Here is a 50475-nt window from a genome sequence, read left to right as displayed (position 1 = left end):
CTTGATAAATTTCTTGATTTTTCGTCACCATTTTCTCTCAGCGGCGACTTTTATAATATACCACGCTTCGTTTGTTTCAGTCAAGCTTTTTTTTGAAATTCTTTTTCCAAGTTCTTATCGAACCCATTCATTTCGCTCAAAGCATTTAACCAAGCAAGCAAAGCAACGAGATATAATGTACCATATAAACAACCAGGGAGTCAACTACCCAAATAAAGAAATTTTCAAACCCAACAATAATCCAACACCCGGCAATCCCAAAATGCTTACAGTACCTATTGTTGCAGGGTTCAGCGGAATGTAGGTACCCGTAATCCAGCCCGAATAATTAACAACATATATCCCTACCGCAGCCAGCACCAGATGAATTCCGAATGATGTAAAGAAGGACAACCCTATCCGCTTTCTGAAAAGGATAATAATCAATCCTAGTAATGATGCAACAAGCACACTACCTAATATAAGACTCTTCATATCCAGCCCCCCCAATTATTGAATACACACCTTCACCTACATGCCCATCCCACGATCACTCATAACTGCCCTTTTAACCCCCAAACGCTTAGCACGTTTCAAATGAATCTGATATTTGCGCTCCGCGGCTTCTAGCACATAGATTGCATAATCGATCTCATCCTCTCCCTGTGCCTCCTCAAACTGTCTGACAGCCCTTTCCCACTCCGCCTTGGCCTTTTGAATATCTGAATAGATCTGTTCCTCTTCCAGCTCCTTCAGTATACGGTCACGCTTCTCCACTGAACCTCTTACATTCCGCCATATAAACATAAACTCACTCCCTCCTGATCAGCACAGCATATTCTCATACATATCAGGGAAGGGACAAACTTAGAACTGCGCCCTATTAATTTTTCGGGATTAGATAAAATAAAAAAAGAGAGCCCTAGGGCTCTCCGGATATAATAAACCTGACTCATTTATTTTTTAGAAACTGGGTTCATTCATGCGCTCATTCTCACTAAAGAGCACAGACTAACCCACTACCTCATTTCCCGGCGCCCTTCCAGCGCCTTGGAAAGAGTCACTTCATCCGCATACTCCAGGTCGCCCCCCACGGGCAATCCATGGGCAATCCGAGTGACCGATATCTCAAATGGACGTACCAGACGAGAAATATACATCGCCGTGGCCTCCCCCTCAATATTCGGATTCGTTGCCAGAATCAGTTCCTTAACCCGTTCATCGCTTAATCGAGTCAAAAGTTCCTTCAGACGGATGTCATCCGGCCCTATCCCCTCCATAGGAGAGATTGCACCCTGCAGCACATGATAGTATCCGTCAAATTCCTTGGTACGCTCCATAGCCACCAAGTCTTTGGAGTCCTGGACTACACAGATTACCGAAACATCCCGGGACTTATCCTGACAGATCCGACACGGGTCAGTGTCCGTAATATTACAACACACCGAACAGTAATGAAGGTTCCGCTTCACACTGACGAGCGCTTTGGCAAAATCAATAACGTCATCTTCCTTCATGTTAAGCACATGAAAAGCTAGTCGCGCGGCGGTCTTGGGGCCAACTCCCGGCAAACGGGTAAAGGCATCAATCAGCTTTGCTATCGGTTCGGGATAATACAATCGATTGCGTCTCCTTTGATAGGATCAATTTTATTTAAAATAATCCCGGAATTTTCATACCGCCTGTGAATTTACCCATGTCCTGGTTCGCAATTTCGTCAGCTTTAGTCATTGCGTCATTAACAGCTGTCATAACAAGATCCTGCAGCATTTCAACGTCTTCAGGATCAACTGCTTCCGGTTTGATCGTAATGGCCAGCAATTTCTTATGTCCGTTAACTTCAGCAGTTACAACACCGCCACCAGAAGTACCTTGGACCGTTTTGTCTGCCAGTTCCTCTTGTGCCTTCAGCATTTGCTCCTGCATTTTCTTCACTTGTTTCATCATTTGGTTCATGTTGTTCATGATTATTCATCTCCTTTGTTATAGTTATCGCGCCAGACGCCTGTACATCTATTCTTTGATCACCACAAGATCCTCACCAAAGAGCTGGATTGCTTCATCAATCCAAGGCTGCTTATTGCCTGAACCGCCGTCTTCATGCTCAGGTTCAAGCTTAAAGTCCTCCTTTGGCGTTTCAGTAGCTCCTTCCATCGCTCCAGTCCAATCTTTGAGCATCATCGTTACCAACCGAGCTGGACGCCCAAGCTGTTCGGACAACACCCGTTCGATCACTTCACGGTTAGCCTGCTTTTCTGTAGTCTCGCGGTGAATATTGTTCTTAAACGCTACTAGGACATTGTCTTCCAGCAGCGACACCGGCTCACCATCCATAAACCAAGCGTGCACGGTCACTTTCTCTTCCTTTACACGTTGCAGGATCTGGCTCCATTTTTTGCTGACCTCCACGAACTCAGGAGACCCCTTATGCGCAACATATTGATCAAGCTGCGCGGGAAGCTTCGCTGGCGAATTCCCCCTGGACACGGGAGCTCGTGTTGCCGGACGTGAAGGTGCACTTGGCGCAGCCTCTCCTCCAGACAAACCACTCTTAAGCGCACGATCCAGCTTCTTCTCCAATTCGGCAAGTTGCTGTTTCAAGCGATTGATCTCCCCACCATCAACTTGCGTCGAGCCAGCTGAAGATGCACCCGCTGAAGCCACCACCTGACCCGTTGCCGCTCCTTGTGCCGGAATGCTGCACAGTTTAAGAAGAGCTACTTCAAACAATGTCTGCGGCTGTACGGCATACTTCATTTCACTCTGGTACCGATTAAGCGTATCAATCATCTGGAACAGCTGTTCTTTGGTGAATGATTCCGCCATATTACGGAACGATTCGGGATTAAGTACCCGATCCGTCAGTTTATCTGCATTCGGCACCATCTTAATCATAAGCAAATCACGGAAATAATAAAGCAAATTCTCCATACACTTGTCCGCGCTTTTCCCTTCATGCATGAACCCTTCAATCATTTGCAAGATATGGCCTACATCACCCTTGAGAAGAGATGCAGCCAACTTTGCAAACTGTTCGGAAGGAATGCCTCCGGTCATATCCATAACCTGTTGATAGGTTACTCTTCCATCCGTAAAAGAAGAGATCTGATCCAGGACACTAAGCGCGTCCCTCATTCCCCCATCAGACAGACGAGCAATATACTGGAGCGCGTCCTGATCAGCTTCCATGCCTTCCTGTTCGCAAATCAGCGTAAGCCGTGCTGTCTGTTCTTCCAGAGATACCCGGCGAAAATCAAACCGCTGACAGCGGGAAATAATCGTAGCCGGAAGGCGATGGGGCTCTGTTGTTGCCAAAATAAACATCACATGTGGTGGAGGCTCTTCCAATGTTTTAAGCAAAGCATTAAACGCCTCTGTCGTCAGCATGTGCACTTCATCAATAATATAGACTTTCTGCCGGACTTCAGTTGGGGCGTATTTCACCTTTTCCCGAAGATCGCGGATTTCTTCAACGCCCCGGTTGGATGCCGCATCAATCTCCTGCACATCCATTACAGCGCCCGTCGTAATCCTGCGGCAAGCTTCACACTCGTTACAAGGCTCAGGCGCAGGCCCGCGTTCGCAGTTCACAGCTTTGGCCAAAATCTTGGCGGCACTCGTCTTCCCTGTTCCTCTGGGCCCGCTAAACAAATAGGCATGGGAAGTTCGCTGTTCACGAATCGCGTTCTGCAAGGTCTGAATAATATGCTGTTGTCCCACCATATCTTGAAACGACTGGGGACGCCAAGCCCGGTATAACGCGATATGCTCCATGATGCGTTACCTTCCTTCCACTTCGCATTCGAGTCCTTTGTCGTTCCCCCATTATACTATATTCCGGGATGAATCCAAACTTTATCTGACTCATTCATGCATGGTTTTTTAAGACATATCAAAAAGACCTCTGCATACGTACAACTGCAAAGGTCTCTACATTTAAATGGTAAGCCGTGCACCTGCTATCGATAATTGCGATCCAAGCGGCACCCCTTAACAACAGCTCGGGCTAGGCAACCCTCCGGCACAAGAGTGATCTCACTTATGGCTGCTTCCTTCCGGACCTGACCAGGTTCATGAGTACTCATTGCGGAGGACCCAACCGTCAACACCACGTTAAGGGACCAAACCTCACATCGACAAAACCTCTAGCAGGAATTCAACCTCGCTGTAGCGGATTGCGAGTTACAGGGCACCGCTACCTCCCCATCTAGCACGGTAAGAAATAGTATAACGTAAGCCAGTCCAAATTGCAACCAGAGGGAAATTGGAAGTATATTGATTCGCCTGAAATATATAAAAACCTCTGCCTGAACGGCAGAGGTGGTTTGGATGCAATTAGCAGACAATCCCTCGAGGGTTGCTGAATTAGATTCCGTATTTTTTCTTGAAACGATCAACACGGCCGCCAGCATCGATAAACTTCTGTTTACCAGTGAAGAACGGGTGGCACGCGGAGCAAATCTCTACACGAAGTCCGTCTTTAACCGAACCAGTCTCAAAAGTATTCCCGCAAGCGCAAGATACTTGACCAATCGTGTAATTAGGATGAATTGCTGCTTTCATTACCTTTCACCTCTTTCCGCCCTGAGCCTCAAGCGGACCCAGAGTAAATGGCACAACATCGAAGATTATAACACGGCCTAAAGCCGGTTGCAATCCATTATTGTTAAGAGGTGATCAGGCGTTTGGGGCGCGCCATTCCGGTTGGAGGAACATGCGTATACGAGCCGATAACGACATCAGGCAGCTCTTCCTCGAAGATCTCAATCATTTGCTTCATGCCCAAAATATCACCTTGAGCCGGAGGAATCAATTCCAGATAGCTCTCTGGGTCAATGTTGAGATTACGCATCTGAATAAGACGCAAATCGGTTCTGCGAGCAAACTCAATCATCGCTTCGATCTCTTCCTCCCGATCTGTGACTCCCGGGAAGATCAAATAGTTGATCGACGTATATACCCCCTGGGAAGCAGCGTATTTCATCGATTTTTCTACATTGGCCAGTGTATATCCTCGAGGTTTGTAGTATGCATTATAGTGGTCATCCAATGCACTGATCGTACTTACACGCATTAGATCGAGCCCCGCATCCACAATGCCTCTCATATGGTCACTCAAACCGGCATTGGTATTAATGTTGATATACCCCATGTCCGTTATGGACCGAACTTCACGAATGGCTTCAATAATCAGTTTGGCCTGTGTGGAAGGCTCTCCTTCACATCCCTGACCAAAGCTGATAATCGATTCCGGTGTCTTCAGATGCTCCAACATCACTTCAACGATCTCGTCTACACGCGGACGGAAATTCATCCGGGTCTGCGGGGAGACGAAGCCGCTATCGTCCGGTTGCTCGGAAATACATCCGAAACAGCCTGCGTTACAGGAATAGGATACCGGTACTCCGCCTTCCCAACGATTCAGGAAAGTATTGGACGAAGTCAGACATTCATACCCGAGCGCGCAATTCGACAAATGGGTATAGAGGCGGTTTTCGGGATATTTCTTTGTCAAACGTTTAACCCCCGCGCGCACGTCATCCCGATCACAGTTCAACGGGTTCCATTGATCTGGATGATCAGACATCTGGGCAGTGACATAGAACTGACCATCTTTCCACACGACAGCCGAATAACCAAACAAAGGCAGTTTGTACTCCTTATCGTTCTTCACATAGCCCGGCAGGCACAACCGAGTGAAGCCTTGCGGAAGCAAAGCTCCAACCGCTTGTGTGTCGCTAGGCATTGGCAGCATTTCACCTGTATCGGGGTCCATTCCAATGGGACGGGTACTTGGCAAGCCAACCAGCGTTGCACCTTCCGGCAGAGGAATCAGCTCATCCTCCATAATCTCAACGATCATATCCCCACTGCGCGCAAGTCCGTACAGGGAGGGGTGATCAAATACATTACCTTTTTCATCTGCGTATACTAAATACATGATGTTCTCCTCACATCTAATGGGTTAAACCTAACGACGAGTTTATTGTAAATTCAGCAGAAACGCTGCGTAAATAATTGAAACGTTCCATTGACTTCTAAGTCGTTGTTGCCGAAGTAGCCGTCTGTCTTGGAGAGCGCCGGGTTGTTGTTGTCCCCGAATTGCTTGTCGGGCTATTGCCAGCTGTATCAAAAGCAGCCAAAAATTCGGCATTCGTTTTGCTATTACGCAATTTCTTCAGGAATCCTTCGACAAAGTCATGTGAATCATTCATATTTTTACGGATTGCCCAGATCGTATCGAGCTCCTCCTTGCTCAGCAGCACTTCTTCACGACGTGTACCGGAGCGACGAATATCGATAGCCGGGAAAATACGGCGCTCTGCCAGCTTGCGATCCAGATGCAGTTCCATATTGCCCGTACCTTTAAATTCTTCATAAATGATATCATCCATACGTGATCCCGTATCAATTAAGGCTGTAGCCAGGATGGTCAGGCTTCCGCCTTCTTCCACGTTCCGGGCAGAACCGAAGAAACGTTTCGGACGATGGAACGCTGCCGGATCGATACCACCACTAAGCGTACGTCCAGATGGCGGGATGACCAGGTTGTATGCACGAGCAAGACGCGTAATGCTATCCAGCAGAATTACGACATCCTTTTTGGCTTCAACCAGACGAAGGGCACGTTCAAGCACCAATTCCGCAACCTTGATATGGTTCTCTGGCAGCTCATCAAACGTAGAAGCCACAACTTCCCCTTTAACCGAACGCGACATATCCGTTACTTCTTCCGGACGTTCATCAATCAACAGGACAAATAGTTCAATTTCTGGATTGTTGGTTGAGATGCTGTTGGCAATTTCTTTGAGGAGAAGTGTTTTACCCGCTTTGGGAGGTGCTACGATCAATCCGCGCTGTCCCAGTCCTACCGGGGCGAGCACATCCATAATGCGTGTGGACAAATGGTTGGGGGATGTTTCGAGAACCAGTTTCTTCTGCGGGTACAATGGGGTTAATGCCGGGAAGTGAAGTCGTTCCGCAGCCGCTGATGGATTCTCACCATTGACAGCGTTGACTTGCAGCAAACCGAAGTATCGCTCGTTTTCTTTGGGTGTTCTACACTTGCCTGATACGAGGTCCCCTGTTCGAAGATCAAACTTGCGAATCTGCGAGGCTGAGATGTAGATATCTTCCGTACTTGGCAGGTAGTTGATTGGGCGAAGAAATCCGTAACCTTCAGGTAAAATTTCGAGCACGCCCTGCATGAACATCAGTCCGCTCTGTTCAGCCTGTGCACGTAATATGGCGAAGATTAGTTCTTTCTTTTTTAATGTACCGTAGTAGGGAATTTGATATTTTTTAGCCAGTTTGTAGAGGTCCGTTAGTTTCATTTCTTCCAAATCGGAAATTTGTAGATCCATATAATAACCACCTATTCAATTAATAAGTCCGTGAAATGGATAGTTTCGCTTGATGTTCCGGCTATAAGAGCAGCATCGTTCTGTACTCTCTTCTGTCCATTGTACGGAATGTAACCGTTATAATGCAAATACTTGTCTTTGAGTGTAAGTTTCCGGGCGGGATGGCCAACTTTCAGCAAGATCCGCTAGTGAGTGAACACAAATTCATGAGGCGTTCGATCCGGGCAGACCGGCTATGGAGCGCAGTTCAAACAAAACCGGGGTTTGGGGAAAAGGAAATGATGTTCTTACAGCCATATGATGTCTGACTCAAAAAAAGACCCTCCGGTAAAGGAAACAGAAACATTTCGTCTTATCCCGGAGAGACTGAGAACTCTATTAAAACAGGTTTACCCAATTACTGAAAGGATATGCAGTTCTGTCAAAATAATCACTTAAATGCTGTAGAATTCGTCATACATTACAACATTAATCTGTTTCTCGCCACACATCTGCACCTAGCAAACGCAGATTGGTTACTAGATGATCGTATCCACGATCGATAAACTCCACGCCAGTTACTTCGGTCACACCTTCACTAACGGTGAGACCTGCGATCACCAGCGCCGCACCAGCGCGAAGATCGGATGCTTTTACTTTAGCTGCATTCAACGCACTGCCTTCAATAATAGCTGAACGTCCTTCCACACGGATTTTTGCACCCATGCGTACCAGCTCAGGAACGTGCTTGAATCGGTTGCTATATACAAAGTCGCTCAAGACACTCACACCCGTCGCCTGTGTCAACACACTGGTCATCGGGGACTGTAAATCGGTTGGAAAGCCGGGATATACGAGTGCCTTCACATCTACATGATTATAGCTTGGTTTGCCAATGACACGAATACTTTCGTCCAGCTCTTCAATGCCCACACCCATCTCCAGCAGTTTTGCAGTCAAAGCCTCCAGATGTTTGGGAATCACATTGTCAATCAGAACGTCGCCGCGCGTTGCTGCCGCAGCAATCATATAGGTGCCTGCTTGTATACGGTCCGGAATGATGGAATGACGGCAACCTTTGAGCTCCGACACACCTTCAATACGGATTGTTTCGGTACCGGCACCCTTGATGCTGGCACCCATGGAATTCAATAGTGTTGCTACATCTATAATCTCAGGCTCTTTAGCCGCGTTTTCGATAATTGTAGAGCCTTTGGCACGAGTAGCCGCCAGCATAATATTAATGGTTGCACCCACACTGCTTACATCCAGATAAATCTTTGCTCCGCGCAGCTCTTTGGCATGCAAATGAATGGAGCCATGTTCGTTGGTAACCGTTGCGCCAAGCGCTTCAAACCCTTTGATATGCTGGTCAATCGGACGAGGCTCAAAGTTACAGCCCCCAGGTAAACCAATAGTCGCTTCTTTAAAACGCCCAAGCAATGCTCCCATCATATAATACGAAGCACGGAGCTTCTTTACGGGACCATTCGGCATGGGAATGGATTTAATGTCGGAAGGATCGATCTTCATCTGACTGCCTTCCCAGTGTACATGAGCTCCGAGTTCCTCCAAAATTTCTGCATAAACCGCTACGTCACTCAAAAGCGGCAGGTTGTCCAGCACGACTTCTGATTCGGCAAGCAATGCTGCAGGAATAAGCGCAATGGCGCTGTTCTTGGCGCCGCTTATGGTTACAGTCCCCTGTAACGGACGTCCGCCACTAATCATCAATTTTTCCATAAAGCTTAATGTCCCCCTACGTGTTTTGCAGCCGATAAACGGCAATACGTGCTGTTGGCTTTCAATGTAGAAATAAGGTGTGAAAATGGAAAGACACCGGCTAGGCGGTGTTCTTTCCACTTACACAGTATGGAACTGGTAAAGACAAAATTACGCTTTGTTGTTGGAACCAAACTCGCGAATTTTACCTTTAACGGTTTCTTTGATTGCATCACGGCCTGGTACGATGAATGTACGCGGATCGTAAGCATCCGGTTTAGCTGCAAGCACTTCGCGAACCACTTTAGAGAACGAAATTTGGTTCTCTGTGTTCACGTTGATTTTGGAAGTTCCCAGGGAAATGGCTTTGTCGATATCATGTTTAGGGATACCTGTACCACCATGCAGTACCAGTGGAACGTTAACCGCATCGCGAACTTCTTCCATTTCTTTGAAGCCCAGGTTAGGCTCGCCATGGTAAGGACCGTGAACGGAACCAAGAGCTGGTGCCAATGTGTCGATACCTGTTTCTTTAACGATACGTACACACTCGTTCAGGTCAGCGTACATGATACCACCAATCACGTCGTCTTCTTGTCCACCAACAGTACCAACTTCGGCTTCTACAGAAACGCCTTTAGCGTGTGCATATTCAACAACTTTTTTAGTCATTTCGATATTTTCATCGATGGAGTGGTGGGAACCGTCGATCATTACGGATGTAAATCCAGCATCGATCGCTTCTTTACACTTATCAAAGCTGGAACCGTGATCCAGGTGAATTGCAACTGGAACGGAGATTTTCATGTCGTGAATGAGTCCTTCTACCATTTTAACTACTGTGTAGAAACCGCTCATGTGACGTGCTGCGCCTTCGGATACGCCCAGGATTACTGGGGATTTCTCTTCTTCAGCAGCAGCAAGAATCGCTTGAGTCCACTCAAGGTTATTGATGTTGTATTGACCAACTGCATATTTTCCTTCGAGCGCTTTGTTCAACATGTCTGTCATAGATACTAATGGCATGGTTTCAATCCTCCTAGGGGTGTTGGGTTGTGTCTATGGTTTTTAGCCGAAATCACATACGGGCTTATTATACCACATCCCATGTCAAATACTAAACAAGCATTTGCAAAAATGCTGTGCTTTGCAGCACAGTTTTCATAGACACCGCATGATGACGTCCGCATTTCCAATATTCCCCGGTAGCCTGGCTGCAATACCCTTTGCGCACACGAGTAAGCTCCCGGAATCCCAAACGCAAAAAAATCCTGTATCTACAGGATTCAGCTGCACTTATTCTGCGCATCGTTTCGAAGCTGCATATTGACTGCCACTCGCATCTCATCAATATCAAACGGTTTCGTGAAATGCATGAGCGCCCCAAGATCCGTAGCTTCCTTGATCATGTCCAGTTCTCCATAAGCCGTCATCATGATGACTTTGATATCCGGATCAATTTCCTTAATATGCTTGAGAATTTCCAGGCCATCCATTCCTGGAATCTTCATGTCGAGCAGCACGAGATCGGGTTTGTCACTATTTACAATTTCCAAGGCGATTTTCCCATTAGCTGCTTGGAATGTGTTATATCCTTCACTACTGAACACTTCCATTAACAGGATTCGAATACCATTCTGGTCATCAACAATCAATACTTTTTTGTTTTCCACTGATTAACCTCCTAGAATTAGGAAAGCATGTACGTCACCGAATCTGGATAACTATCCCATAGTCGTCATGATAAGTATTCTACCTCTCCCATTAAAATCCTGCTTTGATTCCAAAATGCCGGAAACCATTTTCGGCAATTGTTATGTAATAAAAAAAGGATGCCCCAGCAACTTTTCAGTTGCCAGGAACATCCAATGGTCCATTTTCATAATTACTAATTATTTTTTCGCGTTCTCCAGAGAAGCTTTCACAAACTCACGGAACAACGGCTGTGGGCGGTTCGGACGGGAAGTAAATTCCGGATGGAATTGAACGGCCAGGAACCATGGGTGTCCCGGAAGTTCCACGATCTCAACCAGACGACCATCCGGGGATGTACCCGAGATAACCAGACCCGCTTTCTCAATCGCTTCACGGTATTCATTATTGAACTCGTACCGGTGACGATGTCTCTCATATACCAATTCATCATCATAACAAGCCATCGCCAGAGAACCCTCTTGCAGCTTGCAAGGATACAGACCCAGACGCATTGTACCGCCGAGGTTTTCGATATCTTTTTGTTCAGGCAGCAGATCGATGACCGGGAACTCCGTAGCGGGATTGATCTCGGAGCTGTTCGCCCCAGTCAAGCCAACGATGGAACGTGCATACTCGATAACAGAAACCTGCATCCCCAGGCAAATACCGAAGAACGGAATTTGTTTCTCACGAGCATAACGAATCGCGGATACTTTACCTTCAATACCCCGATCCCCAAATCCGCCTGGCACGAGGATTCCGCCTACGCCATGCAGCAGATCGCCCACATTCTCGTCGGTGATATCTTCGGAGTGAATCCAGCGGATCTTCACATCGGCATTGGATGCAAATCCTGCATGAGACAGGGACTCAACAACACTCAAATAAGCATCATGCAGAGCTACATATTTACCAACAATGGCAATTTCCACTGTATGCTCCAGTTTGTTAATACGGTCAACCAGCCCTTCCCACTCGCTCATATCCGGTGCAGGAGTAGTCAGCTTCAGGTGGTTTACCACAATCTCATCCAAGCCTTCCTCACGCAAGTTCAGAGGCACTTGGTACAATGTATCCGCATCACGGCATTCAACCACGGCATTCTCATCAATATCGCAGAAAAGTGCGATTTTGGCCTTCATGTCTTTGGACAGCTCATACTCAGTACGGCATACAATGACGTTTGGCTGAATTCCGATACTGCGCAATTCCTTCACGCTGTGCTGAGTCGGTTTGGTTTTCACTTCACCGGCAGCCTTGATGTAAGGAATCAGTGTTACATGGATGTACATGACATTGTCACGACCTACATCACTCTTGATTTGACGAATCGCTTCCAGGAAAGGCAAGCTCTCGATGTCACCTACTGTACCACCAATCTCCGTAATCACAACATCTGAACCCGCTTCACGTCCTGCGCGGAATACGCGCTCTTTGATCTCGTTCGTGATATGTGGAATCACTTGTACTGTTCCGCCCAGATATTCCCCGCGCCGCTCTTTGCTGATGACGGAGGAGTATACTTTACCAGTCGTGACGTTGCTGTTTTTGGAGAGGTTGATGTCAATAAAACGTTCGTAGTGGCCAAGGTCAAGATCCGTTTCCGCGCCATCATCCGTTACAAATACCTCACCATGCTGATAAGGACTCATTGTTCCCGGGTCGATATTGATGTATGGATCAAATTTCTGAATGGTTACCTTCAACCCTCTGTTTTTCAGCAGCCTGCCCAGCGAAGCAGCCGTAATCCCTTTGCCCAGTGAGGACACAACTCCGCCTGTCACGAAAATATACTTTGTCACTGTTATTACCCTCCTAATATAAGTACAGAAATTCAGGCGATATATGGTATTATCGTAACCCGTTTCCCAGGTAATCATCGTTAAAAAGAGCAATGGCAGAAATTCCCTGCTCTGCAAACTGCTCTTTCATGCGAAGACCGTTTGTAAACAACGTTGTTCTACAGCATAGAATGGTGCAAACCTTCCGAAAGCCAACTTCCGAGCCTGTCCCGAAATAGTACATTGGATCGGCCCATTGGTGTTTTGAATATACAAAAATAGACCACGGATTGTTGGCCGGGAGCATACGGAATTCAAATCTTTTTGCAAAATTCTGCCTCTAAAAATACAAAAAAAGTACTCCCGCAGGACGGGGCACTTTTTATAAAAAACATAAATATTTTGTCGCTCATTCATAAGCCCATGCAATAGTTTACCCGTTACCCCGTCTGCTGTCAAGGCTGACTATCCGGGGAAAACGGGTAAAATATCGACATCAAAAATGACGGTTACTTATCGGAATCGTCGTCAAATTCATCCTCGGTTTCGGACTCTTCTTCGTCTTCCTCGAGGTCTTCATCTTCCAGATCGTCATCTTCAACCAGCACTTCTTCTTCGCTGTCTTCTTCATCAAAGATGTCGTCTTCGTCATCATCATCGTCATCATCATCTTCGTCCTGATCATCATCCGAATTATCGAAGTCTTCGTCGCTGTTATAGCTATCTTCCTCTTCGCCGAAGTCCTCATCTTCCAGATCATCGTCTTCGTCGTTAATGATGCGCGGACGCTTCGCACCCGTCATGGTGTCTTCCGAACCAGCCACTGGATACCAGCGTTTCAGACCCCACAGACTTGTACCGACGCAAGCAAAGCGGCCATCGATATTAATCTCGGTATATAGCTGGGCGATAAACTCGTTGATTTCTTCATCAGTCATTCCGCGCTGCTTCGCTACCTCATTCATCAAATCACGGTAGTAATACGGCGTATTGGCCGCTTTCAGCACCATAAAGGCGAGGTCCACCAAAGGAATCTCTCTAACCTTTTCTTTATCAATTTTCAAATTGAGCGAGGTACTCACTGACAGACACTTCCTCTCACACATAATTCACTTTATATCCCTACGAACTGGAACGTTACGTATAACATATCCATTAACAAACCTAAGTAAAACCTATTTAGCGTTAAAAAGCAAGTTTTTATGTACGGATATCTCATAATTCCAAGAAGAGGCTTTTGCCGAGCAATATATCGACCGGTAAGGGACGTCTAACTCCGGGTATCGTGTTTGCGCAAAAAACATCATCAAATAAAAAAGACGGAGTCCCCTCCGCCTTCTGACTGTATACCCTTGAAGGATTGCTCCTCACCAGGGTCCCCGCAAGAGCCCTCTAGCCCTCTATCCATCATATGTCCCTGCGCCCGTTTTGACACGAATGGAACGTGTTTTTGTAAAAAAAGGGCAAGTTCCCCATGCGGCGGGATGAACGCATTCATAGAATACCTCAGCATGTTCATCCCGAAGGGGGCTGCCCATTATGGACTATACTGGTTTTCTACATCAATTGGTTGAAGGAATGCAACGTCCCGAACCAGAACAGGGGCGGCGGCACCTGATCCGGTTCGCCAAACCGAAGCAATATGAAGCCTGCCTCTTGGAACTGTCGCGGATGAGGAATGAATTTACGGATCTCGGTACGGTACGCTCCTCCCGACTGACCCGTTCCATTATTGCCCCGGTGCATAATCCAGAGGAACTTTATCGCTACAGCGATGATATCACGGTAGAAGAAGATACCGCCATCTCCCTCCATGGCACAGCACTTCACAGTAAACCGAGCAGCGTTCAGGGCGTGCCCTGGGGCGTGAAGCAGATTCGTGCTCCCAAAGTGTGGTCCGTCTCTACAGGACACCGGATAAAGATCGGCGTCATTGACACAGGTGCGGATTATCAACATCCGGATCTTCGCTACTCGCTGGCACGCGGGATCAATCTGTTAAACCGCAGTATGCTTCCCCATGATGATAACGGTCACGGCACACATATTGCCGGCACTATTGCTGCAGCGAATAGTACCGCAGGCATGATTGGTGTAGCTCCTCGCTCCCTAATCTATCCGGTAAAGGCATTTGACCATAACGGTTCGGCCTATGTGTCAGACATCGTACTTGGTATCGACTGGTGTGTTCGCAACCGGGTCGATATTATCAATATGAGCTTTGGCATGAAAACACGAAGCAAAGCATTGCTTGATGTTGTTAATCGCGCCTATCAGGCCGGGATTGTCATTGTCGCTTCGTCAGGAAATGACGGAAAACGCCGCAGCATCGATTACCCTGCAAGGTATCCCCAGACGATATCTGTCGGTGCAACCGACAAAAATCGCCGAATTGCATCCTTCAGTAATCGTGGTTCATATGTGGATGTCTATGCACCCGGTGACAAGATCGTCTCCTCTTGGGTGCAGGGCAAGCACCATGAGATGAGCGGTACTTCCATGGCAACATCGCACGTCAGTGGCGCCATAGCACTCCTGCTTGCGAAGCATCCCGGCCTGACACCTGCCGAGATCAAAACGCTCGTGAAGCGCTCGACCGTTCCGCTGCGCGCACGCAAGACAACCACCGCGAAGAGCAAAATACGCGGTGGCGAGATTGACGCCCTCAAGCTGATGCAGGAGGGCGGAGGGTGATTGCGCTGCCTGCAAGAAGGGAGCCGTACCGCGAAGCCTCACAGGCACAGCACTGCTGTGTGATGTGAGGCTTACGGCGGTTGCCTCTGCGGCAGGCAGCGCTGGCTTTGAGTGCCTCGGGGCCATGTGGTTCTGGGCCGCGGGCACAGCAAAAAGTCTCCATGCCCACGTTGCATTGTGCCAACGTGATGCGTGGAGACTTTTTGCCCTAAGCCAGGGCGGTGAAGCACCGCCGGGGCTTGAGTTACATTTTGTCCGGTGCAGATACGCCCACCAAACGAAGCGCTGTTGCGATGACGGTGCGTACAGCACCGATCAGCGCTAGACGTGCCTGGGTTTGTCCCGCGTCTTCCGTAATAACGCGCTCTGCACGATAGTAACTGTGGAACAGGGATGCCAGCTCATATACATAACGAACAATACGATGAGGGGCATATCCCGTAGCAGCAGTCGCGATTTCTTCAGGCAGTTCACCCATTTTGCGAAGAAGATCATATTCATGCTCCGTTGTCAGCTTCGATAGGTCGATCTGTGACAGCGGCAACAGCTCAACACCTTGTTCTTCTGCCTGACGATATACACTGCATACCCGAGCATGGGCGTATTGTACATAGAATACCGGGTTTTCATTGGACGTTGAAATGGCAAGGTCCATGTCGAAGTCCAGATGAGAGTCCATGCTGCGCATGGTGAAGAAGTAACGAATGGCATCGATGCCCACTTCGTCCATCAGATCTTCCATCGTTACCGCTTTGCCGGTACGCTTGGACATCTTCACTTTCTCACCGTTCTGGAACAGGCTTACCATTTGCGCAATTAGCACGACCAATTTTTCCGGATCATTGCCCAATGCTTGCATGGCTGCTTTCATCCGTGGAATATAGCCGTGGTGGTCCGCTCCCCAGATGTTAATCATCGTGTCGTATCCACGCGCATATTTGTCCCGGTGATAAGCGATATCCGGTGTGAGGTACGTATACGTACCGTCATTTTTGATCAAAACACGTTCTTTGTCGTCACCATATTGCATGGTCTTCAACCAGGTTGCGCCATCTTGCTCATAGATCTCGTTACGATCACGCAATTCGTCAAGTACACGCAATACTTCTCCGTTATCATACAGCGAAGTTTCGCTGAACCAAATGTCGAAATTGACACGGAAGCGATTCAAGTCACGTTTGATCTTGTCGAGTTCTTTCTCCAAACCGAAGTCGCGGAAATAAGCCGCGCGGTCACCCGGATGCATGGACAGCAAGGAATCACCCTTCTCGGCCACGAGTTCCTTGGCAAATCCTTTGATATCTTCACCATGGTAGCCATCTTCCGGCATCTCTGCATCTTGACCCAGCTCTTGCAAATAACGTGCCTCAATGGAACGAGCCAGGTTAAACACCTGGTTACCGGCATCATTAATGTAGTATTCACGGGTTACATCATATCCCGCGTAGTCGAGGATATTGCAAAGGGCATCACCCACAGCCGCTCCACGCGCATGGCCCAGATGCAAACTGCCCGTCGGGTTGGCACTGACAAACTCCATCTCGACTTTGCGTCCTTCACCCACATTGATTCTTCCATAATTCTCACCCTGCTCATGTACAAGCCCCAGCACAGGGTAGAGATAACTCTTGTCCAGCTTAAAGTTAATGAATCCCGGTCCGGCAATCTCCGCTTTCTCGATCCCGGCTTCAGACAGGTTGAGATTGGCAATAATCTCTTCCGCGATCTGCCGTGGATTACGTTTCGCCATCTTGGTCAGTTGCATAGCCGCATTGGTCGCCAAATCGCCGTGTGTTTTCTCGCGTGGCACTTCAAGGGTAATGGTCGGCAGATCCTCCTGCGCAACAATGCCAGCAGCTACAATGGCATTGCTGATGGCTGTACTTACCCGTTCGTTAATGGTATCTAGTGGATTACGTGTCATGAAATTGGTTCCTCCTGTATATGCAAACTAATCTCGAAATGTCCGGATTCCTCGTCAAAGCGGTAAAAGTCGTAACTCCACGCTGCGCGTGCGCTTAATCCCTGAATGGAAAGTTCCAGCTCCTGTGTATGCGTGGACAAGGCAAACGACATATACGGCGAACGGTAAAAACCAGGGAGCTTGCGATGTAATTCAAACGTTTGCTCCGATTCTACCTCGCCGTGACGTATAATCTTGATGGATTGTCCGCCCAGCTTCAATGTTGTTCGGGTAATGCCGCCCTCTGGTCCAGCCTGTGGCTCCTCATAGCGAACATAGAGCACAGATCCTTTCAATACGGCTTCACCCAGCATTTCCTGCAGTACATCTTCACCTTCATAACGGCTGTGCAGCCGGATCTGAACCGGTCGCATGTTCGACATGAATGTTAACCTCCATTATATTCGAGGCGACGCAAAATCAGGCACGGCCGGTGAGAACAGCCCTTCCTGTGTTGTTGTGTCGCTATACGCGCTCATATTCCGGATAGCTCGCTATCCTACACTCTACTGTATAACTATATCCAGTTCACCCGCTCAATTCAAATCCAAATTCAGAGTTTTTACCAGGCAACGCCAAAAAAAGCAGAGCCACACCTGTAAAGTGCAGCTCCACCTTCCTTCATTAATAAAGAAATACGTCCTGAATTAGGTCCAACGTGACTCATAAGGATACGGACAAGCCGAGTCTGCCAGTTTGGCCCGCACCTGTACGAGACAGCCGCAATAGCGGCAGGTCGTACCGTATTGTAATCCTGGACAATCGGAACAGATGGATAAACGCCGTTCATATTCGGCATCCTGGACAGCCGGACGCGAGTGTGAAGCCAGCTCCACCAGCCGGGCCATTTTGGCTTCACTGATCTTCACATCGTACTGATCCTCACACCCTTTGCAAGGTGCCTGCCGTTCGACATGACCTCCAATTAAGGATGATTTCATCGTCTTACCCCTCTATAGCGAGGGCCCCAACCGATGCGGGTGGAAGGACAAACCGCAGTGTATGATTCTCCAGCTTGAGATCTTCCCAGGTAGCGGGTTTTACCTGCTCCGGCTGTTCGAACGTATTGTACGCCCCGAAATCAGCGTGATGCAAAATGGTTCCCGATACACCGGTGGCTTTCGCTGACTCAAGCTGAATTACAACTTCCAGTTCATCGGTAGCGCTCAGATTGCTTGCTGTCACATGAATAACTCCGTCCTTGTTGCGGGAAGCGGACAAACTGAGTTGAGGAATCTTCTCTTCCCCAAAAGTATATTCAGGACTTTCGTAGTTCAGTTCTAAGCGCTGCGCATCCATATGGACTTGATACATATCAAAGACATGGTACGTAGGCGTCAGGAGCATCTTCTCACCCTCCGTCAGTACAAGGGACTGGAGTACATTCACGATCTGTGCCAGGTTAGCCATCTGTACTCTTTTATTGTATTTGTTGAAAATGTCCAAGTTAACTGCTGCAAGCACAGCGTCCCTCATCGTATTTTGCTGGTACAGGAAACCAGGGTTTGTTCCCGGTTCAACGTTATACCATGTTCCCCACTCATCCACGATGATACCGACTCGACCTTCGGGATCATATTGATCCATAATCTCGGAGTGTTTTACAATTAGTTCTTCCATAAAGAGCGTCTTCTTCAAGGTTGTAAACCACTCGGCTTCCCCAAACCCTGTGGCTTGTCCTTTATCCGCCCAATCTCCTGTTGGAATGGTGTAGTAATGAAGACTGATTCCGTCCATAAAACGGCCCGCCTCACGCATTAAAACTTCCGTCCAGCGATAATCATCGCTGTTTGGACCACACGCAATTTTGTAAATTTGATTACCGGAGTAATTGCGCACATAGGTGGCGTAACGACGATATTCATCCGCATAGTATTCTGGACGCATATTCCCGCCGCAACCCCAGTTCTCATTCCCGACGCCAAAATATTTCAGCTTCCACGGCTCTTCCTGTCCGTTGCTTTTGCGCCAGTTCGCCATTGGAGATTCGCCGTCAAAGGTCATGTACTCTACCCATTCCTGCATCTCCTGCACGGTGCCGCTGCCCAGATTGCCACTAATATAGGGTTGTGTATCGAGCAACTGACATAATCTAAGAAATTCATGGGTACCAAAATGATTATTTTCTTCCACGCCGCCCCAGTGTGTATTAATCATCCGGGCACGTTCACTTTTTGGCCCTACGCCATCTTTCCAGTGATATTCATCGGCAAAACAACCGCCAGGCCAGCGAAGCACCGGTACATGAAGCTTTTGCAGCGCAGTCAGCACATCGTTACGGATGCCCTCCGTATTCGGAATAGGTGAATCCTCTCCTACCCACAACCCTTCATAGATACAGCGCCCCAAGTGCTCAGAAAAGTGACCATATATATTGCGATTTATTAATCCTTGATCCGAATCAGCCTTTAAAATAACCTCAACCATAATTTCAACCTCCAATTAATGTATTGTTATCGCTTACAATAACGTGTTTCCGAACAGGATTCAACCGTTTTTATTCCAGCACAAACAAGCCCTTTCCGACTTCATTCGCCCGGAAAAGACTTGTTTATTTGTGGTAACCTCATCAAGCCTAACAAGTTAAGTTTTATACAATTCCAGCTTGAAATTACCTTGAAATTATTCCATGATATGGCGCCACTTACTCGTTTTCAGTGGGTAACAATATTTTCTGCTTCCATGTGGACCCACCATCTGTCGTCTCATAAATGGCTGGCGAGTTATCACTCGTTACCACGAGCCAACCCGTTTTGGCAGAAGGGAAGGAGATGCGGGAGCTGTAACCCGAATCTTTCAAATCGATATTTTTCCACGTGGAACCTGCATCATAGGAACGCCCAATCCCCACTTTGCCTGCTGCAGGTGATCCAGCAGAGAGATAGGCCGTCTGATTGCCGATTAGCTCCATGTTCCCCGGGTGCCCTCCCGGGTCTGCCGGACCTTTACCGTTTCCTGTGCTGATTGCACCCGGAGCCGGGCCGCCCCCTGCTGTGGATTGAGCGAATACCTGTCTCCAACTCTTGCCTTCATTCCCGCTCGCGTAGAGTGAATACGACTGCTGAGACATCCCTGCATCACCATACAAAAGAGCCCATACCTGGTTACCGCTCGCGTATAAGTCTCCACCGCTCCAGGTGGTTGAGGCTACCTTCAGCGATTGCGTCCAGTTTTTACCGCCGTTACCTGTCTGCATGATTCGGTACCCCGAGCCAGGGGCCACTACAATGGCATAACCTTGTTTCTCTGTCGTGAATACAGCTCCGCGTGTATTGGCTGGTGTGGGAATTCGGCTCCAAGTTGAACCGCCATCCTTCGTCAAATAAGCTCCATTATAGGTGTATCCAAAGCCTTCGCTTCTATTACGAAAATCAATTCGTTTAAATTGTATGCCCTTCGTATCCATCCGTGTCCAATGCGCTCCACCATCCGTTGAGCGAATGAGATACGTCGTTGGGGACTCCTTCATCCGTGCCAATGCATATCCATTCACATTATTCGGAAAATCAAGTTGAGTGAACTGCCATTGACCTGTATAAATGGACTGCCAAGTGCAGCCTGAGTTCGATGTGCCAATGAGGAATCCCTCACCCGCAGCCCGTCCAGTTGTATTGTTTAGAAAGTCGATATCCGTAAATTGAAGTCGCTGTTCTTCCACGCCGCTGCCCTTTTTCAACGCAGCCGTTAATCCATGATCTCCACTTCCACACGTTGAGGAGGATGCAGCGTTAGCTCCAGGTAATGTATGTACCGGGCCCAGTCCCCAAACCAGCGTTACCGATATTGCGAGTGCGCCAATCCGTTTCCATGTCATTCTGCTCTTTGTTGTCATTGTGACACCTCCTTCTATGTTTTTACCCTATTTTGCAGGATTTAACGTAACAATTTGTTTATCGCGTATGACATTATTGCAATAAAAAAACCACTCACACCCACTTTTTTATCTCATGGGCATGAATGGTTCATGATTAATCTTACTACGAGCTGATTTAAATGGGATATGTCTTGAAAGCAATGATCACAAAAGTGATACTTAAAACAAGGCACAGGGCAAAATACAACTTATTGTATTTAAGTGCTCTGACGCTAAAAGCAACATATAGCATGGCGAGATTAACCAGTATCAGCGTTAAATTGAGGAACACAGTCATTGTTAATATAAGATTGATGGTAAATATCATAAGTACCGCTATAAACCCTTTGGGATACATACTCAGTTGAGCCCGGATTGCATGCATAACATAACTCCCTTCCTCTATTTCCATATTATATATAAATATTAAGATAGAGTCATCCCAAATATGTGTTTTTGCTTAATGCGTGGGCGGAATCATACATACAACAAATGGTAGAGAGACGGGAACATACGTGCTATAATTGATTTCATGGACCTTGAATAAAGGTGGATGTTTTCTTGATCACGGCGCAGCTTCCCGAAAGGGGGTGACGTCGATGGTCAAACTTGTGGCGTTGCTTGATGTAATCCGATGGATTGCTGCGATCCTCAGTCTAGTGCTGAGTATCCGAAAGCTTTACCGTTGGTTGCGCAAGAAGTTTCGCAGCAAGCGAAAACCCACCTCATAAGGTCGGAAGCCTGACGGTGGGTTTCGCTTGAATAGCAATATTTAATTCATGCACGCCGTGGCAGTCCACAGCCTTTCGGGTCCTAAGAGTCTTTACCGTTGGCGCGGTAAAGGCTCTTTTTTAGTATATGGTCGAACCCGATCACCATATACTTCACGAATGTAATATATCAATTAATATACTACTGAATACTTATGTAGTCAGTATAACACAGCTCCGTCAGAAGTTAAATTAAGTTAAATTAACTTAATTTAATTTAACTATTCGTTATCCCGCTAGGGAGAATAGTTTCGGCTCAACCATTCGGACCATTCCCCAAACAGGAGTAGTTGAGGACACACAGAGAAATGCTGACAATGAAAAACGCCCTCTCCTACGCAGGCTTCAACCTGGCGCAGACAGAGGACGCTGTTATTTTGCTATTACTTCACGAATCCAAGCAGCATTTCACGGATCATCTTCGCAGCCACGATTTGTGTCTGTTCCGTAGGATCGTAAATAGGGGCCACTTCGACCAGGTCACAACCGACCACATTTACATCGGATCCTGCGATCATATGAATGGCTTCAAGCAGTTCCTTGGACGTAATACCGCCCGCTTCTGCTGTTCCTGTACCCGGAGCCGCAGACGGATCAAGCACATCAATATCAATGGTCACGTATACTGGACGGTTACCCATTTTCGGAAGAGCTTCCTTCATTGGAGCCGCCACTTCAAACGGATAGAAGTTGATGTTCTCCCGTCCAAATTGGAACTCTTCCCGGGAACCGGAACGAATGCCAAACTGATAAATATTTTTGCCGCCCATCAATTCAGCTGCTTTACGTACTGGCGTTGAGTGGGACAAAGGCTCCCCTTCATAGTTTTCACGAAGGTCCGCATGTGCATCGATATGAATCAGAATAAGATCCGGATATTTTTTGTACATTTGCTGAATGACAGGCCAAGTGACAAGGTGTTCCCCACCGAGACCAATCGGGAATTTGCCGTCCGCCAACAGGCCACCGATATATTCTCCGATGACTTCAAGACTGCGCCCTGCATTACCGAAAGGCAAAAGCAGATCTCCAGCGTCAAAGTACGTCATATCCACAATGCTTTTGTCCAGATAAGGGCTGTACTCCTCAAGTCCAACCGATGCCTGACGGATATGGGAAGGACCAAAACGGGAACCCGGGCGGAAGCTGACAGTGTAATCCATTGGCATACCGTAAATGACCGCTTTGGAATTCTCATAATCCTCTGAACTGCAAATAAACACGTTACCTGAATAAGCTTGATCTAGTTTCATTAAGTTAGTCCTCCTTATTTCGTCAGATCTTCCACGAATTTAGGAAGAACGAATGCTGCTTTGTGTAAACGTGGAGAGTAGTATTTCGTATCCATCTCTGGAATCTGCGTCTCGTCCACTTCAAGCGGATTATATTTTTTGCTGCCTAATGTAAATGTCCACAAACCACTAGGGTACGTAGGAATATTACAACCGTACACATGTACAATCGGGAAGATTTCTTTTACATCTTTGTTTACTTGTTGAATCAGATCCGCTTTGAACCAAGGGTTGTCCGTTTGAGCAACAAAGATTCCGTCTTCTTTCAGCGCCTCATAGATACCTTGGTAGAAACCGCGCTCGAACAGCGGAGCAGCAGGGCCTACAGGTTCTGTAGAGTCAACGATGATTACATCGTATTCATTTTTATGTTCTATAATATGCATGTAGCCGTCATTAACAAGCACTTCAACGTTAGGCTCGTCCAATTTACCGGCGATTTCAGGCAAATATTTTTTGGAGTATTCAATCACTTTTCCGTCGATTTCGACGAGGACCGCTTTTTCTACAGCAGCGTGCTTGATGACTTCACGGATCACTCCGCCGTCACCACCACCCACAACCAGAACCTTTTTTGGATTCGGGTGTGTATTCAATGCAGGGTGAGCCGCCATTTCGTGATAAACAAATTCATCCTTCACCGTAGTCATCACCATGCCGTCAAGCAGTAGCATGTTGCCGAACTCTTCGGTTTCTACCATAGCCAAATCTTGGAATTCAGTCTTCTCGCTTACATACGTCTGTTTAATTTTCGCGGTGATCCCGAATACCGGGGTCTGTTTCTCCGTAAACCACAATTCCATAATCTCTACCTTCTTTCCGTAAAGTTAATGATCAGCCGTATCCGGACAAAGCGCTCTGCGCTGCCGATTCGCCCAAGCACGTCCAGCGTTCGGCGCCATATAGCGTTATGGTTGCTGGCTGCGGGAAAGGTCCGCGTTCCACTTCAGTTTATAGATTAAATTGACCACAGCGAGCATTATGACTGACGGATCAACAAATCATTGACAATGGGTACCGTTCATCTTTGCTTGCCTTTTGATATATTGTACCGAACTGTACCTTTTCATTACCCTTTTGCATTATACGCGATTGACGTTTATACTGCAAAACGGTTTTTTCTGCAAAAAAGCTATATTTTAAACCGTTAAACGGGCGGATTGAATATCCGTGTCATTGAATTCCCATACTGGAAAGATAAGAAAGGAGCCCGTCCCATGACCCAACCACGCCAAATGACCCGCAGACGCGGGTTCCGTATACGAAAAATCATTAAAAGCCTCACTCTGCTCGCTATTCTTGGCCTGATCGCCATGGCAGCAGGATTGGTCTATCTATACGCCACCAGCCTGCCGCTGGCCGACTCTGATCGCAATTCCAGGCTGCTGGACAGCCAGGGCGAAGTCATTGCCACTTTCTCGGCAGGCGGCAAAGACTCGGTACCCGTGCAGCTGGGAGATATCTCACCTGATTTGGTCAACGCCACACTAGCTGTAGAGGACCGCAAATTCTATGATCATGTCGGCTTCGACATCCGAGGAATGGGACGGGCTGTGCTCGTTAACCTGGAACATATGCAGATGTCTCAGGGCGCAAGTACACTGACCCAACAGCTTGCACGTAACTTGTATTTGTCCCATGAAAAGACATGGACTCGCAAAGCCAAGGAAGCCATGTATACGGCACAATTGGAGATGAAATACAACAAGGATGAAATTCTGCAGATGTATCTGAATGAAATTTATTACGGTCATGGCGCCTACGGGATTGAAGCAGCCTCGCGGATGTATTTTGGCAAATCAGCCAAACAGTTGACGCTTGCCGAAAGTGCCATGCTTGCAGGCATTCCAAAGGGCCCAACCTACTATTCTCCATATAACCATATGAAGAACGCCAAGGATCGGCAAAAGGTCGTATTAAATGCGATGGTTGAAATCGGCAAGATTACGCAAACCGAAGCAGACAAGGCTTATGGTGAAATGCTCTCGTTCAAACCGGAAAGCGAGCGTAAAACCGTGGAAAGTGCCCCCTATTTCAGAGACTATATCCGGAGTCTGGCCATCAAGGAATTGGGTATCAGTGAAGCAATGCTGGATCATGGCGGATTGAATATATACACCACTTTGGATCTGCGTGTGCAAAAAGCAGCCGAAGACGCCGTAGCCAAAGGTATGGATGCCAAAAGTGAGCTGGAAACCGCCCTCGTGTCCATCGATCCTCGAACAGGATATATCAAGGCGATGGTGGGCGGCAAAAATTATCGCACCAATCAGATTAACCATGTACTCGCGACTACACGCCAGCCCGGGTCTGCCTTCAAGCCGATCATGTATCTGGCTGCTCTGGAATCCAAACAGCTTACCAGTGCATCCATGTTTAAAAGCGAACCAACCCTGTTTCATTATGACAATGATCGAAAGACCTATAAACCCGGCAACTTCGGGGACAAATATCTGGGTGAGATTGACCTGAGGCAAGCAATTGCTGCTTCGGACAACATCTATGCGGTCAATACAATTATGCAAATTGGACCTGAACAGGTGGTAGATATGGCCCAAAGTCTGGGGATTACGAGCAACCTGAGTGCGGTTCCCTCTCTTGCACTCGGCACCTCGCCAGTCAGTCCATTGGAAATGGCTTCAGCCTTTTCTGTCATTGCTGCTGGCGGGAAGCGCACACCGCCTCTGGCTATCCTGCAGGTGACGGATGCCGCAGGGCGTATCCTCTATGAAGCACCACAGACCAAGGCCGAGACGGTTGTAGAACCCGCTGCCGCCTATGTATTAACACGTTTAATGGAGAGTGTGTTCGAAAATGGTGGTACGGGTAATCGCGTCTCTGCCGCCATTAAACGACCTGTTGCCGGCAAAACCGGAACAACGAATACAGACGCTTGGCTGGTCGGCTTCACCCCAGAGCTCTCAACGGCGGTCTGGGTCGGCTATGACCAGGGTAAAGCCATTTCCACTTCGGATGGACGTCGAGCAGCACCGATGTTTGCTCAGTTCACAGAAAAGGCGCTCGCAAGTGTTCCACCGAAAATTTTCAATGTACCTGATAACGTGGTCAGTGTGTATATCGATCCCGAGTCCGGTAAACTGGCCGGTAATGGCTGCGCCGAGAAACGGTTGGAGGTTTTTATCGACGGGACTGAACCGACCGAGGTCTGTCGCAGCGCTTCGGATGATTCGGGTTCAGAGAATAATAAAGACAGTCTCGAAGTGCAAAACCAGCAAGGAATACAGGAAGAGAAGCATTCATGGTGGAAGGATTTCAAACGTTGGTGGGTGGAATAACCCAAATGACGCAAATGCGTAATGATGTAGTTGCGTCTGCACCTTTGGTTTCAGCCTTTCCCTTCATATATCATGATCCACTCCTGTATTCACTTTACTGCCTGAATCGCCACATAACAAAAGCCCCGAACCGATTCGCTCGGTTACGGGGCTTTGTTCGTAATGATCAAAAAATTAGGCGAGTGCTTCCTTCAACTCATCAGGGGAAGCGTTCCACCATTCTTCATTATGGGTAATCAGCAATTTCTTGAGTGCCGCGCGATCTTCAGGGCCAAGTTCATCCAACATGAAACGGCGCTTCATCGCATAATCCATTCGATTCACATGATCCGCCAGCAGTTTCCATCCACGACGCGCTTCTGTATCGATCCACATCTCACATGCAGTTGCCCCGCCATACAGCTGTCCCTGCTCTGTACGATCCACAGCGACCCACACCAGCCATACCTGACGTCCGTTAGGTACATCTTCACGATTGGTTGAAAACTTGATGCCACGCTCCACCTTGCTCTTCGCGTGCATCGCGCCGACATCAATCTTCGCTTCGCCGTTATCAATAATAACTGGGGACAGGTTGTTCAAATCAATGGAGCCTGCACCGAATCCTTTGTGCTTGCTCTTTGCACTAACGATATTCAAGGCAATCTGTTTTTTGCCGTTTTGCTCGTTTTGGTCCATTTTATAGCCTCCAAGAGTTGATACAAATATTTTAACTAATAATCGTCCCATTGCAAACATATACATGCTGTAGATGCTTGTCAACGGGAGGTATTTATCGATGATTCCACGACGCGCCAAGAGCTGGCTCACCGCAATTATAGCCCTATGTGTACTTACCGGAGGAATATGGCTCACTCTGGGTTCCACACGCTCCAATCCATCCGAATTGCCTACGCTCGCACCGGAATCGGGCAAGCCCCCGGTGCCCGTCAAGAACCAGACACCTCCAGAAAGCGTACAGACCCCGACCGCCGAGGTATTCAGCAATCGTGTAGTGGAGTATCACATGGACGTGAAGCTGGTGGACGGGAATGTGCTACAAGGCACCCAGACATTAACCTGGACACATCCTGGAAAGAAAACCGTCAGCGAGCTTTATTTTCACATGTATCCCAATGCGTTCTCTTCTGCCGACACTACTTTTATGAAGGAATCTGGCGGGAAACTTCGCGGCGATATTATGCCTACGAACGGTTATGGCTCCATGAACATTACAGATATGAAAACAGAGGACGGGCTCTCTCTCTTGCACCGAATGCAGTATGTGCAACCGGATGACGGAAATATAAAGGATACTACGCTCATTAAGGTACGGCTGCCCAAACCTGTCAAAGGCGGCGAAGGCATCACGCTCCACACCCGATTTGAGGTCAAGCTGCCGAAAATCTTTGCCCGTATGGGGACGGCGGACAATTTTGTGATGGCAGGTCAATGGTTCCCCAAACTTAGTGTATATGAGCCAGCAGGCACCCGAGGACGGACGGCCGAAGGCTGGAACTTGCACCAGTATCACGGCAATTCGGAGTTCTACTCTGATTTTGGCATCTATAGTGTACGTATCCGGGTACCGGAAACATACAAAGTGGCTGCTACAGGATTTCCAACCCAGCAAGCAGTTGTGAAGAATGGGGAGAAAATCTATCAGTTCTATGCCGATGATGTACACGACTTTGCATGGTCAGCTTCTCCTGATTTTGTGTATGCAGAAGAGCCTTTCTCTGCTCCCAATGTGCCAGGTGTACGGATCAAGCTGTACCTCGACCCCGCTCACCAGGATTTGAAGAAACGGTACTTCTACGCAGCCAAAGCAGCGCTATCCAATTACAGCAAGTGGTTTGGCCCTTATCCGTACTCCACCCTTTCCATCGTGGTGCCGCCAAAATCGGGGAATGGTGCAGGCGGCATGGAATACCCCACGCTGGTTACCGCCTTCGGCGCAGATGATTCTGCTCCTGGTTACGATCTGGAACGCACGGTCGTGCACGAGATTGCGCATCAGTATTTTTACGGCATGGTTGCCAGCAATGAATTTGAAGAGGCTTGGCTGGACGAAGGATTCACCTCTTACGCAGAAGACAAACTGATGGAACAGGAATACGGACTTATCCCTAATCTGCCTGTGCAATCAGGTCTCATCACCTCTCCAGCTTCACTAACACAGGAGGCTTGGAAGTTTGATTCCCAGAATCATTACGCAGCCAATGTGTACACACGGGGCAAGCTTGTATTGCTCGGGATTGAACAGCAGGTTGGTGCAAAAACAATGGAACGCATTCTCTCGGCCTATGTGAAGAAGTATCGCTTCACACACCCTACCTCTTCTGATTTCCAAAAGATCGTGGAACAAGTGACGCGTACATCCTGGACCGACTATTTTAATCAGTATGTGTACGGAGACGGTATGGCAGATTTTGCAGTAGAGAAGATTACAGTGAACCCCGTCTCGAAAGACGGTCAAACGTTGTATGAGTCTTCCGTTACGTTGCAGAAAAAAGGCAGTGACTATACAAAGGTACCTGTTCGAATCGTGTTCGAGGATGGGAAGATTATGACGAAGGAATGGGATGGCAGCGACAAGCGCATTACTTATAAACTAACCTATTCTTTCCCCGTGTCCTGGGCTATGACTGATCCGCTGTACACGATTGTGCTGGAGAATCGGCATATGAACAATTTTCTGAAGGCCGGACTGGATGAGCCAACCAAATCCCGCTGGAGCATGAGCGCAACCAAACTTATAGAGGCCATATTCGGAAGTCTGTCATGGTGAGGTGGATACAGTGAAAGCAAAAATACGTGAAGGCTGGTTTCTCGTCCGTCAACATATGTTCATTGCAGCTCTCTTATTTATCTATCAATTAATATGGGGGTACTTCCTCTATCAAATGGTACAGTCGGCTGTGGTGCCTTTGCTCCTGCGTTATCCGGAGCCTGATGCCGGAGAGTTAAGTACGATGTTATTCAAAATGGAGAGTCAGCTTAGCCTGTCAACGAGTCCGGAGGTTCATCGCTATTTATGGATTCTGGGGGCTATGCTGCTGCTGCGGATGCTGATTAGCCCTCTCATTCAGGCAGGGCTGCTCTATTCGCTCCAGCATTTTAAACATTCAGAAGAACGCATTCCATTCATTCGCGGAATTAAACATCTTTGGAAACCGATGCTGCTGCTCTACACCATTCGTACCATATTATTGCTGCTGCCTGCCTACTGGCTTGTACCCAAGCTCTACTCCATTTTTATGGACGGCTTTCATTCATTACATCTGCTCTTGCCCGGCATTCCCTACGTGGCTGGCTGGATTGTATACGGGTGGGTTATCCATTATGCCCTGCTCTACATGCAGTTTGGTATCTCAGCTCCTGACGAGGAGGGGGGCGTCCGCGGCACGTTACATGCTGTATGGATAGCACTACGTCATGTCATCGCTCTAAGCGGGATCGCAATTCTTCTGGGCGGACTCCATCTGCTGGTCTTTGGTGCCTTTACTTCAGCCTCATGGTTAGTAACCGGCTTAACCGGTCTTATCCTACAACAGACGTATCCACTCGCCAGGTGTCTGCTGAGTCTATGGAAAATATGTGCACACTTCCGATTATGGCAGTCCAAGACGGTCAAAGGTTAAGTATGAACAGTTAAAATGGTTAACCTCTCTATGTAAAGCTGCGTTCGCCAAATGCTGCTGCATAAGCAAACCTCGACCTTTCCCCGTCAAAGGTCGAGGTTTTTTTGCTAAATTTATTGCTAAACGTTGCCAAATTGATATACCTCTGTTACAATAATCGCAGTGAGTTTTTAGTAACAACTTTGTAATCTTTACATTCATATTTGTAACTACTTAAAATTTAATCGTCATTTCTTGATTTTACAGGTGCATAACTAGCATAGCCAAATTCCTAGCACCTGGGAAGCGGGGGAACCAGTTATGGGTGAATTGATCTTGCAACAGAGGGATCATAGGGGACCTTCAACCGAATCCTTAAGCTAACCTCGCAGGCATTGGAAGGGGTATATCTCTTGTTTAAAAAGAAATTAACGGCAGCTGTCCTCAGCCTTACATTCGCATTATCGCTTGGAGCGGGCAGCGCATTCGCAGATTCAAAAATGGACCAAGTCATTGATTCAGCAATGGGAACTACATACAAAAGCGGAGGAACAACGCTTAACGGCTTTGACTGCTCCGGGTTCACAAGTTATGTATTCGACAAGCTGGGTATTGATCTGGCTCGCCAATCGAGTTCACAATTCGACATGGGCGATTCGGTATCCCGTATGGAAATGAGACCAGGTGATCTGGTATTCTTCAATACAACGGGTAAAGGAGTCTCGCACGTAGGGATCTTTGTAGGGGATGGAAAGTTTGCACACTCCTCTTCTTCCAAAGGAGTTACAATCAGCGAATTAAGTGAAAGCTACTGGGCTAACCGCTATGTTGGCGCTAAACGCATTATGAGCACGGACGCATATGAGACATTGGCCATCGACTAGGGACAAGCTGAGCAACGTCATGCTGGAACAATAAAACTACTGTAACGAAGCATAATAGAACCGTCTGGTACATTCTCCGCAGGAATGTATCCGGCGGTTTTTTTGTGCTTCGTTTTCTTTAAAGCATTCGGGATAGCTATCAAACCTAAATTTAAGTTTTTAGAGCTATTTTTGTTGCTTCGTCCGTGCTCTTATAATGTTTTTACCCATCCCACTATAATATAAACGAAATTACCGGAACTTTTGTTTCACTTTTTTTCTAAAACGGGGACTTGCCAAATGAACGCCTCTTTTGTAGAGTGAAAACAAGTCTAGATATGGAATGACATATGTATATGTATATGGACAAATCAAATCATTATAGCTTGTTCACAATGAGAGGAGCGTGCAGTTGTATGGATGAAGCCCCTGTGACGTTTCACGTTGTGCCCATGCAAGAAGAACATGCGGAGCAGATCTGTGATTGGCGATATGACCCGCCTTATAATATTTATAGTTGGCTGCCCTGGGAGCAGATGAAAGCACTGGAAGTTGAATTTGGGGATGCCCAGCTCCGAAAGGAACAATATGCGGCGGTGCTGGGAGAGGATCTTCAGGTCTGCGGGTTCGCTCAGTACTTCCCACTTGAAGGTGTCACCCGGATTGGACTTGGTATGCATCCCAGACGTTGTGGCCAGGGCCAGGGGACAGCTTTTGTATCGGCCATCGTGCAGGAGGCGATTCGCCGAAATCCTCTGAACGAAATTGATTTGGAAGTGTTAACCTGGAACGACCGGGCTATTCGTGTCTATCAAAAAGCTGGCTTTGTCATGCAGGATACATACGAGCGACAGACACCGAGTGGTTTAAAACCTTTTTACTGCATGGTCTATGAAGGTCCTCGGGGATAAATAAATCATAAAATGGCACTAAAAAGTCCCCGTTATGTGATTAGTTCAAAAAATTACCACAAAATGCTATGATGTCACTACAGGTTCCGTTATAATGATATGGATAGTTTCAGGTTAGATGATCTTTCATTCTGGAGGGGACATAAGGGATGCACAAATGGATCATGAGCGGGGTATTCTTTGCAGCGTGCGCTTTAGCTATTGTACTAATGTTTACGCTTCCAGGAAAAGAGGAAGTTGCAGAAGAAGTGAAGCCAACCATGCCGGAAGTTACAATGGATGCAGGACAGGCTGAGACACTGGTCAAAGCAAACTGTATTACCTGCCACGGTGATCAGCTTCAAGGGGGCATGGGCCCTAGTCTGCAGAAGATTGGCAGCCAGGACGATGTGGAGAAGATTTACACCACCATTGTCAAAGGTAAAAGCGGCGGTATGCCTTCGTTCAAAGACAAGTTGAAGGATGAAGAAATCGCGAATGTTGCGATGTGGTTGGCTGAGAAGAAGTAAGGCTAGAAGACTAAGGCGGCGAATCATAGGATTCAGATTACACGCGTGTTAAAGTGGGGGACTCCAACCGTCCCTTCGCTCCCACGCATGCTCCAAGCCATCATCGCTCTGGATGCACCACGTAGTCGATCGTATTCCACTGGTTGCTGAATTGATCAACTGTTCATAAGAAGAAGAGGCTCTTATTCCCCCTGCCGGGAGAGTAAGAGCCTCTTGGTCATATTCATGCGTTCAATACGTAGGATGCTCCAGTAAGAAATATTCGAGCCATGGCTATCCGGCTGCATAAGCGATCCCGATACAACTGTCTATGACTCGTTCTAAGCAAATCAACATACTTTACGGCGTCTTTGCCTGCTGCTCAGCCAGAAAAGCCTCCACTTCACGCGCGAACGGCATCCCGGACTGGGCGCCGAGCTTCGTCACGGAAAGCGCGGCCGCGCCCATGGCGAAGCCAACTGCTGCGTCCAGCGTCTCTCCGCGCGCAAGGGCTACCGCCAGCGCGCCGTTAAAGCAATCGCCCGCGCCGGTCGTATCGACGACGCTTACGGCGTAGCCGGGCGCACGGCACGCGCCGGCACGCCCTGCCTGTACGCGGCCGCCAGGCGCTGCCGCGTATACAGCCCCCTCGGGGCCGAGAGTCGTGACGACAGCGGCCCCGAGAGATGCGGCGAGCTCTGCGACCGCCGCATCCATGTCTTCCGGCCGGAGTTCATCCCGGCCGGTGAGCACGGCGAGCTCGCTGCGGTTCGGCGTGACAACGTCGACGCACCGCAGCAGCTCCTGGGGCAGACCCGGCACTGCGGGAGCCGGGTTGAGCACCACCAGTGCGCTGCCTTCAGCCGCCAGTTGGGCGGCGCGGGTGACCGCAGGCAGCGGAATCTCCAGCTGCAGCAGCACCGCTGCGGCTGCAGTCAGGCTTTTTACCGTATCCGCTTCCTCCAGCATCGAAGGTTCAAGTCGCCCATTCGCTCCGGGAATGACGATAATCCGATTATCTCCTTTGGAGAGCCAGATGGAAGCTGTACCTGTAACGGTATCATCCAATACGTGAACCTGCGAGGCGTCCGCTCCACTTTCCGTCAGACTGTGCAACAGACGCTCACCAAAAGCATCCGATCCTACCGCTCCAACCATCGTTGTCTGTCCACCCAGTCGTGCAGCAGCAACGGCTTGATTGGCGCCTTTCCCACCAGCCAGATAGTGCAGTTCCTCCCCACTTACCGTCTCCCCCTCTTCGGGTATGGTATCGGTTTTCACCACAAGATCCATATTCAGGCTGCCTACGACAGCAATAAGAGGTTTGTTCTGATTATCGTCTGACATGGTTTCTTCACTCATTTCCGGTAGTACGTTCATAACCGATCCCGGTTATTCCGACCTCATTTTCTCAAATGCCTCGTTATATTGTTGCGCTTCTTTAATATCTACAGATGTTATACCGCCTTCATCCCATGATGTGAGACGCAGCGTGACCGTTGTATAGTCAATCGTAATAAAAGGGTGATGATTGAATGCTTCCGAAATCGCAGCGACCTCGTCCACAAATGCAATCCCCTTCATGTAGTTGGAAAATACGAACTTGCGGACAATCCACCGTCCCTCTTCCAGTTCCCAGCCTTCCAGCCTCCCCAGATGAGCTTCGACTTCCTCTTGCGAAAAAACCATACGTTATCTTCCTCCCCATATGATGGCTCATCACAGACACCTGCCGTGCTGCCACCGAAACCTTTGGCGCTATCACAGCAACCCAACGCATAGGTCAACCGCCCTGCGGCTCGCCCGTTTCATGACTATCATCTTACCACGGACAAGCCCCAAAATCCAATATAACGAATGGCATTTGGCCCAACAACCACAAGGCTTTGGGGGATTCAAGCACCCTATTTCCCAAGTCAAATAACGAAGGTGCACACACTAAATCAGCGGCACAAATGTCAGCTCTTCTTCCCCAATCAAAATATTAATCCGGTGCTGATTCTTGTCGTGAATAACCACGCCACTTCCTACCGGTATAAGGGACTCGGTTCCCAGCGCATAGAACAGATCTTCCGCTAACGCTTCATCTACTTCAAGTTGCTCCCTCTCCCCCAGACGCGACCATTCCTCCGCATCCATTTCAAAGAAAACGTAGCGGTCCGGTATTCTTCCTATGGCCTCTGTCAAATCTGTCAATATTCCTTCATAATCCCGTCCATGCTTTACGCCCATTGGCTTTTCACTCCTGTTCGGCCCCTACGGAGCGGATTTGATCTTATTATACCTGAAAATAACCCTTAAAAAAAAAGGCCTTCTGGTCGATAAATACTATACATGACCGTTTTAACTGTTTCAGCATCTAAAGGGGATGCCTAACGTTTAGCGGATTGCGGCGTAACGTTCGTCCGGAAGCCCGAATAGAGCCGCTTGAAAGGATTCAATTTTATCTCATGGATGAGGTGTATGATGGAAATTTCAACGATTATCGGACTAGTTTTGGGGCTGGTTTCACTTGTACTGGGTATGTTCCTTAAAGGGGCGCCCCTGATCAACCTGGTTAACAACCCGGCAGCCTACGTTATTATCTTTGTTGGTACGGCAGGAACCATTTTTATGGCATTTCCTATGTCTGAAGTTAAGAAAATCCCTAAGCTCTTTGGGATTCTATTCAAAAAGCAGCAACTGATTGACCGTGTTTCACTGATCGGCACATTTATGGATTGGGCTTCCACTACCCGTCGTGAAGGTTTGCTGGCACTGGAATCAAAAGTAGAAGATATTGATGATCAATTCCTCCGTGGCGGAATGCGTATGATCATCGACGGCAATGACCAGGAATTTGTAAGTGATGTATTGATGGAAGATATTCATGCCACAGAAGAACGCCATCGCGGCGGCGCCTTGATCTTCGCCCAAGCGGGGATGTACGCACCAACGCTCGGGGTACTCGGAGCCGTTGTAGGTCTGATTGCGGCACTCGCCGACCTCAGTGACATGGAGAAACTATCACACGCCATTGCGGCGGCATTTATCGCTACACTCCTTGGTATCTTTAGTGGTTACGTGTTGTGGCATCCCATGTCCAACAAACTGAAGCGAATGTCCAAGAAAGAAATGGAGATCAAGCTGATGATGGTTGAAGGATTGTTATCGATACAATCCGGAGTATCCACTATTGCCATCAACCAAAAACTATCTGTATTCCTGACACCTTCCGAACGTAGACAGCTGGAAGAGAAGGAGGGATCATCAGGTGAAAAAGGCTAAAAAACACGAACCTCATGAGGAACATATAGACGAGAGCTGGTTGCTTCCTTATTCCGACTTGATGACGTTGCTGCTTGCTCTGTTTATCACATTATTCTCTATGAGCTCCATAGATGCAGCAAAATTCGAAGAGATGTCCCAGGCGCTCAGCAGTGCATTGAATGGTGGTTCGGGTGTACTGGATCACTCTTCCATGAACCCTACGGAATCGAGTACAGATCTGGGCAAAAGTAAAAAGGAACCGCAGGAAATCACCAAGAATACACCGGCTCAGATTACCGATGCCCAGATGGCCAAGAAAGAACAGGAAGATCTGGAGAAGCTCAAGAAACGCTTAGACCAATATATCAATAAAAACGGATTATCCGATCAGCTGAATACCAAGCTGAATCAATCGGAGCTCAAGATCACCATCAGTGATAATGCCCTGTTCTCCTCAGGACGGGCTGATGTTAAGCCGGAGTCACGCTCATTGGCTAAGGCCATCTCCAGCATGCTGCAGGAATTCCCGGAATATGAAGTGGTGGTGTCTGGTCATACGGATAATGTTCCCATTTCGAACAGCCAATATAAGGACAACTGGGATTTAAGTGCTGATCGGGCACTGAATTTCCTCAAAATTCTTCTGTTGAATGATTCACTGGACCCTGCAAAATTCACGCCTAGCGGTTATGGAGAGTATCATCCAGTCGCCAGTAACCAAACGGATGCCGGAAGAGCTCAGAACCGCCGGGTTGAAGTCTCCATTATTCGGAAGTATCAAAGTAACAACCCGTCTGTAAAATCAGTCGGAAAAGGTCATTAAGGACTACATGCAGCAAGCAAATGTACAAGCCACTCTCTTTCATCGAAGAAGAGTGGCTTTTTTCTGTCTACGGATATTAAAAACGCTGCTTTCCCTTAGAGGAAAACAGCGTTTTTATCGCCATCATTTATTCCAGCGTATAATCCAACAGACCGCCCAATTCCGATTTTTCTGTCGGCGTCAGTTCTCTCCAATGACCTGTAGTCTGTTCGCCAAGATGAATATTCATAATTCGAATCCGCTTCAACTTCCGAACCTCGTAGCCAAACGCACTGCACATCCGGCGAATCTGACGATTTTTTCCTTCGGTTAAAATAATCCGGAATACTCGCTCGGATATCCGAGTCACCGTACAAGGCAGCGTCATTTCGCCAAGGATCTTGACTCCTGTACTCATGCCTTTCAGGAAACTCGGCGTTACAGCACGATCTACGGTAACGATATATTCTTTTTCATGGCGCCCTTCGGCCCTTAGAATTCGATTGACGATATCGCCATCGTTGGTCATCAGAATCAAACCTTCCGAATCCTTATCCAGACGACCAATCGGGAAGATACGTTCCTTGTGCCCTACAAAATCAACAATATTTCCTTGAATATGCCGCTCGGTTGTACTGGTTATACCCACCGGTTTATTGAGCGCAATGTATACATGTTTTCTTTTTTCTTTAATAGGCTGGCCATTAATGCGAACATCGTCCCCATCTTCCGCCTGACTGCCCAGCTCGGCCTGCATTCCATTGATCGTTACTTTCCCGCTTTCCACCAATCGGTCGGCTTCACGACGGGAACAATATCCGGTTTCACTGATAAATTTATTAATACGCAAAAGGTAATCTCACCTCATCTATTTCTCTTCATCTGTAAGTTTGTTATCCGCCTAGTTCTCTTCCTGTATACTCTCCAGTTGCTGCTTGGAAGCAGGCAGGTCGATAATGACGGTCGTTCCCTTGTTCATGACGCTTTTAATATCCATCATGCCCTTATGTGATTGAATAATGCGCTGGCTGACCATTAGGCCAAGCCCTGTTCCCGATTCCTTGCTCGTAAAGAACGGTTCTCCCAGCTTGGGCATCATCTCTTCAGGGATCCCGGTTCCTTCATCCTTGATTTCAATCCGCACCCGACTCGCCTTTTCATCATGATTGAGTTTAATGCGTATATTACCTCCGTCTGGCATGGCCTCCATGCCATTCTTCAGCAAATTAATGAAGACCTGCTTCAACTGATTCTCTTCACAGTGTACCATAGCCGAATCGGATGAAGCATTTAACACAAATTCCACACCATGCAGATGTGCCTGGCTGTCCAACAGTGATATGACATCGCCTAGAATGAAGCGAATATCCCGCTCCTGAAAATGAACCGCCTGAGGTTTGGCCAGTATCAAAAATTCACCCACAATAAGATTAATACGATCCAATTCGGACAACATCAAGTCCAAATGGCGATGATTCAGCTTGTTCGTTTCCTGTTGGAGCTGAAGGAACCCTCGCAGGGTTGTGAGCGGATTACGTATTTCATGCGCAACTCCAGCTGCCAGTTGACCTACTGTCGTCAGTTTCTCCGATCGTCTGAGCAGCTCTTCCATTCGATTACGGCTTGTAATGTCTCTAGACACACTAATCAGCGCAGTAATCTCCCCTGCTTCATCTCTGACTGGTGCTGTACTCACGCTGACTTCGACGCGGCTGCCATCCTTTTTCATCCATGTTGTCTCATTGGATGTAATCGACATCCCCTCAATCAGCTGAGCATGCTGTACTTTCATTTCCTCTTCAGAGCCAGGAGGAATAATCTTCAATTGTCGGCCTTCAACTTCACGGCTGCGCCAGCCATATAACTGCTCAAAGGCACGGTTAACCCGAAGCACGTTCCCATCCAGATCGGTAATATGAATGGCATCTGCCGTTTGGTTAATGATCGATTCCAGATGCTCTTTTACCGCCCGATTCTCTTCATACATCTGTTTCAAGCGATTCGTATAATGACCCAAATTGCGAATCATGGCATTAATGCGATTAGCTAATTGACCCAGTTCATCTTTCCTTCTCACTTTCAGACGGAAGTCAAAATGGCCGTCAGCCACGTCGTTCACTTTGCCCAGAATTAATTGAACGGGGCGAGTAATATATCCTGCAAGCAAATAGCTGCCAAAGATCACGATCTCAAGCAACACAAGGGATATGGAGGCATGGCTAACCAATTGTTCCGACACCATCGAGGATATTTGCTTATAATCCATGACAATACTAATAACATAAGATGATTCATTCGGGGTAAATATCGGGATGAAACTTTTGAGCACCTTCTGATCATGGGTTTCACTGACAAAAGATACATTCTGTCCGGTACGAATCGCCCGTACGACTGCCTTATGGTCCTCTTCGGCCGCTCCATATTGGTACGTACCGAAACGAATGGGTCTGTTGTTCAACTTGCTATGGCCTGTATCCCTTCCGTCATCATTCATTGTTGAACTACCAAAGGTCAGTGGATTAATGCCTGTGATCTCCAAAATGGAAGAATTAACTTCACGAATCTTGTTCAGAATCTCGTCTGGACCAGAGATCTTCACATAGTCATCAACAGCAGCATTATTATAGAAGGGATTAATTATGTAATTCCTCTTCCCATCATGGTAGTACCCCCAGATATCAATATCTGACGGACTTGATGTCGAATATTCGAATCCATCCGACCAGAAATGGTCTAATGTCTGGCCCTGTGATATCGTAACCTGATGTTTTTCGAACAGCTGTTTAAATGCCTGATACCAATACGTCATGGACTTTGTAGACAATCCAATCTCCTTTGGATCGGAGGAACGTGTAACAACGATATCATTGTCCGTCTGCTCCATCAAGGAAATATGGGAGACCCCAACCTTTTCGCTCATGCGAACCAGATCTTCATTTGTGATATTATTAATATCCGGGTCCAGCTCTGCTGCCGCCATGATTGATGCCAGCCACAGGTTGTTCCCAATCTGCCGTTTTACATATTCCGAACTGGATTGGCTTTGTTCGACAGCAATTGCAATTTGCTTGGCCGTAAGCACCATCTTGTTCTCGCTGTCCTGCCTTAAATTCTCTTCTGTAGTATAATAACTCAGAGCTATATTCAGAACCAAAATGACGAGCACCGAGCACGACATAATTATGGATAATTTCGTTTTAATAGACAACTTTTTCGTTCACCTCTCGGCTTGTACCCTCTGGCGATATATGGCAAAACCTATCTCCATCATAACTGTTGTATGTCTATTTGAAAAGGATAATTGACCTTTGTCCAAAAGTTACCGCTTGGCTGAAAAGCGCGAATTCAATTGAATTTTGTCTTTTTGATGCCTAGAATGGGAATAACCGCTAAAAACTATACACAAATCCACAGGCATGTGGATAGTATGTTCATAACTCTGTGAGCAACTCGCCACTTATCCACAGACTTATACACAGTATGTTAACAAACGAATGTTTGTTCGCCGCACAAACGCTTTTTCGAAAGGAGTTTTAATTGTAATGAAAGACGACACTCTCCAACCTGATCTTTCGCATCTTACGGAGCAGTCTCAACATGAATACTGGATGCGAGAAGCGATGGCCGAGGCATACAAAGCCGAAGCTCTTGGGGAAGTACCCATCGGGGCAGTAATTGTTCAACATAATCGTATTATTGGTCGAGGATATAATCTGCGTGAGACGACACTTGATTCCACAGCTCATGCTGAGATGGTTGCCATTCGGCAGGCCAGTGAAGCCATCGGGGCATGGCGACTGTTGGATTGCAGTCTGTACGTCACTTTGGAGCCCTGCCCCATGTGTGCAGGTGCCATTGTACAATCAAGAGTGCCCCGTGTCATATATGGTACAGCTGATCCCAAGGCAGGATGTGCAGGAACATTGATGAATCTGCTGCAGGAACCTCGCTTTAATCACCGAACCGAAGTCGTGGCTGACATCCTTCAACCGGAGTGCTCCATTATGCTGACTCAATTCTTCCGGCGTTTACGCAAAAAATAAACCTTAATATTCATTAGGAAAGGGAGTGCACTCATGCCGCTCACACTATATGATACACCCAAAGGGATAAGTCTTCGGTTGATTACTCCACAAGATACGGAAGCATATCTTGCTCTTATCCAAATCACTCGCCTTCCCTATCAGTCGGTAGAACCTATTCGCGATGATGAGTTCTATACGCTTCATGCACAAACCAGACGTATTCAGGATAGAATGCAGGCAGCCGAGGATGGGACAGGTTATCAATTCGGGATTTTCACCATCGATGATGGCCTTCTGATTGGCCAGGTTAGCCTGAATAATGTCGTTCAGGGCGTGGCCAATTATGCAGACATGGGGTACTTTATACATCCAGACTACCAGGGCGGTGGACGAATGACTGCAGCCGTCAAGCTTGCTGTATCCTACGCTTTCCGTGCTCTGAAGTTAAACCGTGTTCAGGCTGCCATCCTGTTATCCAATACGGGTTCGAAACGTGTCCTGGAGAAAAACGGGTTTCAGGCCGAAGGCATCGCTCGCAAATACCTCAAGATTAATGGAGCGTACCAAGATCATCAGATCTACGCTGTACTCGCTGAGGATTTGGCTGAATCATTAAGTTAACCAATTACACAAAGAGCCGCCGACCCTTAGGTCGAGCGGCTCTTTGCTGTAAAGAATGATTCGGAGATCTTAGTATCCGTAAGATGCGTTCATCAGTTTTTCAAACTCATCCATTGTAATTACATTTTCACCAGTAGGGATATTGATTTTGAACGCTGGCTTCTCGTTAATTTTGGTGTATGTGTTTGAACCTGTGAATGCCAATTTCACTTCGTCTTTCGTATCTACAGGAGTGATCAAAAGATCCGCTACCATTTTTTGATATACAGGGAAGTCGTTTTTGTCGAGAGCGAAATCAATATTAAACTTACTGATATTCAGCACTTCGTTTATTTTATCGATTCTCGCCATTTCTTCCTTATCTTCAGCGACGGATTTCAGACCTTCTTTGGCTTCGTCAATATCAGTCTGATTCAGTTGCAGCATATCGCGATACTCTTCTTTAGCCACAATATCAATTGCTTTTGGCAATGCTTTAGTTATCATTACTTTAACCGCTTCACTTGCTGTGTCATTAGTAACCGAGAATTGTACAACCTGTTTGGCATCCACACCTTCAGGAAGCTGTGCATCTTTGGTATCCACGTTTTTGAAGAATTTAGCTTGATCGTACTCGCTCAGCACCGCATCCAACACTTCGTTACTTAGCTTCTGCGTTTTGGCTGTGTCCATAGCATCAGGGTTCCACTCAGTACCCTCTTGCTCAGCCAGTTCTTTCAGATCCAGTTCCAGGAATTTGCCAACAACTGTTTCCGGAATAGGGAAGAACGGAATGCTTGGTACCTTAACATATAACTTCTCAGCGGTCATAACCATTGGAATGTTAAAAGTCATGCCCATGTCGCCTTTAAGTTCAATGCCCACCGTCATTTCAGTTTGCATTGGCTCGCTTTGGTAAACACCTGTTACGTTAAACTGGGCATCCTTCAGCATACTCATGAACTGAGTCATAGTCGGATCAGTTTGTGACGCATCTCCAGGTTTATAGCTCAATTCATTAATTGTGAAATTGGAACTCATCTCATACGAAGTCAGTTTGGAAGCATTGGCTGCCGCCGTCTTTAATGCCTCTTTTGGTTCTTGCTTGCTGCTACATGCTGTCAGTGCCAAAGATACGGTTAACAGCAGCGTAAGAAGAAGCGCCCCCATACGTTTAGTCATTTGTTTCTCTCCTCTCGTGATAACCCCAAAAAAATAATTCAATACCAATGATATACCATTTATTCTGAAACGGAAACACGATTTGGGAAATTTGTGATCTTTCCTCTCTAAATTGGCTACAAAGACCTATGTAAGCATGAGTTATTCAATGGAGTCCACCTTGAAATAATGTATGAACGCGCAAAAACCCCGGTTTTTAACCGGAGTTATTGGTTATGGTTTATGGTTATGCCTGTTATATGTGCAACGTGATTGTATCTTTTCCAGATTACCCTTGAGGATTGTTATGATCCACATGGTTCTGGTTTTTCACCTTTTTGGAGCCTGACAACGGTTCCTGCATGGAAGAATGCTTCTCAGGTTTTCGATGCTGTTCAGCGGCCTGAGCTTCGGGCACAGGTGTTGTTTTGAGCTTGCTCATGTCTTTCCCCCCTCTTCATTGGATTAGGAATGGGATGGATCCATATCTTCCGTTTTATCATGATTCAGGGAATCCTGATGTCGACGATCATTCGCGTCCTGCTGAATCTGCTGCGCATGATGACTGTTCACAGCGGTCTGATCCAGGTCAGCGACTACATTTTGCAAGTTTTTGTCTGTTCCGGCTTTTGCTTTGCTCACTTTTAACCACTCCTTTAACGTGAACCTATTGTCTAGTTTTGGATTGTAACGACTGGGCACATTCATGAATGTGCCTTGTATAGTCCTGAGCCAGTTCCTGAATGGGTTCTGTACGCTCATCTGTCGTTTGTCCATCCCGTTCCACATCAATCAGCTGCACACTGACTTCACGAGAGTCCACATAGGCACACTTGAAATCAAAAGAGTACATCTGGTGTCCGGCTGTTGCAATGTGAATTCGAATAGCCTGCTGATCAGCCTCGTCTGCCATGACCTGAGCCCGATCTCCGACGTTCAACACTTCAGGCAATCTCTCCTGCCAAGCACCTACAAGCTCCGTCTGATCTATGTTTAATTCGCGGTTCATCTTACCACCTCCACTCCTATAAAGTGCGGCGATTCGGTTATTTTTATGCATCATGCAGCCAACGTTGTATTCGATTCTGTCTCATCTGCAAAATGCAAAAAAGGACCCGAGCTTATCGCTCGAATCCTTATCATAAGTGTAGTATGGCGGAGAGGGTGGGATTCGAACCCACGTGGGCTTGCACCCTAACAGTTTTCAAGACCGCCCCGTTATGACCGCTTCGGTACCTCTCCAGGATATTAACTTTTATAAACTTGCCACGAAAATGATCATACCATAATTATGTGCCAGAAAGCAACCTTTTTATAAATAATTGATCTAAAAAAATTCCTGCTTATTGTGGTAACTGCAAAAACATCAGGCTGAACGTCACTATTCTTGCCCAGAATGGGTTCTACCCTCCCTTTACCATTGAAAATATGAACAACAAAAAAACCGTCTCCTTGTCAAAATGGACGTTCAGCCCTTCCATTTGTCAGGAGACGGTTTTTTTATTACATTATCATTATCTTAGGAACGACGTGCAATTACGCTTACTCCGCCCATGTAAGAGCGCAGTGCTTCAGGAATCACTACGGTTCCATCTTCTTGTTGGTAGTTCTCCAGGATCGCTGCTACAGTACGTCCTACCGCCAGTCCTGAACCGTTCAACGTATGAACAAATTCCGGTTTGGATTTTGGTTCTCTGCGGAAACGGATGTTAGCCCGACGTGCTTGGAAGTCTTCACAGTTGGAGCATGACGAAATTTCCCGATACGTGTTGCTTTCCGGCAACCAGACCTCAATGTCATACGTTTTCGCAGACGTGAAGCCCATATCTGCCGTACACAACGTCAGAACACGGTAAGGCAGACCCAGTAGTTGAAGCACACGTTCCGCATTTTGTGTCATGTTCTCCAATTCCTCATACGAAGTCTCAGGAGAAGACAGTTTCAACAATTCAACCTTATTGAACTGGTGTTGACGAATCAAGCCACGTGTATCCCGACCAGCAGAACCTGCTTCCGATCTGAAACAAGAGCTGTACGCCACAAAGTGTTTAGGCAATTGATCAGCATTGAGAATCTCTTCGCGGTGATAGTTCGTTACCGGAACTTCAGCCGTAGGAATCAGATAATACTCGGTATCTTTCAGCTTGAACAGATCCTCTTCGAATTTGGGCAATTGGCCTGTGCCAAACAAGCTGTCACGGTTAACGATATACGGAGGCAGAATCTCTTCATACCCATGCTGATCGCTGTGCAGATCCATCATAAAGTTGATCAGGGCTCGTTCCAGACGCGCACCCAATCCTTTATAGAACGTAAAACGGGAACCTGTTACTTTGGCAGCCGCTTCAAAATCAAGGATATCGAGATCCTGAGCGATTTCCCAGTGTGCTTTTGGTGTAAATGAAAATGTCTTTGGCTCTTCCCAACGACGAATCTCCACATTATCTTCTTCGGAAGCACCAACAGGTACACTCTCATTAGGGATGTTCGGAATCGCCATAGTCAGATCATTAATCTTCGCTTCCAGCTCGCGAACTTCTTCATCCATTGCTTTGATCCGATCCGAAACTTCACGCATCTCAACGATCAGTTCGTCCGCATTTTCTCCACTCTTTTTAAGCTTCGCTACTTCCCCGGATACGGTATTCCGGCGATTTTTTAGGTTTTCACTCTCTTGAAGCAATTCCCGACGTTTGGCATCCATTTCAGAGAATCCAGTGATTAAATCCAGTGATTTGCCACGTTTCGTCAACGCTTCTTCAACACGTGCGTACTCATTCCGCAATATTTTCACATCAAGCACTAATACCCCTCCTAAATAACACCACAAAGTGAACCTTTCCTATTAAACCCCAATACCTTTGCAGCATTCGTATTCTTCATCATTCCTCATTGGTAAAAAAATAACCTATGAAGCTCCGGTGGTACCCTACGCTGCGATTCCCGCTTTGGAAGCAGATACGGGCAACATCAGGTATCCGACCAGATAGCCCCTCCCAGTTAGCCTTGTGAGCCTCTAGGGGACTGATCCGGTTCACCGGCAGATCATAGGTTGTATGTTAATCGTGATTGGTTCTATACAGACTGTTTATACGACCTGGCCATGTCTACAAAGTAAGCATGCAGTCGATAATCATCTGTCAGTTCAGGATGGTAGGAGCAAGCCAGCAGATGCCCCTGGCGAGCAGTTACGATCTCATCCTTGTAAGTGGAAAGAACCTCTACATCGTCCCCTACACTTTCGATTAGCGGTGCTCGAATGAATACAGCCCTAACCGTTTCCTCAATACCTTTTACCGGAAGATCCGTTTCAAAGCTTTCTCTTTGCCGTCCAAATGCATTTCTGGATACGGTCATATCCATCAGCTCGAGATGAGCTTCCTCTTGTCCTGCGATATGTTTAGCCATAACGATCAAACCAGCGCAGGTACCGAATACCGGTTTACCTTCAGCAGCGAATGTACGAATAGCATCCATGAAGCCGTATTTGCGCATCAGCTTGCCAATTGTGGTACTCTCACCACCTGGAAGGATCAAACCATCCAGTTCCTCTAGCTGCTGAACCTGTTTGATCGCCACTCCTTCTGCACCAGCTCGTTCGATACTGCGAATATGCTCAGTTACAGCCCCTTGAAGAGCTAAAACACCGATTTTCATTTTACATGTCCCCTTCTCTTACCAGCCGCGATCCTGCATGCGCTCGGAAGGTGCAAGTTTGGAAATTTCAATGCCTTTCATAGGTGCTCCAAGGTTTTTGGATACTTCAGCAATCAATTTGTAATCCGTATAATGTGTAGTCGCTTCTACAATGGCACGTGCAAATTTCTCAGGGCTGTCCGATTTGAAAATCCCTGAACCTACAAATACACCATCCGCGCCCAGATGCATCATAAGTGCAGCATCAGCAGGAGTTGCCACGCCACCAGCTGCGAAGTTGACTACAGGCAGCTTGCCGTTCTCATGTACATCAAGCAAAAGTTCATAAGCTACGCCAAGGTTTTTCGCTTCTGCGTACAATTCGTCCTTGGACATATTGGTAACTTTACGAATCTGGCTGTTAATAAAACGCATGTGACGAACCGCTTCAACAATGTTTCCTGTTCCCGGTTCACCTTTAGTACGAATCATGGAAGCCCCTTCGCCAATCCGGCGCAATGCTTCACCCAGATCTTTGGCACCACATACAAACGGTACAGTGAACTCATGTTTGTCAATATGGAACACTTCATCGGCAGGAGTCAGTACTTCGCTCTCATCCAGATAATCCACGCCTAGGGATTCCAATACTTTGGCTTCAACATAATGTCCGATCCGTGCTTTGGCCATAACGGGAATGGTTACAACTTTCATCACTTCTTCGACAATGGTTGGATCAGCCATGCGGGCTACTCCACCTGCTGCACGAATATCAGAAGGAACGCGCTCCAAAGCCATAACTGCTGTTGCACCTGCTGCCTCAGCAATTTTAGCTTGCTCGGCATTCATAACGTCCATAATGACGCCGCCTTTTTGCATTTCAGCCATACCTCTTTTAACGCGTGATGTCCCCGTTTCCATATTCCTAGCCCCCAGTAATGTATGAGTCGTTCTCGTCCCTAAAAAGGTTGGTTAACCAACCTTTTTAGGCCGAAGAACAATAGACTTTTTAATTGAATCACACGTAGAATTCTAACTTGATATTTTACCGGAAAAATTGTAATTATACAATCCATCCGGTCGGAATTACTTGTATTTTGTCAGGGATCTAAGTCAACTATATTAAAAATGTCATGTTGAACTGGCCACTTTTGTTCTTTTGCCTATTAGAACAGGTTTTTGATACCATCAAACAGATCAACGAAAAAGTCTTTAACTGCACGGAAGAAGAGACGGAACCAACCGCCTTTTTCTGCTTCTTCTGCGGTGATGAGGTTAACGGTTTTCTCCTGTGGTTCAATTCCCTCCGCTTTATACGTATAAGTAACCGTACCGACTTTGGTGCCAGCCTTGATTGGAGCAACCAGTTTATCCGCTTCGGTTACATTCGCTTTAAAAGTTACGTCCAGGTTTTGAGTACCCTTGGGTACAACAAAACTCACTGCATTGTCAGTGACTACAGGCACTGTTGTTTCTTTTCCTTTTTTCAAAGGTACAGCTTCCCAGCCTGTGACTTTGGTTTTGGCGGCAACCGCCTGTTTCACTTCAAAGTTATTGAATCCAAAGTCCAATACTTTCTTCGTTTCTCTGAAACGCGCAGGCTCCGAATCGGTACCCATAACTACACTGATCAGGCGCATGCCGTTACGTTCAGCCGTTCCTGTAAAGTTATTCCCCGCGTTTGTGGTATGCCCTGTTTTCATCCCGTCCAGGCCTTCATAGGCATAGCTTTTGAAATTGGTTATATTTTTATTCGCTTCCAGCATCCAGTTATAGTTGATAATGGGTGCTTTGTCATTGGGACGAAATTTGTAGGATTGAATTGTAGTAAAATCTTTGTAGTCCGGGTGGTCCATGATGATATATCTGCACAAAATAGCCGCATCTCGTGCCGACATGACGATTTCTTTATCCTCAGCTGGACGGAAATCTGCAGGCATATCTGCACGATCCAGACCTGTAGAGTTAATGAAATAGCTGTCTTTCATTCCCATACGCTTCGCTTCATCATTCATCATTTTCACAAAAGCTTGTTCGGAACCTGCAACATATTCAGCCAAAGCAACTGTGGCATCATTGGCAGAACCTACGGCCATAGCAATGTAAAGCTCCTTGACCGTATGTTGGTCATTTTTTGCTAGAAAAATGCGCGAACCTGTACTCTTGGCTGCATTTTCACCAACTGTAACGACATCATCCCAGCTAAATTTGCCCTGTTTAACCTGTTCAGCCACAATGTACTCGGTCATCATTTTGGTCATACTGGCAGGTGGCATAGCTTTATCTGCATTCACATTGAGCAGAATCTGTCCTGTTGATGCCTCCATGAGCACAGCTGATTTAACATCGAGTCCCAGTGTGTCCACTGAAGGAATGTCCACCGTTTTTTCAGCCTTTGTTGTTGTAGCCGCAGCAGTCAGTACCTGGCCGGAGTCATTAGCAGCCGCCATAACCGGCATTACCGCAGACATACAGAGCATGTTAATCAGCATAACCGAGGCTACGCTTTTTTTGAGCATTTGACGTTTTTTCTTATTCATTTGTTTAGCTTTCAATGATAATACTCCCTTCGGTCCGAAGCTTTCTGTGATAGGCTTCAGTGCAGCTTGAGCTGCGATATTTTCGTCTTCCCTAACAAGTGGAGATGATATGTGAGATGTGAAATATATGCGCTGTATCGAAAGAGCAATAACATTGCTCCTGAAGTTCAATATCGATTGTCACTTAATTAGCATTGTGTAGAATGCTTATGTAAAAGGACGTCCGCGCTTCTTTTTTAGCTGGGCAACCTTTTCTATCACGTAAAACGGATTGTAATCAGCAGTTTTCATAGATTCACGTCAAAAAACCGCCGCAACGCCCTAATCCATTAAAGGATATTACCGCTTGTTCTATTCTATCACAGGGGTATCCGCAAAAAAAGACAGGCCCGGCGAAAATCGCCTGGCCTGTCCTGGAAATGATTAACACAATTCGGATTACAACGAGTAGTTAGGGGCTTCTTTTGTAATCTGTACATCATGCGGATGACTCTCACGAAGTCCTGCACCTGTAATACGAATAAACTGTGTATCATTACGAAGCTGCTCCAAACTGCTTGTACCACAGTATCCCATACCTGAACGCAGACCACCAATCAACTGATGGATGGTATCCGATAATGGACCTTTGTAAGCAACACGTCCCTCGATTCCTTCCGGAACCAGTTTCTTGTCATCATCCTGGAAGTAACGATCTTTACTTCCTTGTTTCATCGCAGCCATCGATCCCATACCGCGGTAAACTTTGTAGCTACGTCCTTGGAAGATTTCCGTTTCTCCAGGGCTTTCTGCTGTACCAGCAAACAAGCTGCCGAGCATAACTGCATGTGCACCTGCAGCGAGGGCTTTGGTAATCTCACCAGAGTACTTGATACCACCATCAGCAATGATCGGTACGCCATATTCACGTGCTACGTTTGCGCAATCATATACTGCTGTAACTTGAGGAACACCAATACCTGCAATTACGCGAGTTGTACAGATGGAACCTGGACCAATTCCTACTTTGACAACGGATGCCCCTGCTTCGATCAATTCACGGGTTGCATCACCTGTAGCAACGTTACCTGCCACAATTGTCAGGTTCGGGAAACGCTCACGCAGCTGACGAACAGCATCAATAATGTTAATGTGATGTCCGTGAGCCGAGTCTACCGTAATCAGGTCAACACCGGCTTGTACCAATGCATCAGCACGTTCGAAGGTATCTTTGGAAATTCCGATCGCTGCTCCAACCAGCAAACGTCCTTGTGCATCTTTAGCTGCGTTAGGGAATTGAATTGCTTTTTCAATATCTTTAATAGTAATGAGGCCTTTCAGTGTGTTGGACTCATCGACTAATGGAAGTTTTTCAATCTTATGCTTCTGGAGGATGCCTTCTGCTTCTTGCAGTGTAGTACCTACAGGCGCAGTAACCAAATTCTCACGAGTCATGACTTCGCTAATTTTAATGGAGAAGTCGTGGATGAAACGCAAGTCACGATTGGTCAGGATACCTACAAGCTTCTGGTCTCCTTCGACAATCGGCACACCGGAAATGCGGTATTTCGCCATAACGGATTCAGCATCAGACACCAGATGTTCAGCTGTCAATGAGAACGGATTGGTAATAACACCACTCTCCGAGCGCTTAACCCGATCAACTTCCTCCGCTTGCTGTTCAACAGACATATTTTTATGGATGATACCAATACCGCCTTCACGGGCAATGGCAATCGCCAATGTCGCTTCGGTAACAGTATCCATACCAGCACTAATCAAAGGAATATTCAGTTTTACGCTGTCACTCAAACGAACAGATACGTCCACTTCTTTAGGCAGTGTCTCGGATTTCCGAGGCACCAGCAGTACATCGTCGAAGGTGAAACCTTCCTTACCAAATTTATCTTCCCACACGCGGGCGTTCCTCCTTATGTTTGCTCAGCTTTACGGTCCAAAACCCGAAGATCCCAGGCTGTATTTTATGCCGAAAATACGTTTTCTGAAAAATTTATTATTGCCATCTTAGCAAAGCGTTATTTAGACTGTCAAGGGAAAGTCCCTGGTTATATCAGGAGTGTTGCCTCATGCATACAACTGTATTTCATGAGCGGACAACTTCATTATATATATATCAAAAACACCACTCCTAATGAGTGATGCTTATCTATGATCATTCAGCCAGAATACTGTATTAGTTTCTAGTTACCTATATTCCCCTAATAAACAAA

The 50475-nt window shown here is 47.0% G+C and carries 47 protein-coding genes, 1 tRNA gene, 1 other RNA gene and 1 riboswitch; of the genes, 12 read left to right on the top strand and 37 right to left on the bottom strand.

The window, feature by feature from the left end; translation table 11 throughout:
• Positions 1-204 precede the first annotated feature (204 nt).
• The 14 genes from PPA03S_RS30560 to rpoE form a co-directional block, all read right to left on the bottom strand.
• Positions 205-474: a pro-sigmaK processing inhibitor BofA family protein gene (locus tag PPA03S_RS30560; RefSeq protein ID WP_062329686.1), complete on the bottom strand. Its 270-nt coding sequence runs from the start codon at positions 472-474 to the stop codon at positions 205-207.
• Positions 475-510: 36 nt separating this feature from the next.
• Positions 511-786 carry a DUF2508 family protein gene (locus PPA03S_RS30555; protein WP_062329685.1) on the bottom strand — a complete coding sequence of 92 codons (276 nt, stop codon included), beginning with the start codon at positions 784-786 and terminating at the stop codon, positions 511-513.
• A gap of 212 nt (positions 787-998) precedes the next feature.
• Positions 999-1598 (bottom strand): recombination mediator RecR, encoded by a 600-nt coding sequence (gene recR, locus PPA03S_RS30550; protein ID WP_062329683.1) that lies wholly within the window; start codon positions 1596-1598, stop codon positions 999-1001.
• 34 nt (positions 1599-1632) lie between these two features.
• A complete protein-coding gene (locus PPA03S_RS30545; RefSeq protein ID WP_024628773.1) occupies positions 1633-1944 on the bottom strand; it encodes a YbaB/EbfC family nucleoid-associated protein in 312 nt (103 codons plus the stop codon).
• A gap of 48 nt (positions 1945-1992) precedes the next feature.
• The gene (gene dnaX / locus PPA03S_RS30540; RefSeq protein ID WP_062329681.1) at positions 1993-3753 is read right to left on the bottom strand and encodes a DNA polymerase III subunit gamma/tau; all 1761 of its coding nucleotides are present in this window, start codon (positions 3751-3753) and stop codon (positions 1993-1995) included.
• 174 nt (positions 3754-3927) lie between these two features.
• Positions 3928-4195: signal recognition particle sRNA large type (gene ffs, locus PPA03S_RS30530), an RNA gene on the bottom strand.
• A 149-nt stretch (positions 4196-4344) separates the two neighbouring features.
• Positions 4345-4542 (bottom strand): 50S ribosomal protein L31, encoded by a 198-nt coding sequence (rpmE, locus tag PPA03S_RS30525; RefSeq protein ID WP_062329678.1) that lies wholly within the window; start codon positions 4540-4542, stop codon positions 4345-4347.
• A gap of 103 nt (positions 4543-4645) precedes the next feature.
• Positions 4646-5920: a radical SAM family protein gene (locus PPA03S_RS30520; protein WP_062329676.1), complete on the bottom strand. Its 1275-nt coding sequence runs from the start codon at positions 5918-5920 to the stop codon at positions 4646-4648.
• A 97-nt stretch (positions 5921-6017) separates the two neighbouring features.
• A complete protein-coding gene (gene rho / locus PPA03S_RS30515; protein WP_062329674.1) occupies positions 6018-7343 on the bottom strand; it encodes a transcription termination factor Rho in 1326 nt (441 codons plus the stop codon).
• A 468-nt stretch (positions 7344-7811) separates the two neighbouring features.
• Positions 7812-9065, bottom strand: a complete 1254-nt coding sequence (gene murA, locus PPA03S_RS30505) for a UDP-N-acetylglucosamine 1-carboxyvinyltransferase (RefSeq protein ID WP_062329670.1) — start codon at positions 9063-9065, stop codon at positions 7812-7814.
• 150 nt (positions 9066-9215) lie between these two features.
• Positions 9216-10070 carry a class II fructose-1,6-bisphosphate aldolase gene (fba, locus tag PPA03S_RS30500; RefSeq protein WP_062329669.1) on the bottom strand — a complete coding sequence of 285 codons (855 nt, stop codon included), beginning with the start codon at positions 10068-10070 and terminating at the stop codon, positions 9216-9218.
• Positions 10071-10330: 260 nt separating this feature from the next.
• On the bottom strand, positions 10331-10717 hold the full coding sequence (locus PPA03S_RS30495; protein ID WP_062329666.1) for a response regulator: 387 nt from the start codon (positions 10715-10717) through the stop codon (positions 10331-10333).
• 219 nt (positions 10718-10936) lie between these two features.
• A complete protein-coding gene (gene pyrG, locus PPA03S_RS30490; protein ID WP_062329664.1) occupies positions 10937-12541 on the bottom strand; it encodes a CTP synthase in 1605 nt (534 codons plus the stop codon).
• A gap of 488 nt (positions 12542-13029) precedes the next feature.
• A complete protein-coding gene (gene rpoE / locus PPA03S_RS30485; RefSeq protein ID WP_062329662.1) occupies positions 13030-13602 on the bottom strand; it encodes a DNA-directed RNA polymerase subunit delta in 573 nt (190 codons plus the stop codon).
• Positions 13603-14059: 457 nt separating this feature from the next.
• Between rpoE and PPA03S_RS30475 the strand changes: the two genes are divergently transcribed.
• On the top strand, positions 14060-15214 hold the full coding sequence (locus PPA03S_RS30475) for a S8 family peptidase (protein ID WP_062329658.1): 1155 nt from the start codon (positions 14060-14062) through the stop codon (positions 15212-15214).
• Positions 15215-15458: 244 nt separating this feature from the next.
• On the opposite strand, the gene argS is transcribed toward PPA03S_RS30475, so the two are convergent.
• The 5 genes from argS to PPA03S_RS30450 form a co-directional block, all read right to left on the bottom strand.
• Entirely contained in the window at positions 15459-17138 is a 1680-nt protein-coding gene (argS, locus tag PPA03S_RS30470) for an arginine--tRNA ligase (RefSeq protein WP_062329656.1), read from the bottom strand.
• Positions 17135-17560, bottom strand: a complete 426-nt coding sequence (locus PPA03S_RS30465) for a YwiB family protein (RefSeq protein ID WP_062329654.1) — start codon at positions 17558-17560, stop codon at positions 17135-17137. Before PPA03S_RS30465 ends, argS begins: the two co-directional genes overlap by 4 nt.
• A 264-nt stretch (positions 17561-17824) precedes the next feature.
• Positions 17825-18118 carry a DUF6171 family protein gene (locus PPA03S_RS30460; protein WP_062329652.1) on the bottom strand — a complete coding sequence of 98 codons (294 nt, stop codon included), beginning with the start codon at positions 18116-18118 and terminating at the stop codon, positions 17825-17827.
• Positions 18119-18122: 4 nt separating this feature from the next.
• Positions 18123-19604 carry an alpha-N-arabinofuranosidase gene (locus PPA03S_RS30455; protein WP_062329650.1) on the bottom strand — a complete coding sequence of 494 codons (1482 nt, stop codon included), beginning with the start codon at positions 19602-19604 and terminating at the stop codon, positions 18123-18125.
• 217 nt (positions 19605-19821) lie between these two features.
• Positions 19822-21009, bottom strand: coding sequence for a WD40/YVTN/BNR-like repeat-containing protein (locus tag PPA03S_RS30450; RefSeq protein ID WP_062329648.1), 1188 nt, complete (start codon positions 21007-21009; stop codon positions 19822-19824).
• Between the two features lie 620 nt (positions 21010-21629).
• Here PPA03S_RS30450 and PPA03S_RS34310 point away from each other — a divergent pair.
• Positions 21630-21761 (top strand): hypothetical protein, encoded by a 132-nt coding sequence (locus tag PPA03S_RS34310; RefSeq protein WP_281189101.1) that lies wholly within the window; start codon positions 21630-21632, stop codon positions 21759-21761.
• Positions 21762-22183: 422 nt separating this feature from the next.
• Here the strand turns inward: PPA03S_RS34310 and speB are convergent, their stop codons facing one another.
• A complete protein-coding gene (gene speB, locus PPA03S_RS30440; protein ID WP_062329643.1) occupies positions 22184-23053 on the bottom strand; it encodes an agmatinase in 870 nt (289 codons plus the stop codon).
• A 14-nt stretch (positions 23054-23067) separates the two neighbouring features.
• Positions 23068-23895, bottom strand: a complete 828-nt coding sequence (speE, locus tag PPA03S_RS30435; RefSeq protein ID WP_062329641.1) for a polyamine aminopropyltransferase — start codon at positions 23893-23895, stop codon at positions 23068-23070.
• A gap of 432 nt (positions 23896-24327) precedes the next feature.
• On the opposite strand from speE, the gene PPA03S_RS30430 reads away from it, so the two are divergent.
• Positions 24328-26388 carry a transglycosylase domain-containing protein gene (locus PPA03S_RS30430; protein WP_167666124.1) on the top strand — a complete coding sequence of 687 codons (2061 nt, stop codon included), beginning with the start codon at positions 24328-24330 and terminating at the stop codon, positions 26386-26388.
• A gap of 174 nt (positions 26389-26562) precedes the next feature.
• Here the strand turns inward: PPA03S_RS30430 and PPA03S_RS30425 are convergent, their stop codons facing one another.
• Complete coding sequence (locus tag PPA03S_RS30425) at positions 26563-27066, bottom strand: YwhD family protein (RefSeq protein ID WP_062329637.1); 504 nt, start codon at positions 27064-27066, stop codon at positions 26563-26565.
• A gap of 100 nt (positions 27067-27166) precedes the next feature.
• Here PPA03S_RS30425 and PPA03S_RS30420 point away from each other — a divergent pair, with 100 nt between their 5' ends.
• The 5 genes from PPA03S_RS30420 (at position 27167) to PPA03S_RS30400 (ending at position 32273) form a co-directional block, all read left to right on the top strand.
• Complete coding sequence (locus tag PPA03S_RS30420; RefSeq protein WP_062329635.1) at positions 27167-29158, top strand: M1 family metallopeptidase; 1992 nt, start codon at positions 27167-27169, stop codon at positions 29156-29158.
• A gap of 10 nt (positions 29159-29168) precedes the next feature.
• Positions 29169-30011: a hypothetical protein gene (locus PPA03S_RS30415; protein WP_062329633.1), complete on the top strand. Its 843-nt coding sequence runs from the start codon at positions 29169-29171 to the stop codon at positions 30009-30011.
• Positions 30012-30262: 251 nt separating this feature from the next.
• Positions 30263-30400, top strand: a riboswitch (cyclic di-AMP (ydaO/yuaA leader).
• Positions 30401-30403: 3 nt separating this feature from the next.
• A complete protein-coding gene (locus tag PPA03S_RS30410) occupies positions 30404-30874 on the top strand; it encodes a C40 family peptidase (protein ID WP_062329631.1) in 471 nt (156 codons plus the stop codon).
• A 395-nt stretch (positions 30875-31269) separates the two neighbouring features.
• Positions 31270-31764: a GNAT family N-acetyltransferase gene (locus PPA03S_RS30405; RefSeq protein ID WP_062329629.1), complete on the top strand. Its 495-nt coding sequence runs from the start codon at positions 31270-31272 to the stop codon at positions 31762-31764.
• A gap of 149 nt (positions 31765-31913) precedes the next feature.
• Positions 31914-32273, top strand: coding sequence for a c-type cytochrome (locus PPA03S_RS30400; protein WP_062329627.1), 360 nt, complete (start codon positions 31914-31916; stop codon positions 32271-32273).
• 339 nt (positions 32274-32612) lie between these two features.
• Here the strand turns inward: PPA03S_RS30400 and rbsK are convergent, their stop codons facing one another.
• From rbsK to PPA03S_RS30385, 3 genes are all read right to left on the bottom strand, one after another.
• On the bottom strand, positions 32613-33632 hold the full coding sequence (gene rbsK, locus PPA03S_RS30395) for a ribokinase (protein WP_245683769.1): 1020 nt from the start codon (positions 33630-33632) through the stop codon (positions 32613-32615).
• A 12-nt stretch (positions 33633-33644) separates the two neighbouring features.
• The gene (locus tag PPA03S_RS30390; protein ID WP_062329625.1) at positions 33645-33941 is read right to left on the bottom strand and encodes a 4a-hydroxytetrahydrobiopterin dehydratase; all 297 of its coding nucleotides are present in this window, start codon (positions 33939-33941) and stop codon (positions 33645-33647) included.
• A 249-nt stretch (positions 33942-34190) separates the two neighbouring features.
• Positions 34191-34484 carry a hypothetical protein gene (locus PPA03S_RS30385; protein WP_062329622.1) on the bottom strand — a complete coding sequence of 98 codons (294 nt, stop codon included), beginning with the start codon at positions 34482-34484 and terminating at the stop codon, positions 34191-34193.
• Positions 34485-34718: 234 nt separating this feature from the next.
• Here PPA03S_RS30385 and motA point away from each other — a divergent pair, with 234 nt between their 5' ends.
• Positions 34719-35519: a flagellar motor stator protein MotA gene (gene motA / locus PPA03S_RS30380; protein WP_062329620.1), complete on the top strand. Its 801-nt coding sequence runs from the start codon at positions 34719-34721 to the stop codon at positions 35517-35519.
• A complete protein-coding gene (gene motB, locus PPA03S_RS30375; RefSeq protein WP_062329618.1) occupies positions 35506-36324 on the top strand; it encodes a flagellar motor protein MotB in 819 nt (272 codons plus the stop codon). The genes motA and motB overlap by 14 nt, the downstream gene beginning before the upstream one ends.
• Before the next feature lie 127 nt (positions 36325-36451).
• Here motB and rluF read toward each other — a convergent pair whose 3' ends face one another.
• Both rluF and PPA03S_RS30365 read right to left on the bottom strand, forming a co-directional pair.
• Complete coding sequence (gene rluF / locus PPA03S_RS30370; RefSeq protein ID WP_062329616.1) at positions 36452-37153, bottom strand: 23S rRNA pseudouridine(2604) synthase RluF; 702 nt, start codon at positions 37151-37153, stop codon at positions 36452-36454.
• A gap of 51 nt (positions 37154-37204) precedes the next feature.
• Positions 37205-39511 carry a PAS domain S-box protein gene (locus PPA03S_RS30365; protein WP_062329615.1) on the bottom strand — a complete coding sequence of 769 codons (2307 nt, stop codon included), beginning with the start codon at positions 39509-39511 and terminating at the stop codon, positions 37205-37207.
• Between the two features lie 334 nt (positions 39512-39845).
• Here PPA03S_RS30365 and tadA point away from each other — a divergent pair, with 334 nt between their 5' ends.
• Entirely contained in the window at positions 39846-40346 is a 501-nt protein-coding gene (gene tadA / locus PPA03S_RS30360; RefSeq protein ID WP_062329613.1) for a tRNA adenosine(34) deaminase TadA, read from the top strand.
• A gap of 33 nt (positions 40347-40379) precedes the next feature.
• Positions 40380-40949 carry a GNAT family N-acetyltransferase gene (locus PPA03S_RS30355; protein ID WP_062329611.1) on the top strand — a complete coding sequence of 190 codons (570 nt, stop codon included), beginning with the start codon at positions 40380-40382 and terminating at the stop codon, positions 40947-40949.
• Between the two features lie 69 nt (positions 40950-41018).
• Here PPA03S_RS30355 and PPA03S_RS30350 read toward each other — a convergent pair whose 3' ends face one another.
• From PPA03S_RS30350 to guaB, 10 genes are all read right to left on the bottom strand, one after another.
• Positions 41019-42110: a hypothetical protein gene (locus tag PPA03S_RS30350; protein ID WP_062329609.1), complete on the bottom strand. Its 1092-nt coding sequence runs from the start codon at positions 42108-42110 to the stop codon at positions 41019-41021.
• A gap of 268 nt (positions 42111-42378) precedes the next feature.
• Positions 42379-42531, bottom strand: coding sequence for a small acid-soluble spore protein P (locus PPA03S_RS30345; protein WP_062329606.1), 153 nt, complete (start codon positions 42529-42531; stop codon positions 42379-42381).
• Positions 42532-42554: 23 nt separating this feature from the next.
• A complete protein-coding gene (locus tag PPA03S_RS33525; protein WP_167666123.1) occupies positions 42555-42731 on the bottom strand; it encodes a hypothetical protein in 177 nt (58 codons plus the stop codon).
• A 25-nt stretch (positions 42732-42756) separates the two neighbouring features.
• Positions 42757-43098 carry a hypothetical protein gene (locus PPA03S_RS30340; protein ID WP_062329604.1) on the bottom strand — a complete coding sequence of 114 codons (342 nt, stop codon included), beginning with the start codon at positions 43096-43098 and terminating at the stop codon, positions 42757-42759.
• A gap of 144 nt (positions 43099-43242) precedes the next feature.
• Positions 43243-43331: transfer RNA gene (locus PPA03S_RS30335), tRNA-Ser, on the bottom strand.
• Between the two features lie 277 nt (positions 43332-43608).
• Positions 43609-44892, bottom strand: coding sequence for a serine--tRNA ligase (gene serS / locus PPA03S_RS30330; RefSeq protein WP_062329602.1), 1284 nt, complete (start codon positions 44890-44892; stop codon positions 43609-43611).
• A 272-nt stretch (positions 44893-45164) separates the two neighbouring features.
• Positions 45165-45746, bottom strand: coding sequence for a pyridoxal 5'-phosphate synthase glutaminase subunit PdxT (gene pdxT, locus PPA03S_RS30325; RefSeq protein WP_062329600.1), 582 nt, complete (start codon positions 45744-45746; stop codon positions 45165-45167).
• 18 nt (positions 45747-45764) lie between these two features.
• Positions 45765-46646, bottom strand: a complete 882-nt coding sequence (pdxS, locus tag PPA03S_RS30320) for a pyridoxal 5'-phosphate synthase lyase subunit PdxS (RefSeq protein ID WP_062329598.1) — start codon at positions 46644-46646, stop codon at positions 45765-45767.
• A gap of 245 nt (positions 46647-46891) precedes the next feature.
• A complete protein-coding gene (locus PPA03S_RS30315) occupies positions 46892-48280 on the bottom strand; it encodes a D-alanyl-D-alanine carboxypeptidase family protein (protein WP_062329596.1) in 1389 nt (462 codons plus the stop codon).
• Between the two features lie 423 nt (positions 48281-48703).
• Positions 48704-50161: an IMP dehydrogenase gene (guaB, locus tag PPA03S_RS30310; RefSeq protein ID WP_062329594.1), complete on the bottom strand. Its 1458-nt coding sequence runs from the start codon at positions 50159-50161 to the stop codon at positions 48704-48706.
• Positions 50162-50475 lie beyond the last annotated feature (314 nt).

Origin of the sequence: Paenibacillus pabuli NBRC 13638 (assembly GCF_001514495.1) — a bacterium.
Taxonomy (GTDB): Bacteria; Bacillota; Bacilli; order Paenibacillales; family Paenibacillaceae; genus Paenibacillus; species Paenibacillus pabuli.
This window is presented reverse-complemented; position numbering and strand designations above follow the sequence as displayed.

Bases quoted from the DNA above. Each gene is read 5' to 3' on its own strand.
- PPA03S_RS30560 (WP_062329686.1), bottom strand. From the start codon at position 474: ATGAAGAGTCTTATATTAGGTAGTGTGCTTGTTGCATCATTACTAGGA.
- PPA03S_RS30555 (WP_062329685.1), bottom strand. From the start codon at position 786: ATGTTTATATGGCGGAATGTAAGAGGTTCAGTGGAGAAGCGTGACCGT.
- PPA03S_RS30545 (WP_024628773.1), bottom strand. From the start codon at position 1,944: ATGAACAACATGAACCAAATGATGAAACAAGTGAAGAAAATGCAGGAG.
- dnaX (WP_062329681.1), bottom strand. From the start codon at position 3,753: ATGGAGCATATCGCGTTATACCGGGCTTGGCGTCCCCAGTCGTTTCAA.
- rpmE (WP_062329678.1), bottom strand. From the start codon at position 4,542: ATGAAAGCAGCAATTCATCCTAATTACACGATTGGTCAAGTATCTTGC.
- PPA03S_RS30520 (WP_062329676.1), bottom strand. From the start codon at position 5,920: ATGTATTTAGTATACGCAGATGAAAAAGGTAATGTATTTGATCACCCC.
- rho (WP_062329674.1), bottom strand. From the start codon at position 7,343: ATGGATCTACAAATTTCCGATTTGGAAGAAATGAAACTAACGGACCTC.
- murA (WP_062329670.1), bottom strand. From the start codon at position 9,065: ATGGAAAAATTGATGATTAGTGGCGGACGTCCGTTACAGGGGACTGTA.
- fba (WP_062329669.1), bottom strand. From the start codon at position 10,070: ATGCCATTAGTATCTATGACAGACATGTTGAACAAAGCGCTCGAAGGA.
- PPA03S_RS30475 (WP_062329658.1), top strand. From the start codon at position 14,060: ATGGACTATACTGGTTTTCTACATCAATTGGTTGAAGGAATGCAACGT.
- argS (WP_062329656.1), bottom strand. From the start codon at position 17,138: ATGACACGTAATCCACTAGATACCATTAACGAACGGGTAAGTACAGCC.
- PPA03S_RS30465 (WP_062329654.1), bottom strand. From the start codon at position 17,560: ATGTCGAACATGCGACCGGTTCAGATCCGGCTGCACAGCCGTTATGAA.
- PPA03S_RS30460 (WP_062329652.1), bottom strand. From the start codon at position 18,118: ATGAAATCATCCTTAATTGGAGGTCATGTCGAACGGCAGGCACCTTGC.
- PPA03S_RS30455 (WP_062329650.1), bottom strand. From the start codon at position 19,604: ATGGTTGAGGTTATTTTAAAGGCTGATTCGGATCAAGGATTAATAAAT.
- PPA03S_RS30450 (WP_062329648.1), bottom strand. From the start codon at position 21,009: ATGACAACAAAGAGCAGAATGACATGGAAACGGATTGGCGCACTCGCA.
- PPA03S_RS34310 (WP_281189101.1), top strand. From the start codon at position 21,630: ATGGTCAAACTTGTGGCGTTGCTTGATGTAATCCGATGGATTGCTGCG.
- speB (WP_062329643.1), bottom strand. From the start codon at position 23,053: ATGAAACTAGATCAAGCTTATTCAGGTAACGTGTTTATTTGCAGTTCA.
- speE (WP_062329641.1), bottom strand. From the start codon at position 23,895: ATGGAATTGTGGTTTACGGAGAAACAGACCCCGGTATTCGGGATCACC.
- PPA03S_RS30430 (WP_167666124.1), top strand. From the start codon at position 24,328: ATGACCCGCAGACGCGGGTTCCGTATACGAAAAATCATTAAAAGCCTC.
- PPA03S_RS30425 (WP_062329637.1), bottom strand. From the start codon at position 27,066: ATGGACCAAAACGAGCAAAACGGCAAAAAACAGATTGCCTTGAATATC.
- PPA03S_RS30420 (WP_062329635.1), top strand. From the start codon at position 27,167: ATGATTCCACGACGCGCCAAGAGCTGGCTCACCGCAATTATAGCCCTA.
- PPA03S_RS30405 (WP_062329629.1), top strand. From the start codon at position 31,270: ATGGATGAAGCCCCTGTGACGTTTCACGTTGTGCCCATGCAAGAAGAA.
- PPA03S_RS30400 (WP_062329627.1), top strand. From the start codon at position 31,914: ATGCACAAATGGATCATGAGCGGGGTATTCTTTGCAGCGTGCGCTTTA.
- rbsK (WP_245683769.1), bottom strand. From the start codon at position 33,632: ATGAACGTACTACCGGAAATGAGTGAAGAAACCATGTCAGACGATAAT.
- PPA03S_RS30390 (WP_062329625.1), bottom strand. From the start codon at position 33,941: ATGGTTTTTTCGCAAGAGGAAGTCGAAGCTCATCTGGGGAGGCTGGAA.
- PPA03S_RS30385 (WP_062329622.1), bottom strand. From the start codon at position 34,484: ATGGGCGTAAAGCATGGACGGGATTATGAAGGAATATTGACAGATTTG.
- motA (WP_062329620.1), top strand. From the start codon at position 34,719: ATGGAAATTTCAACGATTATCGGACTAGTTTTGGGGCTGGTTTCACTT.
- tadA (WP_062329613.1), top strand. From the start codon at position 39,846: ATGAAAGACGACACTCTCCAACCTGATCTTTCGCATCTTACGGAGCAG.
- PPA03S_RS30355 (WP_062329611.1), top strand. From the start codon at position 40,380: ATGCCGCTCACACTATATGATACACCCAAAGGGATAAGTCTTCGGTTG.
- PPA03S_RS30350 (WP_062329609.1), bottom strand. From the start codon at position 42,110: ATGACTAAACGTATGGGGGCGCTTCTTCTTACGCTGCTGTTAACCGTA.
- PPA03S_RS30345 (WP_062329606.1), bottom strand. From the start codon at position 42,531: ATGAGCAAGCTCAAAACAACACCTGTGCCCGAAGCTCAGGCCGCTGAA.
- PPA03S_RS30340 (WP_062329604.1), bottom strand. From the start codon at position 43,098: ATGAACCGCGAATTAAACATAGATCAGACGGAGCTTGTAGGTGCTTGG.
- pdxT (WP_062329600.1), bottom strand. From the start codon at position 45,746: ATGAAAATCGGTGTTTTAGCTCTTCAAGGGGCTGTAACTGAGCATATT.
- pdxS (WP_062329598.1), bottom strand. From the start codon at position 46,646: ATGGAAACGGGGACATCACGCGTTAAAAGAGGTATGGCTGAAATGCAA.